At 49.2% G+C, this 57671-nt stretch carries 52 protein-coding genes and 1 pseudogene (1 of these 53 only partly in view); 15 read left to right on the top strand and 38 right to left on the bottom strand.

Annotated elements, in window-relative coordinates:
- Positions 1 to 86 precede the first annotated feature (86 nt).
- Entirely contained in the window at positions 87 to 1331 is a 1245-nt protein-coding gene (locus tag ABH899_RS14405; RefSeq protein ID WP_369997292.1) for an MDR family MFS transporter, read from the top strand.
- A 200-nt stretch (positions 1332 to 1531) separates the two neighbouring features.
- Here the strand turns inward: ABH899_RS14405 and ABH899_RS14400 are convergent, their stop codons facing one another.
- The 4 genes from ABH899_RS14400 to rihC all read right to left on the bottom strand — a co-directional run bounded on the left by ABH899_RS14400 (position 1532) and on the right by rihC (position 6063).
- Positions 1532 to 2755: a NupC/NupG family nucleoside CNT transporter gene (locus ABH899_RS14400; protein ID WP_369997290.1), complete on the bottom strand. Its 1224-nt coding sequence runs from the start codon at positions 2753 to 2755 to the stop codon at positions 1532 to 1534.
- Between the two features lie 4 nt (positions 2756 to 2759).
- Complete coding sequence (gene rbsK, locus ABH899_RS14395; RefSeq protein WP_369997287.1) at positions 2760 to 3683, bottom strand: ribokinase; 924 nt, start codon at positions 3681 to 3683, stop codon at positions 2760 to 2762.
- Positions 3684 to 3751: 68 nt separating this feature from the next.
- Positions 3752 to 5110: a C4-dicarboxylate transporter DcuC gene (gene dcuC, locus ABH899_RS14390; protein ID WP_009676661.1), complete on the bottom strand. Its 1359-nt coding sequence runs from the start codon at positions 5108 to 5110 to the stop codon at positions 3752 to 3754.
- Between the two features lie 29 nt (positions 5111 to 5139).
- Complete coding sequence (gene rihC, locus ABH899_RS14385; RefSeq protein WP_369997284.1) at positions 5140 to 6063, bottom strand: ribonucleoside hydrolase RihC; 924 nt, start codon at positions 6061 to 6063, stop codon at positions 5140 to 5142.
- A 246-nt stretch (positions 6064 to 6309) separates the two neighbouring features.
- Between rihC and ABH899_RS14380 the strand changes: the two genes are divergently transcribed.
- Positions 6310 to 7293, top strand: coding sequence for a LacI family DNA-binding transcriptional regulator (locus tag ABH899_RS14380; protein WP_369997430.1), 984 nt, complete (start codon positions 6310 to 6312; stop codon positions 7291 to 7293).
- Between the two features lie 207 nt (positions 7294 to 7500).
- On the opposite strand, the gene ABH899_RS14375 is transcribed toward ABH899_RS14380, so the two are convergent.
- Complete coding sequence (locus ABH899_RS14375) at positions 7501 to 8391, bottom strand: LysR family transcriptional regulator (RefSeq protein WP_369997281.1); 891 nt, start codon at positions 8389 to 8391, stop codon at positions 7501 to 7503.
- Positions 8392 to 8490: 99 nt separating this feature from the next.
- On the opposite strand from ABH899_RS14375, the gene ABH899_RS14370 reads away from it, so the two are divergent.
- Positions 8491 to 9420, top strand: coding sequence for a DMT family transporter (locus tag ABH899_RS14370; protein ID WP_369997278.1), 930 nt, complete (start codon positions 8491 to 8493; stop codon positions 9418 to 9420).
- 499 nt (positions 9421 to 9919) lie between these two features.
- On the opposite strand, the gene ABH899_RS14365 is transcribed toward ABH899_RS14370, so the two are convergent.
- Both ABH899_RS14365 and ABH899_RS14360 read right to left on the bottom strand, forming a co-directional pair.
- Positions 9920 to 10468 (bottom strand): hypothetical protein, encoded by a 549-nt coding sequence (locus ABH899_RS14365; protein ID WP_369997275.1) that lies wholly within the window; start codon positions 10466 to 10468, stop codon positions 9920 to 9922.
- Positions 10469 to 10507: 39 nt separating this feature from the next.
- Positions 10508 to 10984 carry a hypothetical protein gene (locus ABH899_RS14360; protein ID WP_369997427.1) on the bottom strand — a complete coding sequence of 159 codons (477 nt, stop codon included), beginning with the start codon at positions 10982 to 10984 and terminating at the stop codon, positions 10508 to 10510.
- Between the two features lie 184 nt (positions 10985 to 11168).
- On the opposite strand from ABH899_RS14360, the gene ABH899_RS14355 reads away from it, so the two are divergent.
- Complete coding sequence (locus tag ABH899_RS14355; protein ID WP_369997424.1) at positions 11169 to 11765, top strand: histidine phosphatase family protein; 597 nt, start codon at positions 11169 to 11171, stop codon at positions 11763 to 11765.
- A gap of 68 nt (positions 11766 to 11833) precedes the next feature.
- On the opposite strand, the gene ABH899_RS14350 is transcribed toward ABH899_RS14355, so the two are convergent.
- The 3 genes and pseudogenes from ABH899_RS14350 to ABH899_RS14340 all read right to left on the bottom strand — a co-directional run bounded on the left by ABH899_RS14350 (position 11834) and on the right by ABH899_RS14340 (position 14201).
- Positions 11834 to 12865: a Cfr family 23S rRNA (adenine(2503)-C(8))-methyltransferase gene (locus tag ABH899_RS14350; protein ID WP_369997272.1), complete on the bottom strand. Its 1032-nt coding sequence runs from the start codon at positions 12863 to 12865 to the stop codon at positions 11834 to 11836.
- A gap of 539 nt (positions 12866 to 13404) precedes the next feature.
- A pseudogene (locus ABH899_RS14345) lies at positions 13405 to 13647 on the bottom strand (YdeI/OmpD-associated family protein); the annotation flags it as partial.
- 89 nt (positions 13648 to 13736) lie between these two features.
- A complete protein-coding gene (locus ABH899_RS14340) occupies positions 13737 to 14201 on the bottom strand; it encodes a VOC family protein (protein WP_369997270.1) in 465 nt (154 codons plus the stop codon).
- Positions 14202 to 14303: 102 nt separating this feature from the next.
- Here ABH899_RS14340 and ABH899_RS14335 point away from each other — a divergent pair, with 102 nt between their 5' ends.
- The 3 genes from ABH899_RS14335 to ABH899_RS14325 all read left to right on the top strand — a co-directional run bounded on the left by ABH899_RS14335 (position 14304) and on the right by ABH899_RS14325 (position 17327).
- Entirely contained in the window at positions 14304 to 15215 is a 912-nt protein-coding gene (locus ABH899_RS14335; protein WP_369997267.1) for a helix-turn-helix transcriptional regulator, read from the top strand.
- A 96-nt stretch (positions 15216 to 15311) separates the two neighbouring features.
- Positions 15312 to 16130, top strand: a complete 819-nt coding sequence (locus tag ABH899_RS14330) for a MerR family transcriptional regulator (protein ID WP_369997264.1) — start codon at positions 15312 to 15314, stop codon at positions 16128 to 16130.
- 21 nt (positions 16131 to 16151) lie between these two features.
- Entirely contained in the window at positions 16152 to 17327 is a 1176-nt protein-coding gene (locus ABH899_RS14325) for an MFS transporter (protein ID WP_369997261.1), read from the top strand.
- A 129-nt stretch (positions 17328 to 17456) separates the two neighbouring features.
- On the opposite strand, the gene ABH899_RS14320 is transcribed toward ABH899_RS14325, so the two are convergent.
- Positions 17457 to 18026 carry an SF0329 family protein gene (locus ABH899_RS14320; protein WP_369997258.1) on the bottom strand — a complete coding sequence of 190 codons (570 nt, stop codon included), beginning with the start codon at positions 18024 to 18026 and terminating at the stop codon, positions 17457 to 17459.
- 286 nt (positions 18027 to 18312) lie between these two features.
- Positions 18313 to 19323: a phosphotransferase enzyme family protein gene (locus ABH899_RS14315; protein ID WP_369997256.1), complete on the bottom strand. Its 1011-nt coding sequence runs from the start codon at positions 19321 to 19323 to the stop codon at positions 18313 to 18315.
- A gap of 484 nt (positions 19324 to 19807) precedes the next feature.
- Here ABH899_RS14315 and ABH899_RS14310 point away from each other — a divergent pair, with 484 nt between their 5' ends.
- The 3 genes from ABH899_RS14310 to ABH899_RS14300 all read left to right on the top strand — a co-directional run bounded on the left by ABH899_RS14310 (position 19808) and on the right by ABH899_RS14300 (position 21677).
- Positions 19808 to 20557, top strand: coding sequence for a class I SAM-dependent methyltransferase (locus ABH899_RS14310; RefSeq protein ID WP_369997253.1), 750 nt, complete (start codon positions 19808 to 19810; stop codon positions 20555 to 20557).
- Positions 20558 to 20871: 314 nt separating this feature from the next.
- Positions 20872 to 21012, top strand: a complete 141-nt coding sequence (locus ABH899_RS14305) for a hypothetical protein (protein ID WP_369997421.1) — start codon at positions 20872 to 20874, stop codon at positions 21010 to 21012.
- 107 nt (positions 21013 to 21119) lie between these two features.
- Entirely contained in the window at positions 21120 to 21677 is a 558-nt protein-coding gene (locus tag ABH899_RS14300; RefSeq protein WP_369997419.1) for a histidine phosphatase family protein, read from the top strand.
- A gap of 140 nt (positions 21678 to 21817) precedes the next feature.
- Here the strand turns inward: ABH899_RS14300 and cntE are convergent, their stop codons facing one another.
- From cntE to ABH899_RS14250, 10 genes are all read right to left on the bottom strand, one after another.
- A complete protein-coding gene (gene cntE, locus ABH899_RS14295; protein ID WP_369997250.1) occupies positions 21818 to 23005 on the bottom strand; it encodes a staphylopine family metallophore export MFS transporter CntE in 1188 nt (395 codons plus the stop codon).
- Positions 23006 to 23048: 43 nt separating this feature from the next.
- Complete coding sequence (locus ABH899_RS14290; protein WP_369997248.1) at positions 23049 to 23792, bottom strand: ABC transporter ATP-binding protein; 744 nt, start codon at positions 23790 to 23792, stop codon at positions 23049 to 23051.
- Positions 23779 to 24600, bottom strand: a complete 822-nt coding sequence (cntD, locus tag ABH899_RS14285; protein WP_369997245.1) for a staphylopine uptake ABC transporter ATP-binding protein CntD — start codon at positions 24598 to 24600, stop codon at positions 23779 to 23781. Before cntD ends, ABH899_RS14290 begins: the two co-directional genes overlap by 14 nt.
- A 7-nt stretch (positions 24601 to 24607) precedes the next feature.
- On the bottom strand, positions 24608 to 25501 hold the full coding sequence (cntC, locus tag ABH899_RS14280; protein ID WP_369997242.1) for a staphylopine uptake ABC transporter permease subunit CntC: 894 nt from the start codon (positions 25499 to 25501) through the stop codon (positions 24608 to 24610).
- Positions 25501 to 26433, bottom strand: a complete 933-nt coding sequence (opp1B, locus tag ABH899_RS14275; protein ID WP_369997239.1) for a nickel/cobalt ABC transporter permease — start codon at positions 26431 to 26433, stop codon at positions 25501 to 25503. Before opp1B ends, cntC begins: the two co-directional genes overlap by 1 nt.
- A 56-nt stretch (positions 26434 to 26489) precedes the next feature.
- Positions 26490 to 28094 carry a staphylopine-dependent metal ABC transporter substrate-binding lipoprotein gene (cntA, locus tag ABH899_RS14270; RefSeq protein ID WP_483312621.1) on the bottom strand — a complete coding sequence of 535 codons (1605 nt, stop codon included), beginning with the start codon at positions 28092 to 28094 and terminating at the stop codon, positions 26490 to 26492.
- Between the two features lie 25 nt (positions 28095 to 28119).
- Positions 28120 to 29436 (bottom strand): opine metallophore biosynthesis dehydrogenase, encoded by a 1317-nt coding sequence (locus tag ABH899_RS14265; RefSeq protein ID WP_369997236.1) that lies wholly within the window; start codon positions 29434 to 29436, stop codon positions 28120 to 28122.
- 27 nt (positions 29437 to 29463) lie between these two features.
- The gene (locus ABH899_RS14260) at positions 29464 to 30258 is read right to left on the bottom strand and encodes an SAM-dependent methyltransferase (protein WP_369997233.1); all 795 of its coding nucleotides are present in this window, start codon (positions 30256 to 30258) and stop codon (positions 29464 to 29466) included.
- Positions 30259 to 30285: 27 nt separating this feature from the next.
- Positions 30286 to 31119 (bottom strand): histidine racemase CntK family protein, encoded by an 834-nt coding sequence (locus ABH899_RS14255; RefSeq protein ID WP_369997230.1) that lies wholly within the window; start codon positions 31117 to 31119, stop codon positions 30286 to 30288.
- Positions 31120 to 31410: 291 nt separating this feature from the next.
- Positions 31411 to 32013: a sugar O-acetyltransferase gene (locus ABH899_RS14250; RefSeq protein WP_369997228.1), complete on the bottom strand. Its 603-nt coding sequence runs from the start codon at positions 32011 to 32013 to the stop codon at positions 31411 to 31413.
- A gap of 222 nt (positions 32014 to 32235) precedes the next feature.
- Between ABH899_RS14250 and ABH899_RS14245 the strand changes: the two genes are divergently transcribed.
- A complete protein-coding gene (locus ABH899_RS14245) occupies positions 32236 to 34476 on the top strand; it encodes a PQQ-dependent sugar dehydrogenase (RefSeq protein WP_369997226.1) in 2241 nt (746 codons plus the stop codon).
- Positions 34477 to 34580: 104 nt separating this feature from the next.
- On the opposite strand, the gene ABH899_RS14240 is transcribed toward ABH899_RS14245, so the two are convergent.
- Positions 34581 to 35324 carry a DUF4184 family protein gene (locus tag ABH899_RS14240; protein ID WP_369997224.1) on the bottom strand — a complete coding sequence of 248 codons (744 nt, stop codon included), beginning with the start codon at positions 35322 to 35324 and terminating at the stop codon, positions 34581 to 34583.
- Positions 35325 to 35463: 139 nt separating this feature from the next.
- Between ABH899_RS14240 and ABH899_RS14235 the strand changes: the two genes are divergently transcribed.
- The 3 genes from ABH899_RS14235 to ABH899_RS14225 all read left to right on the top strand — a co-directional run bounded on the left by ABH899_RS14235 (position 35464) and on the right by ABH899_RS14225 (position 38389).
- Complete coding sequence (locus ABH899_RS14235) at positions 35464 to 36339, top strand: pentapeptide repeat-containing protein (protein ID WP_369997221.1); 876 nt, start codon at positions 35464 to 35466, stop codon at positions 36337 to 36339.
- Between the two features lie 429 nt (positions 36340 to 36768).
- Positions 36769 to 37344 (top strand): sigma-70 family RNA polymerase sigma factor, encoded by a 576-nt coding sequence (locus ABH899_RS14230; RefSeq protein ID WP_369997218.1) that lies wholly within the window; start codon positions 36769 to 36771, stop codon positions 37342 to 37344.
- On the top strand, positions 37334 to 38389 hold the full coding sequence (locus tag ABH899_RS14225) for a hypothetical protein (protein WP_369997215.1): 1056 nt from the start codon (positions 37334 to 37336) through the stop codon (positions 38387 to 38389). The genes ABH899_RS14230 and ABH899_RS14225 overlap by 11 nt, the downstream gene beginning before the upstream one ends.
- Before the next feature lie 195 nt (positions 38390 to 38584).
- Here the strand turns inward: ABH899_RS14225 and ABH899_RS14220 are convergent, their stop codons facing one another.
- The 15 genes from ABH899_RS14220 to ABH899_RS14150 all read right to left on the bottom strand — a co-directional run bounded on the left by ABH899_RS14220 (position 38585) and on the right by ABH899_RS14150 (position 57423).
- A complete protein-coding gene (locus tag ABH899_RS14220) occupies positions 38585 to 39286 on the bottom strand; it encodes a class I SAM-dependent methyltransferase (RefSeq protein WP_369997212.1) in 702 nt (233 codons plus the stop codon).
- 32 nt (positions 39287 to 39318) lie between these two features.
- Positions 39319 to 40182 carry a DMT family transporter gene (locus ABH899_RS14215; protein WP_369997413.1) on the bottom strand — a complete coding sequence of 288 codons (864 nt, stop codon included), beginning with the start codon at positions 40180 to 40182 and terminating at the stop codon, positions 39319 to 39321.
- Between the two features lie 19 nt (positions 40183 to 40201).
- On the bottom strand, positions 40202 to 41920 hold the full coding sequence (locus ABH899_RS14210) for a dipeptide ABC transporter ATP-binding protein (RefSeq protein WP_369997209.1): 1719 nt from the start codon (positions 41918 to 41920) through the stop codon (positions 40202 to 40204).
- Positions 41920 to 42813, bottom strand: coding sequence for a nickel transporter permease (gene nikC / locus ABH899_RS14205; protein ID WP_369997206.1), 894 nt, complete (start codon positions 42811 to 42813; stop codon positions 41920 to 41922). Before nikC ends, ABH899_RS14210 begins: the two co-directional genes overlap by 1 nt.
- Positions 42810 to 43754, bottom strand: a complete 945-nt coding sequence (gene nikB / locus ABH899_RS14200) for a nickel ABC transporter permease (protein WP_369997203.1) — start codon at positions 43752 to 43754, stop codon at positions 42810 to 42812. Before nikB ends, nikC begins: the two co-directional genes overlap by 4 nt.
- Position 43755: 1 nt before the next feature.
- Entirely contained in the window at positions 43756 to 45324 is a 1569-nt protein-coding gene (gene nikA / locus ABH899_RS14195; protein ID WP_369997200.1) for a nickel ABC transporter substrate-binding protein, read from the bottom strand.
- Positions 45325 to 45411: 87 nt separating this feature from the next.
- Positions 45412 to 46785: an opine metallophore biosynthesis dehydrogenase gene (locus ABH899_RS14190; RefSeq protein WP_369997197.1), complete on the bottom strand. Its 1374-nt coding sequence runs from the start codon at positions 46783 to 46785 to the stop codon at positions 45412 to 45414.
- A complete protein-coding gene (locus tag ABH899_RS14185; RefSeq protein WP_369997194.1) occupies positions 46778 to 47596 on the bottom strand; it encodes a nicotianamine synthase family protein in 819 nt (272 codons plus the stop codon). Before ABH899_RS14185 ends, ABH899_RS14190 begins: the two co-directional genes overlap by 8 nt.
- 423 nt (positions 47597 to 48019) lie before the next feature.
- Positions 48020 to 48424, bottom strand: a complete 405-nt coding sequence (locus ABH899_RS14180; protein WP_369997192.1) for an NUDIX hydrolase — start codon at positions 48422 to 48424, stop codon at positions 48020 to 48022.
- Positions 48425 to 48541: 117 nt separating this feature from the next.
- Positions 48542 to 53092: a galactose-binding domain-containing protein gene (locus ABH899_RS14175; protein ID WP_369997189.1), complete on the bottom strand. Its 4551-nt coding sequence runs from the start codon at positions 53090 to 53092 to the stop codon at positions 48542 to 48544.
- A 381-nt stretch (positions 53093 to 53473) separates the two neighbouring features.
- On the bottom strand, positions 53474 to 53821 hold the full coding sequence (locus ABH899_RS14170) for a hypothetical protein (RefSeq protein WP_369997186.1): 348 nt from the start codon (positions 53819 to 53821) through the stop codon (positions 53474 to 53476).
- On the bottom strand, positions 53812 to 54903 hold the full coding sequence (locus tag ABH899_RS14165) for an anti-sigma factor (RefSeq protein ID WP_369997183.1): 1092 nt from the start codon (positions 54901 to 54903) through the stop codon (positions 53812 to 53814). The genes ABH899_RS14170 and ABH899_RS14165 overlap by 10 nt, the downstream gene beginning before the upstream one ends.
- Entirely contained in the window at positions 54881 to 55408 is a 528-nt protein-coding gene (locus ABH899_RS14160) for a sigma-70 family RNA polymerase sigma factor (RefSeq protein WP_369997180.1), read from the bottom strand. The genes ABH899_RS14165 and ABH899_RS14160 overlap by 23 nt, the downstream gene beginning before the upstream one ends.
- 176 nt (positions 55409 to 55584) lie before the next feature.
- Positions 55585 to 56457 carry a carbohydrate ABC transporter permease gene (locus ABH899_RS14155; RefSeq protein WP_369997177.1) on the bottom strand — a complete coding sequence of 291 codons (873 nt, stop codon included), beginning with the start codon at positions 56455 to 56457 and terminating at the stop codon, positions 55585 to 55587.
- Between the two features lie 15 nt (positions 56458 to 56472).
- Positions 56473 to 57423: an ABC transporter permease gene (locus tag ABH899_RS14150; RefSeq protein ID WP_369997175.1), complete on the bottom strand. Its 951-nt coding sequence runs from the start codon at positions 57421 to 57423 to the stop codon at positions 56473 to 56475.
- Between the two features lie 143 nt (positions 57424 to 57566).
- On the opposite strand from ABH899_RS14150, the gene ABH899_RS14145 reads away from it, so the two are divergent.
- On the top strand, positions 57567 to 57671 hold the start of the coding sequence (locus ABH899_RS14145; RefSeq protein ID WP_369997172.1) for a cache domain-containing sensor histidine kinase. 1734 nt of this gene lie beyond the right edge of the window; the window shows 105 of its 1839 coding nt (coding positions 1-105); its start codon is at positions 57567 to 57569; the stop codon falls past the right edge of the window.

Below are 57671 nucleotides of genomic sequence, written 5' to 3'. Positions count from 1 at the left end.
TGAACTGATTCCATCAAATCATACACTTTTCATCCCCTTTTGTGTAGCTATACTGAACATAACGACAAAAAAGAAGGGTGATACTCATGAAAGCGAAAACGACAAAACGATTCCGTATTCCCTCCTTTCACCCCGTCGCCTGGGGAGTCATTATCGGGACTTTCCTGTCCCGGACAGGTTTTTTTATGACGATTCCGTTTCTCGGCATTTATCTGGGCAAGGTCAAAGGCATTGATCCCGCGACGATCGGAGCTATTCTCGCGGTAAGCTTGTTCGTGGGCACGCTGGGCAGTTTTGCCGGAGGCGCGCTGTCCGACCGCCTGGGCCGTTATCCCGTAATGATTGCGTCGATGGCGGCCTGGAGTCTGGTGTTTATCGGCTTCGCCTTCGCCGATGCGACCTGGCTGTTTTTTGTCCTCAGCGCTTTGAACGGGCTGTTCCGGAACGTGTTCGAACCTGCTGCGCGTGCCCTGCTGGCCGATGTGACACCGGCAGAAAGCCGCACGGAAGTGTTTAACGCACGCTATTTCGCCATCAATATCGGCGGTGCCGTCGGGCCATTGATCGGCCTGAAGCTGGGTGTCGGAGGCACGTCGTCCCTGCTGCCTTTTCTGGTCAGCGCCGCTATCTACGCCGTCTATGCCGCGCTGCTGGTCGTGTTTATGTTCTCGTTCAGGCATCTGCTCCAGAGCAGGGATGAGCCCGGCGCGACCGTAAAGCAAATGATGAAGATTGTTTTTACCGATAAGGTGTTTCTCTATCTGCTGCTCGGCAATTTTTTCGTCGCCGGGGCTTACTCGCACCTAGACACAACCTTGTCGCAGTACATCGGCCATGACCGGGTAACGATCTACTCCAGCCTGTTTGTCGTCAACACGTTATGCGTGCTAGTCTTGCAGTATCCGTTGACCCGGTTTATGAAGCGCTACACGTCCCTGACGGCGCTGAAAACGGGCTGCATCCTGTTCGGGGCGGGACTTTTCGGTTTCGGCCTCTTTGAGAATACGGCTTTGCTCTTTCTCTCGATGATTGTGTTCACCATGGGCGAAATTCTGTGCTTCGTCGTCGGGGATGTGCTCATTGGCGAAATCGCTCCCGAGCGTCTCCGGGGCGCCTACTACGGAGCCAGCGGTTTCGCATTCCTGGGGCAAAGCCTGTGCGCCTGGATCGGCGGGCTCCTGCTGCAAGGACTGGGCTTCGGTCAGGGACCGGTCATCTTCGGCATTTTGACGCTGCTCGCGTTCGCCGCATTTCCGTTCTTTCACAAAGGGCAGCAGCTTCGTGAGAATCCCGCAGGTGCCAAACGCTCCGAACTGTCCGAGTCTTGCTGACGCCGCAGCGGAAAGAACGTCCCCTTAACGGGTACGCCTTCCCGTTTCACTTTGGCGTCTAAGCGGCCGCAGACGAAATACAGCAAAGCCGTTCTCAGGCGTTAAGCCCGGGAACGGCTTTAGTCTGCAACCAAAAGCATTGCAGATTCTCATGTCGAGATTGCAATGCTTCGATGACTTTCCGTTGATTTTTTTACCTTCTACATAAACATGCCGGCGATCGTACCGCTTAATAGATTAGCTAGTGAAGCCGCAATCACTGCCTTAAAGGCAAGACGTCCCACTTCAGTACTTCGTTCAGGAGCTAACGATCGCATTGAGCCTAACAGAATCCCCATGGAACCGATATTCGCAAATCCGCAAAGCGCGAAGCTTACGATCGCAATCGTCTTGGGTGACAAATGCTCCATTTCCTTAGCAAACGAACCAAAGGCGATCATTTCATTCATGACGAATTTCTGCCCCAAAAAACTGCCCGTTATCGTAGCCTCGGACCAAGGAACGCCGATCACAAATGCGAGCGGAGCAAATAACCAGCCCAGAATCATCTGAAGGGACAAGTCTCCGTACCCGAACCAGCTTCCGACCCAACCTAGCAGTCCGTTTAGTAGCGCTACCATAGAAACAAACGCGATCAGCATGGCGATAATCTGTACTGCCATCCTCATCCCTGCCGAAGCGCCTTTCGAAATAATATTGATGAGGTTATCCTTGGTTTCCGAATCTTCCTCTTCAAGTTCACGAGAGCCTGCCTCAATCGGTCTATCGGTTTCCGGAATCATAATTTTCGCAACGATGAGACCCGCTGGAGCCGACATCAAGCTCGCGGACAATAAATAAGCTATCGGAATGCCTAATGCGGCATAGGCAACCATAATTCCTCCCGCGACGGAAGCGAGGCCGCCGACCATGATCGCGAACATCTCTGACCGAGTCAAGAACTTCATATAGGGCTTGATCATGATCGGAATTTCCTGCAGCCCCAGAAAGATATTCCCTGCCGCTGCCAACGATTCCGCGCGGCTTGTCTTCAGCAATTTGCCGAGCCCTCCGCCGACGACCCGCATGAAGAACTGCATGATGCCGAATCGGTATAGAATGCCGATCAGCGGCGTAATGAACACAGCCAGCATCGCTACGCGAATGGCGAATATATTCCCCGTGGCCTGCGACTTATCCGCCAAGCTTCCGAACACGAAGGAAAGACCTTCGTATCCGTAATGGAATAAGTTCGTAAACCCTGTGGATACGACCTCCAGTATCTGCTTGCCGGTATCCCATTTGAGTACGATATAACCGAATACCAGTTGAATTCCAAGCCCGACGACAACCGTACGATAATTAATCTTTTTCTTATGGTCAGACATCAAATAGGCAATCCCCAAAATAACCATGCAGCCTACAAGTCCCCATAAAATGCTCATGTTATCAGCTCATTTCTGCTAGTTCGTAAGCATAGGGGATGGATTGAAATGCGCCTTTGCGCTGGACAACTATCGACGAGAAACGGCTGGCAAACTTGACCGCCTCCGCGACATGCCCGAGCTGCTTCCGCTCCTGTCTTCGCAACTTTGTGCAGAAGGACCCTATAAAGCTGTCGCCGGCGGCAGTCGTATCGATCGCGGCAACTTTTTCGGCAGGAATGGATAAATTGCCGTCAGGGTGACAAATAAGGCTGCCCCGATCACCGAGCGTGACGATTACGCACCCTACTCCTTGTTCAAGCAAAGTCGCTGCCCCTTGCACCATATCCTGTTCGCAGTTCGTATCGCAACCGGTGATCATGTGCATCTCGCTTTCGTTCGGGATGAGGAAGTCCGTGACTTGAAGAAGCGCGGGCGGAATCGCCTTGGCCGGCGCCGGGTTCAGCACCGTGACCTTCCCTTCTTCCTTCGCAATTGTAAAAATGTGCTGGATGACTTCGATCGGCACTTCGAATTGAGCCAAAATGACATCGGATAGTTTGATAATTTCTCTGGATTCCTCTATATCCTGCGCTGTAATGGCCATATTCGAGCCGGCGCTGACGACGATCATGTTGCTGCCGCTGCTGCTGAATAGGATCAAGGCTTCTCCCGTAGGCAAATCCGGATTTACGCCGACGTGTTCGGTATGAATGCCTTCCTGCTGCAAGGTAGAAACCAATTGCTTGCCGTATTCATCCGCCCCGACTTTGCCGATAAAGTGTACGGAAGCTCCAAGCCGGGCCGCCGACACGGCCTGGTTAAATCCTTTCCCGCCGGGACCGACAAGTTTCCCCGATGCAAAAATGGTCTCTCCTTCATGCGGTAGGGATTCCAGCAATAAGCTGGAATCCATATTAATACTTCCTAGTATGCATATCTTTTTCATTTTTCTCTCACTCCAATCCTATAAAACCCTCTGTCTAAGTGTTCTTGCACAGCGATCATCGTTACCGCTTAAGAGAACATCACGTAGGACAACACCAGCGTACTGATGATGCCGACTATAATCGGAACAGAGGTCCGCTTGATAACTGCCATCGGGCTTTTCTGAATGATGCTGCAAACGACAATGATACATGCAGCCACCGGCGAAACCGAACGCACAAGGTTCGCGATCAACTGCATCGGAATGGACAGCATCGCCCCGTCAATGCCTACGTTCTGCGCAATGTCGGGCAGCAATCCGACCGAGGCGTAGAATACCGCAAGCCCGCCGCCGCTGATCAAGCCGATAAGGGCCGTGATCCCCGAGAAAGCAAACATCAGGATCATGCCGGCGCCATTCAAATCTTTTACCGAATCGGTCAGCATATCTACAATGCCGAGCGCCTTCAGGCCGTCAACAAGCAAGCTTGCGGCAACAAGCAGCGAAACAACCATCGCAAGCCCGTCCCCCATACCCCGGAAGAATACCATCAGTTCTTCGAACACTTGCTGAATTTTACGTTTACGGATCATTTCGACAATGACTGCAACGATCAGCGAAATAAAGGTGATTTCAACAAGACCGATTTTGATCGATTTAACGAAGATACCGAATACCGTAATCAGGACGAGTGGAAGAATCGGAAGGAAGCCATAATAAGTTGGCGGCAAATCCTCGCGCAGCGTTCCAAGCTTTGATTCGTCGATTGTATCGGTTTCCGGATGTTTCTTATCCATATATTTCTGCCAGAAATAATGCGCGAAGGTCATCAATATAAGCGTCGGAATCGAAATGACGGCATGATATTTCATGACGTATTCCATTAAATCAATGCCCAGCGTCTGAGCGGCAATGACATTATCCGCGCCCAGCGGTGTCGGGATGATCGTCGCTGTTGTCGCAATAACGGCACCTGCCGTCAATCCGGACATGCCGATTCGCTTCAAAACCGGATACAGCGTAGCCATGAGCAGAATGGCAAGGCTCGAAGCGCTCGGAACCACAAGCGATAGCAGGTTACCGACTACGAAAATGACTGGGACGAGCACATAGACCGATTTAATTCCGGATAACGGCTTCATCAAGGTTTGAACGGTCACTTCGTTAGCGCCGATTTTCGTCATATAGGATGAGAAGCCGAATAATACCATGATCGTCATACCGATATTGCCTAAATTGCTTATAAAATTATTTGTAATCGACTTCATCGGGTCAAACCATCTGGAACCCGTCGCCGCTTCCGCGGGTAAAACGCTATGTCCCATAAATACAGCGCCGTATAAGAGTACAATTCCTGCAACGAACAAAACAACGGTGGCATTGACTTTCTTACTGATCATCCAGCCTGCAAGCACGACCACGATCAAGCCAAATATAAGTTCTGTCAAGTCGAGATCTCCCCTCTAAGTTGTTAGATTTATTTTGCTTTCGCAATACATTCGATCGCCCATGTACGGAATGCATCCACGTCAATATCCAGGCAAACGTTTACATTCGGTTCTTTATCGTAACGGTTATTTTGATCCACAATCGTCGTGCCGACCGTGTACACACCCGCATTCTCAACATCCACGAAGTATTTCTGAGTTTTGAATAATTCAGGTTTAACGATATAGGCGATCGCACATAAATCATGCATTTTCAGCCCCGTCTTTAAGCTGCCGCCGCGATAGTGCTGGAACATGGAATACAGCATGTTGCCGGTTTCATTCAAATCGCGAATCTTGACCACGTTATCGGGTGTCAAGGTTGCTTTACGGGTTACATCCAATCCGACCATTGTAATATCCAAGCCTGAGGCAAAAACCATCTTGGCCGCTTCCGGGTCCGCGTAAATGTTGTACTCTGCCGTCTGAGTATGATTCCCTGCAGACGCCGAACCACCCATCAAGACAATCCGTTCAATACGTGATTTGAGTTCCGGGTACATCGCCAGGAACAAAGCGATGTTTGTCAGCGGTCCGATCGGCACGAGCGTTATCTTCTCCTCGCTGCGCATAATCGTCTCGCGAATTGCATGGACGGCGTGTTCAGCATGAATGTTCGTTGTTGGCTCCGGAAACTCGTATCCACCCATGCCGGACTCCCCATGAATGTGACTGCTATCCTCATACGGCATACAGAGGGGTTGTTTTGCGCCTCTGGCAACAGGAGTGCCTGTACCGAAGAACTCGATCAGCTTAAGCGCATTTTGGGTCGTTTTGTCAACGGATACGTTTCCGGCGACGGTTGTCAGCAGCTTGACGTCCAGCGATTCATGGTGCAGGGCTACGCCAATCGCAACCGCATCGTCAATTCCGGGATCCGTGTCAATAATAATAGGAGTTTTTCTTACGCTCATTCTGTTCAACATCCTCTCAAATTGCAAAATTTAACCCTTAGGTTATCCTTCCCTAACAGCTAACAAAATAATAACTTCGGAATGTGTAACCGGTTACCTATTTCGAGTTTATGTTAATTCAATACGAAACTAATGTCAACAAGAAGATCGTTGGAAAGCCTGCATTGACAATCGTATGCCGATACAGTAAGATAATCATATTTATTTGTGTAATCGATTACACCTTAATGAATAGGAGATGAGGGCATCGCAACGATACGGGATGTTTCTAAATTAGCCGGAGTTTCCGTTGCTACCGTTTCTCGTGTCATCAATCAAAAAGGTTATGTTCACGAGGATACGCTGCAGCGAGTTCATAAAGCCATTAAATTGCTTAATTATGTACCGAATGACGTCGCGCGCAGCCTCTCCAAGAAATCGACCAAGACTATTGCGCTGTTCGTTCCGGATATTACCAACCCTTTCTTTAACGAGCTTGCGCTTGCCGTAGAGAAAGTAACACAGTTGTACGGGTATACAACGATCCTGTGCAACACCAATGAGTCAGCCAAAATCGAAAGGCAATACATCCAGAACTTAAAGCAGAAATATATCGATGGGTTCATCATGGCAACCAATACCTTAACGGAGGAGGAAATTGACCAGCTCGATATCCCGATGGTCGCTGTGGACCGCAGCAGCTCTCCCGTCGTCCCCACCGTCACTTCGAAGAATCGGGAAGGGGCTCACTTGGCCGTGCAAGCCTTATTGCAGCAAGGATGCAACAAAATTGCGCATATCCGAGGGCCTAAGGGCTTGTGGATTGCGGAAGAGCGGTGCCAAGGCTATCTTGATTTGGTTGAAAATATGTCATGGTTTACACCTAAGCTTATTGTCAATGGGAATTTCCAGTTAAAAGAAGCGGCTGAAGCCGTGAAAAAGCTGTTCAAAGAGCATCCCGACATTGACGGGGTATTCGCCGGTAATGACCTGATGGCAATCGGTACGCTCCGTGCCTTGCAGGAGCACGGTATTCGTGTGCCGGATCAAGTCCAAATTATCGGCTATGACGGCATTTCGTTAGCTGAAATGGTCTTCCCTGAATTATCGACGGTATCGCAGTCTATCTATGAAATGGGCATGCTCGCCGCGCGAATTCTGATCAAGAAAATTGAACAGAAAGAGTTGGATGAGGAAAACCACCAACTGGAGGTAAAGCTTATCCAGCGTGGAACTACACGACATGGATAATCCTCGGGACAGATTGACTCAGGTTCACGGTTAAAACAAAATAAAAGCTTGGGCCAAATGCGGCACAAGCTTTTTCTAATTTTACAGGTTATTATATCTCCGTGGTTATCGGGGGTCGCCCCATGTTGTTCATCATGAGAAAAGCCCATGTCCGCCAGTGGTTTGCAGGAACTATGCCCGTCAGAACTTTTGCGCAAAAATTGCACATTAGTGGTTCCGGTCGCCGGACAAATAAAGCTCTCTTGCGGTCTGCAGGAACAGTTTCACCCCGTGTGGAGCCTCCTTCAAAGAAGGAACCGCCAGGTGAATCTCTCTAAAAGGCTGTGGGTCAATTGTCCGGATGCGGACATTAGGCGGCAGTGCCGACAGCGACAACGAAGTTTTCGATACGATCGAAACGCCCAGCCCTTCTTGAATCAGGCTCAACGCCGTGTTTATGTTGTGGCCGTCATATTTGGCGCGCAAAGTGGTTCCGAATTGCTGGAACAGCTCGTAAATCGGCGTTACAAACCCACCTCTGCACACAATCATAGGTTCATTGTCCAGATCCGTGATATGGATTGTCGGGCGGCTTTGCAATGGATGATCATCCCGAAGCAGCAGACATAATTCATCTCGGAAGAACGGAATCGTTTCCAGTTCGTTGATCGGCGGAATAATCCATCCGACATCGATCGTTCTGGAATCTAGCCATTTTTTAATCTCGTCTGTGGTCCCTTCGTACAGTTCGAATGTCAGCCCCGGGTGCTTCTCCCCGATCACCCGCAATATTTTCGGCAAGAAGTGCGCGGACACAATCGGGAACGCCCCGACGCGAACGGTGCCGACTTCAAACCCTTTTTCAGCCGTTACCTCCTGCTCTACCTTATTGTAGCCGTGCAAAATGTCTCTGAATATGGCAAGCAAGCGCAAGCCAATATCGGTCAGAGTGACCCCGCTTTTCCGATCCCGTATCATGAGGGTGACTCCTAATTCCGATTCAAGCGCAGAGATGGCGCGGCTTACGGCAGGTTGCGTCATATTCAATTGCTCACCAGCTTTGGTAAAGCTGCCGGTCTCGACTATTTTCACAAACAACATCAGCTGCGAATGTGTCATAACAATTATGGTATCTCCTTTATAATAAACATGCATTTTATTTATCTAGTAAGCTATTGTACCATAGTAAGCACCATCACACAAAGGAGCTGTAGAACCATGCAACTTTCGCGAACACTTACTTTTATCCTTTTAACGTTTTTAGTTATGATGTGGGGGGTGAACTGGCCGCTTTCCAAATATGCACTCGAATTCGCGCCACCGCTGCTTTTCGCCGGCTTGAGGATTTTTATCGGAGGTCTCATTTTGCTTCTTTTCGCTTTGCCGCGTTATAGAAAACTTAATATGAAGCATACTTGGAACATCTACCTGATCTCCGCATTGCTGAATATCATTCTCTTTTTCGGCTTTCAAACTTTCGGACTGAATATGATGCCGGCCGGTTTGTTTTCGACGATCGTGTTCATGCAGCCCGTTCTACTCGGTATCGGAGCTTGGTTGTGGTTGGGTGAATCCATGACTGGTTTCAAAATAATCGGCTTGATTCTCGGTTTCATCGGAGTCGCTGTTATCAGCATAAACGATGGCTCCGGGAATATTTCGTCCGCCGGCATCTTGCTCGGTTTAGCCAGCACGATTACTTGGACGTTCGGTACGATCTATATGAAGAAAACCTCAACTAGAGTCGATGCGATCTGGTTGACTACTCTTCAGATGATTTTTGGCGGAATTGTATTGTTGGTTGCGGGTACTACCGTTGAAAATTGGACGGATATCGTCTGGAACCAGCCGTTCATCTCGACGTTGTCGGTTATTGCGATCTTCTGTACGGCCTTGACCTGGCTCGTTTTCTTTCTGCTTGTCAGATCGGGCGAAGCCGGCAAAATCGGTTCGTTTAATTTTCTGGTCCCGCTCATTGCGATCGTGATCAGCGTTCTCTTTTTGGGCGAAACGATCACTCCCAAGATGGTGGTGGGACTCATTCTAATTATCATAGGTGTTGCACTGGTAAACCTCAAACTGAAATCTCTGCAAAAGCGGGACAAAAAGCACATGGACAATATGAAGACGAGGAGAGACCACGTATAATGACTTCGCCCATCTCCACGATGCCGGAGCGCATGTAGAGTTTACTCAAGAAGCATACAGACGTTTAATAGATTCTAAGGTGCTTTCATTTGAATGACAACCACAAAATCCGGCCTTTTAATTAAAAAAAGAAAATGCTCCCGAACCTTTGGCGAGGGCCCTCGGGAGCACTATGTATTAACAGAATTAAGGAGCAGTGAAGCGATGGTGGAAGCCTTTGAAATGCGGTTCCATATGGAAACCCGCCGCTGGGGTGTACAAAGGTACAAGGCTGCTTTACCGCCTAAATTGCGGAGACGCTATGCTGTTTCAGATTGGAAGTCCTTACTCCAAACTTTTACGTAAGGCGGTTGTCTACATACACGATAGGAAATTACTTTCATCGACTGAACAAGAAGAACGTAAAGAGTTACAGCGGTTTATTGTAAGGCAATTCGCCCCCGCCGATATGGCAGGGGCTTTTTTGTGCGCACAGATACCAGTACACCTCAACTGTTAGTCAGGGGGCAAAGACTTCCGGATTATCGTTTCGCCAGGCGCCTATGCACCCGATTAAACAGGCCGTACAGCTTATCATCCTGCTGCCGGACTCACTGTCCGCATATTGAATTGCGATATTTATGCCCGGCTTGCGCCATGCCAAAATCCGACCGGAAAATCCGGGCCATTCACATTCTTCATCCAGTTCGGGTTGACCATATGCCTTTATCGACTCATCCGGTGTTGAGCGCATCGTGATTCCTTTGGGAAGATCTCCGGGAAACGGAGTTTTAATTCTGTCATCCGACCCGGGCGCAAGAAAATGTATCGCGCCAATGATCCATCCATCTTCTTTTGTATAATTGAGCCCAGTCAGATCATTTATTTTGGGTGCGCGATAAAGATCGATGCGTATCGATGTTTTCACAGACCAGATGATATCGTCGTTAAAATAGCTGTTCGCGGGCGGCATTCGCTTGATGCCGAATGATTGCAGCAAAGCTTGAACATTCTTGGGACTGTATGGATGCCCAAGCATTTCAATGAGCTGTTCAGATGGTTCTTTCATGCTTATATCCCTTCCTTTCGGGTCGGTTGCGGCAGTACATCACGGGCAGAGGCCATATTTTCGCTTGCCGTTTGTTGGAACAGCCAACTTCAGAAATTGAAACCTTTCCCCTTCAAAGGCTGCCGTCCACACAAGGCCATCCAAATAGTAGTTATCCAACTCCTCGGCTCTCCTCGTGGGTGTGCCCAGCTTGGCTTCGATCTGGGATCTTGAATCATTTTGTAACAATCCATAGGGAATCTGACCTACATATTTTCCATGTTTCTTATTTTCTTCCATAATCGTCATGGTTAATTCGTCAAATATATAATCACCCTCGCTTTTCTTGGAGATACCGTTGTTTTCAGCGTCAATATCGAAATGGAGAACGAGACCCTCTCCACTCACAAAATAGGTCGTATTAAGATTCCTCTCCACATTCGGCCGCCAAGTTATCTTGTCCCTCGAAAGCTGATCGACCAAAGGAGGGTAAACGCTGCTGTGTCCCAAATATTCAATATAATCCAGAGGGTTCATTACTTCCACTTCCTTCCTTCCTGCCCTTTAGTTTTAATTATCCCGATTATTCGTTCAAGGGTCAATGTCACATATCCTATAAGTTATCGACAGTATTCCGTAATAACACGAATGTACATGTTTAGTTGAGAATGGTAGGATGAGGAAAACATATTTTGCAGTCGAGAAGGAGAAGAAAGAATTTATGAAAACCTGTGTATACATGGTCAGGCACGGAGAATCACCTAAAATGGAAGGGAACGAAAGAACACGCGGACTGACTTTAAAGGGCGAATCGGATGCACAAATTGTAGCTCGATTGTTGAAAGATGAGGGTATAGACACGTTCATCTCAAGTCCATATAAAAGGGCCATATTAACACTAGAGGGACTAGCCCGATCTTTAGGCAAAGAAATGATTATTATTGAGGAACTAAAAGAAATCGTATTTATTGGTGATGATAAAATACTGCCTGATAAGGAAGTGTATCCGTTAGTAAAGAAGATGTTTTCAGACCCAGACTTTTCGTTGCCTGGAGGAGAGTCTTTTACAAATTGTCAAAACCGTGTTGTAACTATTTTTAAAAACATTATAAGCGAATATAAGGGGCAGAAAGTTGCTATTGGGACTCATGGAGCCGTTATGACGATGATGATGGGATATTTCGACCCCCAGTTTGACTTGGAGTTTTTATTAAACACTTCAAAGCCTGATATCTACAAGATGGAATTTGATGAAGGAATATTAACTAGTACAGCGAGGCTATGGCGGGTAAGTTTGCTGGAACCTAAAGGGCAATAAAACGTCAAAAGCCTGCCGTTGGCAGGCAGGCTTCATTATTTCAGATGTTTCGGGGACCGGTTGATCGATTATTCGGAGCGGTATAGCTGGCCGCATGCCGCGTTAATGTCCGATCCGAACTGAGTTCGGACCGTGATACTGATTCCCTTTGACTTCAAGATCCGAACAAACGCTTTAATCCGATTAGGTTCAGATTGCTGATAGTTGTCTGGCGTAACTTCGGTCGAATTGAATGGAATCAAGTTAACGTGGTAGAGATGTTCCACAGGTCCCCTTCCCCTTAACAACTCGGCAACTGCTTCCGCATGCGCAGCCGAGTCGTTGACTCCCCGAAGAAGAATATACGCAATATACACCTTTCTCCCCGTATGTCGGATGTGACGATCCAATGCCTTCAGCACGTCATGGATTGGGAATCGGTCGTTGATCGGCATCAGCTCGCTTCGCTGATCGTCGAACGGCGAATGCAGCGAGAAGGTTAGATTGACTTGCGGAAAGTCACGTGTCAGCCTATCGATACCCGGCAGCAGGCCGATGGTGGAAACCGTAATTCGCCGATGTCCTAAACCAAAGAGATGCGGGTCGGTCAAAATCGTTATGGCATCAAAAATATACGGGTTGGCGAGCGCCTCCCCCATGCCCATAAATGAGACGCTATCCAAGGCGTGGCCGTTCAAGCGAAAGTGCAGCAGTTGGTCGGTAATTTCGTCGGCGGTCAGATTTCGTTTCAGGCCGATGGTACCGGTGGCGCAAAACCTGCACCCGAAACCGCAGCCGCACTGGGTGGAAATGCAATACGATTTCCAGCCCCGCTCATAAGTAAGCCGTACGGCCTCCACGCGCTCGTCTCCCGCAATGGCGAACAGCACCTTGTTAACCTGTTTCGACGTGAGTTCTTTTACCGGAACGATACTGCAGACGTTCGGACCAAGCATACGGGTCAACTCGTCGCGCAAAAATTGGGGCAGCATGGTCATCCGTCCGTATTCGCCGACGTTGTGCTTGAAAATCGCGTCCATAATCTGAGCATACCGATATTCGGGTTGCTTGAGGTCGGACAATATTTGCCGAATCGTTTCATATTTCGAGGGTAGTCTCATGTCTTCTCCTTACTGCCGGAGAAAACGTAAAAAAAGCAACCGTCAGTCGGCGCTTTGACACGTCGTTAACCAACTATACAGAAAAAGCGCATACAGTTTGCAGATGAATCGCTATGTGCACCTGTCGATAGATGGGTAAACCTCCGGCAACCGAATTGTTTTTTTGTGAACCGCTTCACCTAACAAGAACCGATTCACACAATCATCTACAACCTCGTTCTTCATCGCTTTCATCCTCCTAGAAATGGTTGATCTCTTTCAGTTCCACATTCTTTGTCAAAATAAAAAAGAGCCACAAGAAAGTTACCTTTCTTGTAGCTCAAAAAATACGGCACATCCAACCCTATAAAGGGTAGGAAATGGATATATTTTTTGAATGAAAAGAATAAGGTAACTTTCTTGCCGATAAAGAATAAACCAAATTTTTGTTTTATTCTTTAAAAAGCGGCAAGAAAACTTACATTATCCTCTTCAACTCCGATCGTTAAGTGTCAGCACGATCTTAACATGCCCGCTTCTACATTGCAACATCCTGGATCTTAATCATCCAGTAGACGTCCATTATCATTCCATTGACCGTACATTTTGTTTTCTCTGGTATTTGTTATGAATTTGTCTAATCTGCTCTCAACTAATTACGGTTGATTTGTTATGCTTTGTATCGTGTCGATCCGAACTCTTTTATACAGATCCGCAAATGCCTTGAAATTCTCATATACTTGCTTTTCTTCTTTCAGCCTTTGCTCTATAACCGGATCGATTCGAAAAGAATCGTAATCCATCTTCCTATTTTCCTGCAGCCAAAACCTCAACTCTTCTCTCGATTTGACGGGAATTAAATGATCCATTTCCATAGTTGAGTTAGAATGAGTTACTGTTTGTTGGAAATGACATTATCAAGAAATTGATCTGCGTCGCTATTAAATTTCCAGTTAACTCCAAATTTATCAACCAGCATTCCAAAGCACGAAGACCAAGGAGTATTGGATAACGGCATGATGACATGGCCGCTGACAGACAAATTAGTAAAGTATTCTTCCAGTTTTTGCTTATCATCCATGACCAGACTAATCAGAATATTGTTCCCTTTCACCAGCTCGCCTGTTACCGCCTTCATGGAAGGCAAAATGTCCGACATCATGATTTTCCCGCCTGCGAATTGTATGGAAGACTCCATGATCATATTTAACTCATTTTCCGGCATTGGGTAGTTCGGATCATGCGGGATATCTCCAAATTTCACTTTTTTTACTTCAATTGCGCTTAAAGCCTCCGAATAAAATTCAATCACTTGTTCTGCATTTCCATCAAAATTTACATATGCAATAGCTGCCATAAAGCAATACCTCCTTCTTGTTATACATGTAGTATAATCGACGAAGGGTGACAGCTATATGTCACCATTTTATACTGAAGTGAGAAAAAAAGAGGGAAACCAATGGAAAAAGTTGAGAGATTAATCTCTATCATTATGATCTTGCTGAAAAAAGATGTTGTTTCCACTAACGAATTCGCGCAATTATTTAATGTTTCCAAAAGAACCATTCTTCGCGATATGGAAACCTTGAGCTTATCCAACATCCCGATTTATTCTATCCATGGAGTTCATGGCGGCTACGGTATTATGGATGAATACAAGGTTGATAAACGTCTTTTAAGCAGCTCCGATTTAGAGAATATATTAACTGCGCTCGGCGGATTGGAACAAATTCTAATTAGCGAAGAAGTTGAAATAACGATCAAAAAAATAGAAGCCATGGTTAGCCCATTGGCTCCGAAAAGTTCGATTCAACTGTCTTTTTATGATTGGGAGGGTCGGTCTGAAATTATTCAAACCTTGAGGACGTGTCAAGAATCCATCTTAAAGAGAAGGTTAGTTTCATTTGATTATATAGATAAAAATGGCACCGCGACGAATAGAATTGTCGAGCCCTATCAGCTTCATTTTAGCGAAACGAGTTGGTATCTCAAAGGATTCTGTTTACATCGTATGAGCAATAGAACGTTTAAATTATCTCGGATCGATCATCTTAATATGGATGAACAAACGTTTAGCCCTAGAGATGATTTGTTGGAACAAGAACGCGAGGCAAGTTATCAACCGGAACTAGTCGCAGTCAAGGCGTTGATTTCGCCTGGCATTAAAGATCAGTTCATTGAAAGGTACGGTCGAAAAAGTATTGAAAACTATAGTTCTGAATGTTTATTAGCCACATTTTATGTCCCTCAAAACAGTAACGGATTTCAATTTTTAGCAAGTTTCGGCACAAATCTAAAAATCGTAGAGCCCAAAACCTATGTCGAAAACTTTCGAAATTATTTAAATAAAATGATGGATACTTATTCTTGAAAAAGTTTCGTTTCTCGATAGCATTGCGGCACACTTGACTTTCCCCTGCACGGGAAACTGTATACTCTCATTATCTTATAAATTGGAGGTGATAGTTTGTTTAAAATCAGTGAGTTTTCCAGGCTAAGTAAGGTCACCTTAAAAACACTGCGTTATTATGACCAAATTGGCATACTAAAGCCGCGAAAGGTGGATCACGATACCGGCTATCGTTACTATTCCGCAGATCAGCTTCTTGAGCTCAACCGAATCTTTATCTATAAGGAACTGGGTTTCACGTTGCCGCAAATTATACAGCTGCTCCAGCAAGATATTACATTGGAGAATATTCAAGGGATGTTTAAGCTGAAAAAAAGTGAAGTCCAGCAAATCATCGATACGGAACAAGCCAAGCTCGCCCGGATTGAGGAGCGTATGCAGCTTATAGAAAGAGAGGGGCAGGTCGAAACAGGACAAGAAATCAGGATCAAAGCAGAAGGCGCTCAGCAGTTTCTTTTTCAGAAAGCGTGCGGGAGAGAAGAAGACATTCCAGACCTGTTTCGTACTTTTAATCCATTATTAACAAAGGAAGCTCGCCAATTGGCTCAAGGACCGCAGGTTGTTTTGTGGAAAGAAATAGACGGAAAGGAGGATGAGTTTGAATTTGAAATCGGTTATTTTTTAACCTGCGAGCTTCCATTATCTCCAGATCCGTTTCTACTGAGGACTCTTCCTCCTGAGCCGATGATGGCCACAATGGCCTTTCGTTCGGATTCTAACTTTGCTTGTACAGCCTGTGTTGATTTGGCTAAATGGATTGAGAAAAATAACTATCAGATCAAGGAAAACGAACCTGGCAGGGAAATCTATTTACCGATATCTACAAAAGAAGATGCACAATTAATGGAAATCCAAATTCCAATTAGTCATAGATAACTGGAGGAGGAGCGGATTGAATTGAAAAATAAGCGGATCATCTATGTTCTGGCACTTGCTGCTTTTCTGATCGGAACCATTGAATACATTATTACAGGAGTCATTGAAATGATCGCCGCGGATTTGGGGGTATCTACTTCCGAAGCTGGGTTATTGGTGACTGTATTTGCTCTCTCAGCGGCCATTGTCGCTCCGATTCTGATTGCATTAACGATAAATGTGGATCGCAAGAAGCTGCTGATGGCTGCCCTCAGTGTGTTTATTGCCAGCAACGGACTTATGTTTGTAAACCTTTCTTACGAAACCGTACTTTGGGTACGAATTATTCAAGGAGCTAGCGGAGGAATCACTACCGTAGTAGCCATGGCAGTAGCGACACGACTCGTTGAAAAAGAAAGAAGGGGCAATGCCATCGGGATCATTTTGATGGGGCTTAGCAGTTCGCTAGTGCTGGGTGTTCCAATCGGCACATTTTTTAGTGAGATGTTCGGATGGAGAGTTCTATTTATTGGGATCGGTTTATTAAGCGTTCTTCCATTACTCATCATCTACAAAAAGGTTCCGTCAATCAAAGAAGAAGAAAAGGTTACCCTTAGGATGCAGCTCTCCATTTTAAGAAATTCAAAAATTTTGACCGCCTTGGTCATTACTTTATTTTATGTCGGCGGCTATTCTACATTGTTCACTTATATTACGCCTTTCTTGCAAGCCACATCCTCTCTTTCCATTACCGAAATTAGCGGTGTTCTATTCCTGGCGGGAATTTGCAGCTTCGTCGGATCAAGAGTGGGCGGACTATTGGCAGATGCAAAGGGATCGAAATTCACCATTTGTCTCGGACTCCTGTTACAAGGCGCAACTCTCCTTTTATTCGCTCTAGCCGGTGTCAATCTCTTTGTATTGATCTTGGTTATCATGATCTTTATGTTAGCCACTTGGAGTATTTCCCCTGCCCAGCAGCTATATCTGGTTACACTGGCGCCTAGAAATCCGGACATTGCCCTAAGCGTAAATACTTCGTTCATCCAATTTGGTTTTGCACTGGGATCCGGATTAGGCGGGCTTGTCGTCAGCCGTACATCTGTCCTGTATTTGAACTGGCTGGGTCTTGCCGCTGTAAGCCTAGCTTTACTTCTTGCGATCTTACTATTCAAAAAAATGCGCAGCGGGATTGGAACCCCTATCGTTACTAAATAAAAATGAAATAGACTGAACTGGGGGTGGATTTAAGTGATATTCCTCCCCAAAATTTGCCCATATCCTTCCTTTATATTGAAGTTCCCGACTGAAAATCGGCATATTCAACCATAGGGGCGGGATGTTTTTTCATAACGTACTGCGCCGTAGTTCATAAAAATACTGCACAATCGGATGCTTTACCTTCATCTTCTCGGACATGTTCAAAATTCGCTTTTTTCCAACTCGTCTGTCCACCAAAGCTAGAATATTCAATAAGATATCATGGCTCTCTAGGCTTTCCTCTATAGAAGTGGATAAAAACTTAGTAGCTACAACGATAAAATTTGATTTACTTAATGATGTCTGTGCCGACAAAAGTTCCTTTGCATTTTCTGAACTTTTTCTGCTTCTTGCCATTACTTTTAGACGATCCTCCGGAACCATCCCTTTCGTTTCTTTTCTGACTGCTTCCATTTCTTCATGGCTGATAGGAATTTGGATATCTGGATCATTCTTAATTTCCAACTCCGTCTGATACCATCTGATTAAGTTAGTTACATCGTTCATATTGAGCACGTTCTTCTTATCTACCGTAATATAACAAATCCCTGCTTTATCAGGTAAATAACGGTAGCCGGTTGCACGGTATTCGACTCTTCCATCTAACGCAGGACAAAGAAAACTCTCCAGATTTTGTTTCAATTTGCTCCAGGACATGTGCTCCACCTTGTTTTATAGTAATAACGACCTATTGAGGCAGTCGCTCTATTCTCTATCATACAATAACCAGCGCACAATCCTCTATGTTTGAGTGAAAATACCTCGTCGTAAATGAGTTCAACTTCTTTCTTACGAGCGGAATACAGCATACCACATGTGCGGAGTAGACAGGAAGTACAACATAACCACAGGAATGGGATTTGCTCTTATGACTTAGGCGGCTAAAACAAGCCGCTCTTTTTATTGGGTGCTAACCAAGGACGATTTGTATGTACTATCTCTTTCAGAGTATGAGTGAACGTAGTATTTCTCCTCGCTTATAATACTTAGTCAAATGTTCTATCAGAAGAGCATCTTCCTTGTTCTTTAATAACTCTATTGTCTTAGCAGTAAAATTCCAATTCAAACAACCGGTTAACCATAACAATGAAGGTAGTCTCTCAAAATCTCTTTGTGTTAGCAGTTCTTCTGCACCATATCCCCGTAGCACTGATTTTGCAAGAATTGGAGACATTTCATGAGATGCAATTCCATGAGTTCTAGAGTACCATTTTACTAACCACGCTAGCCCCTCCACTCTATCCGTGTACGTTATGGATTCGAAATCAACGACACCAATAATTTCCTCGTCTTCATTCCAAAGTATATTTAGCGGATTGAGGTCAGATTGAACGATATAGTCATAAGAATCCGTCTTTGCTTTATCTTTATGATATTCAATTTCATTAAGGTAACTTTTTAATATTTCATTTGTGGAGGGCGAAAACTTAGATGAGTCAGCATGATTACAAAGTAAATTGTAAAAATGTTCATGACCTTTACTATGTGACTCTTTAGGAAAAACGACAGTTTCGAACTTCGATGATATGTTATGTATCTTTCGTGCAAAAGCACCAAATTTTTCTGCTACGGATTCCGTACAATGAGTAAGATGTTGACCTTGAATCCACTCAAAAAGTACGAATTTCCATTCTTTATCTACATCTTTTACTAATGTAAATGGTTCTCCATTCACAGTTGAGACGTGTTCCATAAAAGGGATACCGGAATTAAGAAGGTAATTACAAAATCTCAGTTGTTCAGTCAGAATTTCATCTGACAATTTAATAAATACATCCGTTTCATAGCGTTTATTTCCAATAAATCTTGCTGAATAAGATTTGTTATCCACATGAATTTTGAAATGTAAATCTCCATGCCAACTATCAGGTTGGAGTTCTTTTTCAATTATTAAACTACTAGGATTTAATCCATATGGCTTTATTGACATTTTCAGTAACTGTACCTTATCCAAGAAAGCACCTCCACTAAAAGTCATTTTATAACGAGTACGTTCTTTTGCAACAATAACATCAAATTTCCGAGCCTTAGAATAAGCTTATCTGCACATCTCATAGTTACGCACCCTCTTCACTATGAGATATATTGGCGTTACTTTCATTATACTTGGTTCTTCTTGGCGTTAGGAATTGATCTCAACCGACAAAAATTCTTTCAAGTTTTATGTTGTAATCCCCCCTACTTTCAATACATACAGAAACACACTCGCAAAGTATTTTTAATTCTTGATTGACAAACTCTCTTCGAACTATAATTGGATCAATCTTTCAAATGAGGTGAAATGGATGACTTTCCGTATCGTTCGAGGTATTTAGTTTTCGGGCTGGAAAAAACGCGTACCAGCCATCAAGGGGTTAGTCTGCCCTTTTGGTCTCATGAAGCTAAAACATTGAATGATATCGGTCAGCTTCTTATCCTCATTGAAAGGTGGAATAAAAATGAATCCATCGGATTATATAAAGTTTTATGATCAAGTCGGAAAAATCAACGGTTGGGATTTCAGCAATGTGAAATGTGTCTCCGAAGGAATAAAATGGGACTTCTACAATGAAGTAATGAAGACATGCAAGAGGTCGGATATATTGCTTGACATCGGTACTGGCGGCGGAGAAGCGATTTTGTCAATAGCTGAATCTGCACTCCTTCTAGTTGGGATTGACCAATCCACTGGAATGATAGATACCGCAACTAAAAATTCTGCTAAATCAGGCGTACCTAATGTACGTTTTCTAAAGATGGACGCTGAAAATTTGGAGTTTCCTGCCGACTTTTTTAATGTTATTTCGTGTAGACATTCGGAATTCTTTGCTAAAGAAATTGCAAAAGTTTTAATTCAGGGTGGTACATTCCACACTCAGCAAGTAAGCGAAAACGACAAATCAAATATTAAAGAAGCGTTTGGAAGAGGACAGGCTTTTGGAACAAAGGCAGGTACATTAAAGCATCAATATATTACTGAATTAAGCGAAGCAGGCTTTAGCGATATTCAGTCATTTGAATGTAATGTTATTGAATATTACCAAACGGCTGAAGACCTGATTTTTTTACTAAAACACACTCCAATTATTCCCGACTTTGGACGGACTAAGATCGATTTCCAAATACTCCAACAATTTATTAAAGAAAATCAAACTGAGAAGGGTATTAGAACAAATTCGGAACGCTTTATAATAACTGCTAAGTTATAGAAATTGTATACAAAAAGGATACTCGTTAATCGGGTATCCTTCTTGTTATCCTTTATAAAATAGAGAGTTTTGAAATGCAGGAGCGACCAGAAGAGGAATTGGAGTGGTCACATAGAATAATACTACGTCCCTTCCAATTACTGGTCAACATGGGGTGTTCATTTGAGAAGAACCGAAATTTCTCCTTGGACGGAAAACTGGTTTGATCTATACCATAAAGAAGAAATCTTATTAGAATCCATATTCTCGAACGAGTTCCTTGATATCCATCATATCGGAAGCATTTCCGTTCCCCAGATTGGGTTTGCAAGCCAATTATTGATATTCTAATTATCGTCAAGGATATTACCAAGGTAGACGATAATAACGAACAAATGATTCTCATTGGCTATAAACCACGAGGGGGAACAAGGAAATGTTGGTCGCCGATATTTTTCAAAAGGTGGAGACCATAGAACTCATCACGTACAAATCTACGAACTGGGAAATATCAACATCGAGTATCACTTAAACTTCAAAGAATATGGCTATATACTAGATTGATTGGTTGGTGACTTAGTTGATTACAAATCTTTATCTTGTTCGACATGCTCATTCTACTTATTCTGCTGATGAATTAAATAGACCCCTATCAGAACGTGGAAAAGAGGACGCTCGGAAAGTTACTGAAATACTGAAAAATGAAAGTATAAGTGTCCTGATTTCAAGTCCATATAAAAGAGCAATACAAACTATTGAAGGGTTAGCTGGAATATATGGCGTTGATACAGTCATCGAAGAAGACTTTAAAGAAAGGTTATTATCTGAAGAGCCTGTCGATGACTTTGACAGTGCAATAGCAAAGGTATGGGAGGACTATTCCTTTTCTTGGGAGGGGGGAGAATCCAACATTCTTGCCCAGAATAGGGGAGTTCGAGCGTTCGAAAAAGTATTGGAACGATATGAAGGTAAAAATATTGGAATCGGAACACATGGTAATATCATGGTTTTAATTATGAATTTCTTAGATAAAAGGTTCGATTTCACATTTTGGAAGCAGTTGGATATGCCTGACATATATAAGTTAAGTTTCGACAATCGGAGACTTATTGAAGTAAAACGCATATGGGACAGGGGTTAATTATGTAAAAAGCCCTGTTCATAGGGCTTGGAAAAATATAGTGTTCTGATATGCGGGCATAAACAGTTCCTGAAAGAAGCTGATTTGAAGCCGCTGAAAGCTTGTAAGCTTGCAAGTTTGTGACTGATCAGCATTCAAGTTTATCTTGAGCGGGCAAAAATTTTACGTCGATCGTAAGCAAAAAAGATCATCGACAAACCTAAAATCGCACAGATCAGGTACATAAACGAGTACGAAGAAAGATCCGCGACGGGGCCCATCACGACGCCGCCCAGCGAAACGCCTAAATCGGCCGTAGCGATAAATAAACCGAGCAGCACATTGCGATCATGCTGCGGCAATACAAAAGTCAAATACGTCGTTAAGGTCGGATAAAGCAGGGCCTGAGCGATGCCTGTTAAACCTGCGCCGACATAAAAAAACACCGTTCCGCCGGCTGCGGAAAAGCTTACACATTGCGCTCCTGCGGCTAATATCAGCATAATCACCATCATAAAGGACGAATGCCACTTTCCGTCCGAAGGAATTTTCTTCCTAAGTACAAAACGCGCTGCCACTACGGCCGTCGCCTGAATCATCAGATAAATGGCCGCGTTTCCGTTTTCGATCTGCATGGCATATAGGGGAATAAAGGTTGTCACCGCTCCGAATACAAGGGAAGCTGTCAGCATCAGAACGCTGCATTTGAATAGATGCGGGTTTTTAACCAGATGGCCGAAGGAGTGGAGCATCGTGGCGCCAGGTCCCGACTGACCGACAGCGGGTTCGGCCTCTTTTTTTTCCATCCCGGCACTATAGCCCACCACTCCGGTAAGTATGGCAATCGTAATCATGGCCGTTATAAAATAACGGCTATCCGCCGTTTGCCACATGCCCAAAGCCAGCAGAGGACCTATAATATTCGGCATGGAAGCGCATAAGGAATACATCGAGATGCCTTGTGACCGGTCCTTATCCGGCAGCGCGTCTATAATACCAAGCTGCAGGGCCATGGAGAAAAAAGCGGTGCAGACCCCTTGCAGCATACGGGCCGCGAAGTATCCCCCGAGCCCTGTAAACGTGTACAGGAGTAAGGCTAACCCGTTTATAACAAGAATCGTGCGCAGCACTTTAATCGGACCGTGCTTGTGAATCACATGACCCGCCCAGGGCCGGAAAAACATCGTTGTAAATAAGTACGCCCCCATAATGATCCCGATCGTTGTATTCGTGGCCCCCAGCGATTCGCCCTTCAATGGAATGATGACGTTTAAAATGGAGTTGGCGCTGAAATACAATAGAGTCAACATATACAGCCTCAGAAAAGGCCAGGACAAAGCTCCTCTCACCGTTCTTGCTCCTTCCCGAATTCTCTCTGTCCGCCCCATAACGTTAGGTAATGATCAGCTGCAATAATTTCCTTGCATACGCGGATTGAACGTCTTTTAAGTGTGCGATGTTCACCGTCTCTTCGATCCGGCCCTGTCGCATGAAAACGACCCTATCGCAAATATAGGCGGCAGCCTGGATGTCATGGGTGATGAAGATGTATCCCATGCCGTAAATTTCCCTCAATCTTTTGAGCAACTCAAGCACCTGGATTTGAACCGAACCATCCAGCGAGCTGATGGCTTCGTCCAACAACATACATTTCGGCTCGGTTGAAACAGCTCTGGCTATGCACACCCGTTGAGCTTCTCCGCCCGATAATTCATGAGGGTATTTGGTCCGATAGGACGAGTCCAGTCCGACTTGATGCAGCAGCAGATCAATCTTACCCGAAGCCTCCTTTCGGGCTTTGTTTTGCAGCTTCAAGGGTTCCATAATAGCCTGCTCAACCGTATAAAACGGATTAATGGAGGAGGTATAATCTTGAAAAACAGCGCTAATGTTCCCCCGTCTCGCATTCCGCGCCCCTATCCTCTTTCCCTCGAATAGAACGGTTCCTTGATCCGGCTCCTCAATCCCTATGATCAATCGGCCCAGTGTGGATTTGCCGCTTCCGCTTTCTCCGATGATGCCCAGGCATTCCCCTTGCCCGCATTCGAAGCTGATGTCTGCTAACACGTTTTGTTTTTTCGCGGAAAATAAGCCGCCCGTTTTGTACGATTTCCCGACGCCTTTAACCCTCAGCATGGCTGACGCCTCCCATTAGGTTCCTAAAATGATGATTCAGCGAAAGCTTCGAGGAGACCAAATAGCGGGTATATTCGTGGCGTGCTTCAGAGAAAATGGCCGGAGTCGGCCCTCTTTCCACCACTTCTCCCTCTTTCATAACCAGCACCTCATCCGCAAGTTTTCGGACGATGCCCAGGTCGTGCGAAATAAAAATCATGGAGCACCCCATTCTCTCCCGCAATTGCGCAAACTGTTCAACGACCTCGAATTGGGAGATCGTATCCAGTGCCGTAGTCGGTTCGTCCGCGATTACGAGATCCGGTTCCAGCACAATAGCCAGCGCAATCATCACGCGCTGAAGCATGCCCCCCGAAAGCTGGTGCGGATACTTGTTCATCACCGCTATCGGATCTTGGAGCATCACGCTTTCCATCGCTTTTGTCATCTTCGCCGTTATTTCGTCGCGGCTCCAGCCGAAATGTTCGGCAAGCGTTTCTTTTAAATGAACCCCGACCACACAAGAGGGATCGAAGGCTCGCATGCCGTTTTGCAAAATCATGCAGAGCTGCTTTCCTCTTCTTTTTCTCATTTCTTTCTCGGGCAGCTCGCTTAAGTTTACTCCGCCAAACAGAATGTCTCCGGATTGGCGGATATTAGCTTTAGTCAATCTCATAACGGCCCTGCAGGTTAGAGACTTCCCGCTTCCGCTTTCTCCGACGATGGCCAGACAGCTTCCCTGCTTTACATGAAAGGAACTGTTCGGGATCATCACTTCGCCGGTCAGGTGATCCCAAACTTTTAAATTTTTCACTTCTAAACTATTCATGACCGGATTAAGCCACCCCATTTCCTTGAATCGCCGTACCGGCAGCGACGGTCTGACCTTGCGGCTTTTGATTGGAAATCCTTAATTTAGGATCTAACGCAGCTTGGAGCGCATCGGACAGAAAATTGACAGCCGACACGACAAGAACGATCGCTAAACCCGGCGCTAACATAAGTTCCGGCTTCGAGAACATGACTTCCCTTGCCTCATTCAACATCATGCCCCACTCTGCATTCGGAGCTTGAACGCCTAAACCGAGGAAGGAGAAGCCGGATAACTGCAAAATCATGGAACCGAAAGAACTGCTTGACAGAACGGCAATGTCGGGAAGCGAAACGGGCACAATATGCTTGACCATAATTTGAACGCTGCCGGCGCCAAGCGCTTTAGAGAACTTCACATAGTCCGCTTCGGCGTATTGCATGACAGACGTTCGGATGACGCGGGCAAACCATGCCCATTTCGTACATACAAACGCGATCAATATATTTTCAAAGCCTACGCCCACAATACCGATCACGGCCAAGATCATGACATAACCCGGAAAAGAAAGCATCACATCGCAAATTCTCATCACGACGGCATCTGTTCTTCCCCTGAAATACCCGGCAATAAAGCCGAAAAAGGCACCAATCCCTACCGTTAGGATCAAGGCGGCCATTACCCAGAGCACGCTTGGCCGGATCCCGTATATTAATCTGGATAAAACACATCGCCCCAGGTGATCGTTGCCTAACAGATATTCCAGCGACGGACCCGCAAACCGAAGCTCCATATGCACTTCCCCGGGAGCATGCGGCGCAATCAGAGGGGCAAAGATCCCGGCAGCCATGGTTGTAACGAGAATGAATAAAGATAGGACAGCCGGCTTGTCTCTCACGACCGATTTAAATCGTTCCATTACATCCCCTTCCTTAGTTTGGGATTCATCGCCGCAAGAATCATGTCCGACAAGGTATTGAACAGAACGAAGGCCGCCGCCAACACAAGGACATAAGCTTGGATGATCGGGAAATCCCGGCTTAGAATGGATTTGACACTTAACGTCCCCAGACCGGGCCACGCGAACAGGTTTTCTACAACGACCGTGCTTCCCAGAATAATGGGGATGGCCATACAAAACACGGAAATGGCCACCTGAAGCGAGTTTCTTAGGATATGCATCGTTATTTTTCTTTCCGGTAAACCGCTTGCCCTGCCGTACAACACATAGTCCTCGTTCAACTGGCCGATCATGGAGCTTCTGACGATCCGAAAGTAAATGCCAGTATAACTGATCGTAATCACGGCAACCGGTAATAGGTAACTTTTGAAGGAGTCCATGCCGCTTGTCGGGAGAAGATCCAGATGGACGGAAAAATACCATGCCATAAGCGACGCAAGCCAGTACGACGGCATAGAAGTCAGTAAAAACGAGACCCCTCTAACCGATTTGTCCATCCTTTTCCCTTCTTTCCATGCGCAGATCACGCCTAGGACAATAGATAGGACAATAATGGCAGCCATCGAAACCAGCGTCAGCTTTAAGGTATTCAGAAAAGCGGGACCCAGCAAGGACCAGACCGGTTTTCCCGTCACGTACGAATCGCCGAAATCGAGCTGCAGGCAGGAAACGAGCCAATTGAAATAACGGGTTAGAAACGGCTGGTCCAGTCCGAGCGCCCCTTTCGTTTCCGCGATTAATTCTTCGGTTATATTCGGCACGCCTTGCGCGTGCAGGACTACTTCGGCCGGGTCCATAGGAGACAGATGATTTAAAACAAACGTTAAAAAGGATATAATCACAAGCAAAGGAAGCGATAGTAAAGCTCTTTTGAGGATATAACTGCCCATAGCCATCTCCTTTTTTGCACATGGCGCCAAGTGGTATCCCTGTACAATTTATTCAGCTATTCAAAGTACATTCGCTCAAAAGGCAGCTCGTATTGCGTTTGCTTAAACGAGATCCCTTTCAAATTTTTGGGAGCCAGAACGGTGACGCTGCCATTGGTGATGGGGATAAAGACGCCTTCGTCATGGACAAGAGTTAAAATATCCGCGTATAACGATCTCCGTGTCTTCTCGTCGGCGGACACCATCACATCATCGATTTTCTTATAGAGCTCGGCCGCTTTCGGTATGCCTTTGGTTGTATGCAGATAAGAGCCTTCCGCTGTAAAGGCGGCAATCGTACTTTGCGGATCGTAGGCGAGCCCCCATGTTTGGTTGAACAGCAGATCATAGTCTCCCGCGGCTCTTCTTTTCGCGATAGAAGAAGATGCTTCGCCGATAAGGTCCAGCTTAGCCCCGATTGTTGTCAACGAATGTTGAAGGAATTCAGCCTGCGTTTTTTGGGAGGAAGAATTGACGTCGTAGTAAAGCTTCATGGCTAAAGGGATTCCGGCTTTGGTTCTGATTTCTTTGCCGCTCTCCAGGCTCCAGCCCGCTTCTTCCAAAATCTTTTTCGCTGTTTCCGGATCGTAGCCCCGCTTCTTCAAATCGACGTCCGCATACGGGACATTGGAGGGGAATAGAGTGTTAGCCGCCGTTTCCATCCCGCTAAAAATTTGCTTGCTGACGGTTTCCCGGTCAATGGAATACCAGATGGCCTCACGTACGGCCTTTTCATGAACGGGGCCTGATTTGCCGCTGTTGGCCACGATCATTTTCGTATTCATCGCTTTACTTCTGACCAGCTGGAAATCACCCGATTGAACTAACCGGTTCATCGCTTCCACATCAATGCTGTCCGCGCCTCGATCATCCGTAAAGATAACGTTGACTTCACCCTTTTGCAGCGCTAAAAATGTCATTTCCCCGGCCGGAAGAACTTTCGCCGTCACTTTCTTCACTTTAGGCGCGCCGCCCCAGTAGTTTTCATTGGCTTCAAAAGTGGCGTACTGTTCGGTTTTATGTTCCTTGAGCTTATAGGGTCCGGTGCCGTTATATCCGCTCACGCCATCCTTTGTCTCCCCGTTAACGAAATTTTTGGGGGAGATGAATACGTAAGGCCGGGTCATCGACAATTCCAGCAAAGTCGGATAGTAGGGCTCCGATAGATTCAATTCCACCGTAAACTCATCCAGCACATTACAGCTCACGATCTTAGCGGATAGTTTGATCCAGGAATGCTTGCTTGCATTTTTTTGCACGGCTTCGATATTTTTCTTCACAGCCTCCGCGTTAAACGGTTCTCCGTCGTGAAAGGTCACATCTTTTCTCAGATGAAAGGTGTATGTTTTCCCGTCCTTTGAAGTTTCCCAAGACTCGGCCAGCAGCGGCTTGATTCCGTCTTCCGTATTTTCGACTAATGATTCATACACCATTCCTTGCGCCGGCATTGAACCCGTGTACAAATGGGGATTCATATCGTTGATATCTTTTGCCGTGGCGTACACCAATTCTTTGCTTCGTTCCGTGGACCCCGTATTCGTTTTCTTCTCGCCGGCGCAGCCTGCCAGCAGCGCAATGGAAATCATGAAAGCAGCTAATAAACCCGCTATTCTTCTCGTCACGTCTTCTCCTCCAGTATGCAGCGTACTATATGTTCTTTGATCCGGGCCTGATTTCTATTTCACTGCGTATCCTCTTCAAGTCTTCTTCAAAACTTTGGACGGTGAATGCATCCGACAACAGCTCGCCTTGCAGCCTATGCCGGGCCGCTTCCTCTATTTTCCGCTCGTAAGTTGCAATGAACGTATCAATCGTCGGACAGCTTGAATCTACATATCTCGCAATGCCTTGTATGATTTTTATTCGGTAGTAATCTTCCTTGGGCATGCGCGGGATGTCCCAGTACCCTTCATGGTTGACAAAGATTTGCCGAATGGGGACTGCCGAGAAATCGAAATATTTCCCATCCTGATCCGGTTCGGAAAAAGGGTCGATTAACAGCGATGTATACCGGATGTATACCAAATACTCTTGATGGATCGTTTCGAAATGAAGGAAGTTTTCGATCTCATGACGCGATAAGCTTTCCGGCCGCACCGGATAATTGTCGTCTGTCATGAACTTAAGCAAGTTAAGGCCGTCTATATTTAGCTTGCAGATAATGGCCGTCATCTCTTTCCAACAGGCCACCATATCGCGGATTAAACCGGGTGTAATGGGACCTTCGGGAAACATTTTGTATACAAATTTCTTGGGGGCCGCTTCTCCGAACAGGACATTTAACGAAAAGTCATTCATAAACAGAGGAGGATGGACATATAAGGAACTATTTCTCGTTTCCGCTTCGAATGGAGATCGCATGATTTCCAAGGTTATACCCAGTTGTTCATACAACGTACGAAGCTTCGTCACATGATCGGATGGAGCCTTCGTCGAGCCAATGAACACTTTTTTCTTGATTCCTGTCGTGATGACCTGATCGGACGGCTTGTCGTGCCTCCAGCGCGTATCGCCAAGATAGGTGGAAAAGCTAATAATTTCCGCATCCGCACGAATATCCGTCATATAGTGGCGGACTAAGCTGTTTGAACCGAAGGTCGGGGAAATTAAGACCACACACCTTACTTGCCGCAAAAGCTGTTCATGGATTTGTTGGAGTACCCCTATGTATGCATCCGCCGTAACGGACAAGATCACGGTATCCCATCTTCCCGTAATGCTCTCATATCCGTGAAAAACATCATCGATGACGCACTCGCCCTGCAGCCGCCGGTGCTTTTCATTTTGAATGTCTGCGCGGATACGCCGGTTGCTCTGCTTGAGCGCCGCAAAGAAGTGTTCGGAACGAACGGACTTTCGACCGGCGATTCCTACGCGGCAGTTCGCAACTTTTTTTAGCAGGACGGCCAATTGAATCGAAGCGGGACCCGTTCCCAGCACTAAGACTCGTTGAAATTCACCCATCTGACCCTTCCTCTCCCAAAATGAAGCCTATGCTTTTTGATACAAAGCGATATCAAACACGTGACCGGGACGCAAAACGGTTTCAACCAAGCTCCATTTGCGTCTGTTCACCTCTTGCATGGGGTAATTGAATAAAGATTTCAAGCCGCCGCCGTATCTCATGGCCACAATCACATGCCGATTGGTTAGCCGATCCAATTGATCCAGCAGTTCGTATTTATTGGCAACCGTTGAGCTGAATATGATGTGAGTCACCTCTTGTATACCGTCCAGATGCTCTGCGAACACGTTCTCCAGCCTGATTTTCAATCCGCTTCCCAACTCCTCTACAACCTTTCTTCCGAGTTCTACAGCCTCCCTGTCAATATCGATGCCGACCACTTCCGCACCGGTTTGCTTCGCTATGTACAAGGGCGTCATGGGGAATGAGCCCGAGCCCACCAGCAGCACTTTCGAATCCGCTGTCACTTGAAAGCTTCCAAATTCTTTTTCGATGCATGATTCTATATTTCGGAAATATTCCGTCCTTTCCGCGTCTCCATTCAACAGCTTCCATGCACGGTATTTTTCCATAATCGCGACACAAAACGCCGACGTCTTCCTCAAATCTTCAACTAGCCGGGACATATGTCCGGGATCTTGTCGGTTCAATAGTTCCCATGATTCTTCGTTAGCCTCGTTCGTAACGAAAGCGGAATAGTCATCTAGGATCGCCTCTAACTCGGAGCTTCGCTGGACGGTACCTTCGTAACGCTCTGCTACATGCGTAAATTTCGCTTGAAACCCGGTTAAAGTTCGTAGAAATTGTTCGGGCGTATACATACCTTCACTCCAATCCGATTCAGGATATTAAACATCAATAAAAGCTCTGCCTTGGGCTACAATTCCAACGGACCCTTCAATGGTAAGGCTTGTTACCTCGTCCTCCTCCCATTCGGCCATGACAGTCATGGTTCCGCCGGGCTGCTTGATTTGCGCAGAAACGGTCCCCTTGTGTTTCCAAGACAGGAAGGCACCCAGTGAAGCCGTGCCGGAGCCGCACCCTCTTTCCCAAATCATGCTGTCTAAGGAAGGGACATAAATGAGCGGAGCCAATTCGTCCGAATGACTCTTGAATAACAAGATGCCGATCACGCTGGCTTCCGAAGTCGCTCCAAGCAGCTTCGCCAAGGCCTGTGCCCGATTTCTCACGGTCTCATTGAAATGATCGACTTCGATCACAATATGTAGAAAGTCGGGATATCTCACCGTGACAATATCCAAGTCTTCGCCTTCAAACTTGATTGTCTTCCGATCGATTTTTTTGGGCGCAGGCATTGCAAGCCGGCACACATACTCTTCCTTGACTTTCTGCACCTGACAGGTGACTAACTGCTCCGTTCCGGAAGCTTCGAGGACAATTTCCATGAAATCGTCAGGATTCATTCCTTTTTCAGAGGCAAGAAAAGCGGCTAAGGCCATGCAAGCATTCCCGCAAAACTCACCTCCCGCCATTCGCAAATTGGCATCGGCTTCATAGTTGCCGGGTTTTTCGATGAAGCCTACTTGTTCGGCGTACACACTGTCGTAGGACATCATTTTAGCGGCGATGGGCTTATAGTCCTCAGCCAAGTGATTCGTTCTCACAAGAATGGTCATATTCTGGGTGGGATTGCATTTCACAAAGTCGATTTCATGTTTCATCAGACAACTACCCCTGGACCGATTTTTTTTAAAAAATGTAGGATCACGTCGCTCGACCGAATTTAATCGTAATCGTAACGATTACTATTATCATACTCACAATGCAGGAAAGCGTCAATCATAAAAAAAAGATGCCCGAATCGGGCATCCAAGGTTTCGTTTTATTGAGTGAAGCGATAAAAGATTGCCGCCTCTGCTTACGGCGCTTCCGAAGAAGAAATGCGGCACGTACGATCCGGCAAACGGAAAAGACCGCTTCCGCGGAAGCAGTCTTCTGTAGCAGTTCCGGCTTTAAGCTTCCCGGAACTGGTTCCTGTCGTCCTCTGTGATCGGTCGAAGGACGCGGCACGGATTGCCCGCGGCAATAACGTTTGCGGGGATATCCTTCGTAACCACGCTCCCCGATCCGATAATCGTATTGTCGCCGATCGACACGCCGGGATTGAGTATCGCTCCGCCGCCGATCCAGACGTTGTCGCCGATCGAGATCGGGAGCGCGTATTCCACCTCATTCGCTCTCGGTTCCGGATGAATGGCATGGCCTGCAGTAAACACGCTCACATTGGGACCGATCAGAACGTTGTTCCCGATCGTTACCCGATTGCAGTCGAGCATCGTTAAATTATAATTGGCATAAAAATTTTCCCCCAGCGAAATATTGTAACCGTAATCGCAGCGGAATGGGGGTTCTATAAAAAAGACTTTGCCCGTACGTCCGATAAGCGCACGGAGCAGTTCGTTCCGTTTCTCGACTTCGCCGGGACGCAGCGCGTTGTAGTCGAATAAGACTTCCTTGGCATGCTGCCGTTCGAGCAGAAGCTCCTCGCCGAAAGCTTTATAGGGTTTGCCGGCTAACATCTTTTGTTTCTCGGTCATAGGCTGCGGGGCCGTCATCGTGTCTGAACTCCTTTTTGTTCGTTTTGTATCATTTTCATTCTAACATGTTTACCGTTCGAGCCAAAACGCTAAGCGTTTACATTTCGTGTATATACCTTTTACTGGGATTTATGGTAAAATGAATTACGAAAGTATAAGCGCTTTAACTTTTGAAAGGAGGATCGCCTTCGTCTTCAAGCAAACCCTTAGTGCCATTCCAAACCAAAAGGACGTGTGGGAATGATTATGCATTGCAAACAGGTTGCTTTAAGTCTCTGCTTTTGTCTTCTGCTTGCTTTAATACCCGTGCCGGGAACGGCCAAGGCGGAAAGCGTGCCGGCTCCCTGGAAGCAGCAAAACATCGGTTCGCCCGCTCTGGCGGGCAGCGCCTCCTATGACCCGGGTGCGGGCCGTTTTGAAGTCAGCGGCTCCGGCACGGATATTTGGGGAAAATCGGACCAGTTCAATTTCGTCTATCAGCCCTGGACGGGGGACGGCTCGATCATAGCTCTCGTTTCCTCGCAGACGAATACCCACGATTTCGCCAAAGCGGGCATTACGATCCGGGAAACGCTGAAGCCGGATTCCAAACATGCCGATCTGCTTCTGACGCCTTCCAACGGATTCACGTTCCAGTATAGAACGGAAACAGGCGGCGCCTCCGAGAGCGAGAAAATCGCTTCCACCAGCCCGGCGTGGGTAAAGCTGGAGCGCAAAGGAAACGTCATCCGGGGGTATGTGTCCAACAACGGATTGAACTGGGGCGACCTGGGGACGCTTACTTTAAAGATGAACGCCTCCGTGTTCGTCGGCCTTGCCGTCTCCAGCCATAACACTTCCAAGCTGAGCACCGCCACGTTTACTAATGTGACGGTAAACGCGGCGGGCGATGTGTTTCCGCCGACCGAACCGACGAACGTTCAGGCCAGATCCGTAACCGATACGTCCGCGGAAATCGCCTGGACCGCATCGCTGGACGATGTCGGTGTCACCGGCTACGATTTGTACAAGGACGATGTTTTGACCCAGGCGAACGTTGCCGGTACTTCCTATACCTTTACGGGCTTGAAACCCGCCACCACTTACCGGTTTACGGTAAAGGCCAGGGACGCCGCCGGAAACAGCTCGGCAGCCAGCGCTCCTCTGTCGGTGACGACAACCAGCGGGTCCGATACGGAGAGCCCCGCCGCTCCGGCCGGACTTGCGAGTTCAAGCAAAACCTCCACGTCCGTCCAGTTAACCTGGACCGCAGCGACGGATAACGTAGGCGTGTACGCCTATGATATTTTCACGGACGGGAAATTGGCCGGCAGCACCGACAAGACCTCATTCAACGTGACGGGACTTGCCGCCAATACCTCCTACAGCTTTACGGTGAAAGCCAGGGATCTCGCCGGCAATGTGTCCCCCGCCAGTAAAGCGCTGTCGGTTAAGACGAACCCGGCCTCTTCGGAACCTTACACGCCCGAGGTCGTCGCTTCCAATCTGGAAACGCCGTGGGCGGTCGACTTCGCGCCGGACGGCCGGATTTTTTTCACCGAACGCAACAGCGGAAGAGTGCGCGTCATCGTGAACGGCCAGTTGAAGTCCGCGCCGGTCATTACGCTGGGATCGCCTTTCTACTACATGCCCAAGAGTGAGGGCGGTCTGCTGGGACTGGCGCTCGACCCGGATTTCGCCAACAATCATTATATGTATATTTACCACTCCTACAAGACCTCCGACAACAAAGTCGCCAATCGGGTGGTCCGTCTGATCGAAAGCAACAATACCGCCAAAATCGACAAAGTCCTGATCACGAATCTTCCCGGGGCGGTGTATCACAACGGCGGCCGTCTCAAAATCGGACCGGACAAGAAGCTCTATTTCAGTGACGGCAACTACGGCAACAAGGACGACACTCTAACCTATCTCGGAGGAAAAATATTCCGGCTGAATCTGGACGGCACGATTCCGTCCGATAATCCGTTCGGCGCTTCTTCGCCGATTTACAGCCGGGGGCACCGGAATCCGCAAGGATTGGCCTGGCAGCCCGGAACGAACCGGCTATTCGAGTCCGAGCATGGAGAATCGTCCAAAGACGAGATTAACTTCATTCAACCGGGAGCCCATTACGGCTGGCCGCAGTACGAGGGCGGAAATCAGAATCAGCCGGGCATTACGTCGCCTCTCCTTTACGCCAGCGGGACTACTTGGGCGCCTTCCGGCATCGCGTTTGTGACCAAAGGGCCGTGGGCCGGGAATCTGCTTGTCACCAACTTGAAGGGCAAACAGATTATCCGCATGACCGTCAAGGAACAGAACGGCAAGCCCGTCATCGACAGCGGCAGTCTCAATTATTTGTACGTGAACAAATACGGCCGCATCCGCGACATAGTCGAGGCCCCCGACGGATCGCTTTATTTCGTGACCAGCAACAACGGGGATAAGAACGGAGACGGATCGCCCGATAAGCTGGTCCGTCTGGCGCCTAACTTTTAAACCTTGCGTGTGAATGAGAAAAAGAGCGGGATCTCCCGCTCTTTTTGCTCTTTTTGCCTCTTTTATTAAAGCCGCCGAACGGCGGGCTTCTCGTTAAAACCGGTTCAACTTCGGCCGGTTCTGCTTACGCTTTTGCCAAAAAACAGGCAAGCCAGAAGAACGGCCAGCATAAGTGAGCTAATGGCCGGGACGACAAGCTGCGAAAGAAGCGCAAGTCCTTCACCGTCCACTACGAAAACGGCGGCTATCGCAAAAATCAAGACAAACAGGGCCAGCACGGCAAACCAGAAAGGCGCGGCGGAAACCCGCGCTCTCTCCTCTGCCGGTACGCGTAAATGGCGATGTATCCACCAGGCCGTCCCTATCAACCCGATCAGCGTGCTTCCGTGCTGCGCCGCTTTGTATACGGGAACTTCCAAGCTTCCCGCCGTTATCGTTCCGCCGAGGAAGGAGATATGGTTGACCAGCCAGGCGCCTTTGTGCGTGAATTGGTCCCAAACCAGGTGAGTACCGGTGCCTGCCAAGCCCAGAACCGCGACGGTGAACCAGCCTTTGAAGGAAGCGGGTATTCCGCCCTCCCTTCTCCAGCGGTAAGGAAACCGGCCGGGCAAATAATCGTAAAGCGCAGGCCGGACAACGGTTTCGAACAGCAGAAACAGCACGAGGATCATCGGAAGATTAAAAAGCACGATCCCCGCTCCATGGTGGCTCCAAACACCGGCAGCCCGGAACCGGACGAAATATTCGAAATCCGGGGACATGCACCCGATAATCAGAGCGGATACCGGAAGGGTCGTTTTGTTCCACCACGGCATAACCGCGACGGGATGCGCGAACGTAAAAGGCATATCTCTCCTCCTGTCTCATCTGTCCGAAACAGCCGCTTTTTTGGTTGATAAGAAAAAAATCCTTTCGTTCCGGGCGTACCTGCCTTTAAAATGGAGGTTGTTGCAATATACGCACGGTTATACGAAGGGAGTATTTACCATGTCTCAACCTGATGAAAATCCGGAAACGGTTTCCTATAAAAACCCGCAGGCGCTCCTGTCCGACTGCGAGAAATGCTTCGGCCTCTGTTGCGTGGCGCTGCCTTATGCGGCATCCGCCGACTTTGCGAAAGACAAGGATGCCGGTCAGCCGTGTTCCAATCTGCAGCAGGATTTCCGGTGCGGCATTCACACCGGCCTGCGCCGGCAGGGCTTCAAAGGCTGCACGGTCTTTGACTGCTTCGGCGCCGGACAGAAAGTGTCTCAGGTGACTTATGCCGGAGAAGACTGGCGCCGGGTCCCCGGGTCCGCGAAGCAGATGTTCGAGGTGTTCCCGGTTATGCGGCAGCTTCATGAGCTTCTGTGGTACTTGTCCGAAGCGCTGACTCTCCAGCCCGCCCGTTCTGTACACGGCGAGCTGCGCACCGCGCTGGACGAGACAGAACGCCTGACTTTCCTCGCCCCTGAAGCGCTTCTGGAGCTTGATGTCGCCGCACACAGGGGGAAAGTCAACGAGCTTCTTTTGCGGACGAGCGAACTCGTCCGCGCCGACGCCGCGAGCCGGCGGAAAGGCGGCACGCAGCGCCGCAAAATCGGCCGGGGCGCCGACCTCATGGGGGCGAACCTGAAGGGAGCCGATCTGAGCGGCGCCAACTTGCGGGGAGCGTACCTCATCGCCGCCGATCTCCGGAACGCCGATCTGAGAGGGGCTGACCTGATCGGCGCGGATTTCCGCGACGCCAATCTCGGCGGAGCCGATCTGCGCGGGAGTTTATTCCTCACGCAGGCCCAGCTCAATGCGGCGAAAGGCGATGCGCGCACGAAGATTCCGGCAGCGCTCGTTCATCCCTCGCATTGGTCTGCCGACGTACATTGAACGCAATGACCGGACGACAAGTGCGATTTGACGAGAACGTGAACCTTGCACGTAAACAACGGAGCAGTCGATTTTGGGCCGCGTGTTGCGGAAGAGAAGTGTCGCGAGCCGAATCGGCTTACGCTTCCCTCCGCCTCTCTTTTACAGTATAAGGGTCCCGCCCACATTTTAACAAAAATATACGTTAAGGACTGTTGAATAGTTAAAAAGCCGGGTTTTCCTACTCTAAGGAATCCGGCTTTTGTATTCTTCTCGCAGTGAATGTAAGGACTGCAGTGGCCGCCATGCGGATCGCTAAACTCCCGGTTGTCTACCTGATCTAAGTCCGCCGATACTCAGCCGTTGCAAAAAAAGAAATAAAGAACCGAACCTTTTTTCGATAGAGAGACAATATAGGGTGTAAGCTGCTTACTCAGGAGGGCCCTCTGAATGCAAAGTGAATATATGTACCAATTGCTCACAAAAATGAAAGATGGTGATCAACAGGCGTTTCACGCATTGTATGACGCCACCTATCAGAACGTCTACCGGACTGTCTCCTTTCTGGTGGATCATCGGCAGGATCGGGAAGATGTCATGAATGAGATCTACATGCAAATGTGGACCTCACTTGCCAACTACGATACGAACCGGCCTTTCCACTTCTGGCTGCACGGCTTGGTCATCTGTCAAGTGCAGAGATTTCGGGTCAAGAGCTGGCGGAGATTCCGAATTTTTGAACGCATCCGTGCCTTCACACGCGAGGAATCTCATTGGGATGAACCTGCCGTGTTGATGGATGGGACGAACCGAATGATATCGCAGGCCATCCAAACACTGACCGACAAACAGCGAACGGTGATTGTCCTCCGCTTTTTTCACGACTATACGCTGGAGGAAATCGCGACATTGCTCGATATTCCGCTGGGTACAGTCAAGTCCAGATATCACGCCGGTCTACAGGCGCTTCGAAAAAACGTATGGAATCTCCCCCCGGAAAGGTTGGAAAAGATCAATGACTATTGAACGCAAAATCCGTGAACAGCTGCACGAAGAAGCCGAAACGATGGAGTGCCCTCCGGCTATTACCAGACGAATCGAACAATCCTATTCTCACTATTTGCAACGAAAAAGGAGCGAAATAACCATGAAAAAACGATTAATCGGCGGAATAGTCGCTGCTGCGATTTTGATTCCAACCGCGGCCTATGCGGCCCCTACTTTGATTGAAATGCTAACGAGAACACCAATGACTGCCGAACAAGTCAAGGTGGATGAGGTTGGCAAAGCAGCACTTGAGAAGCTGTATCACGCATTTCCCGAAACAAAATCGTTTGAGATTATCGAGGCAAGCAGCGTTCAAGGTGTCCAAACAAGCATCATCCTGCAGGAAAAAGGAGGAACCGGCAAAAAGATTACCCTTCATACCAACGCCGTTACGGGTGCGATTGAACACGTGATTCAAGAGAATTGGGAGCCTAAGGAGAAGCCGCTCGCTGCTTTAACCGATCAGGAAATCAAGTCGAAGACAGATGTTCTGATTGATAAACTGTATGGCAGCGTCAAACAGTATGAGTTTGCTATGGAGCAAATGGACAATCCGGATCAAAAAACGTTTATGTTGAATTACAGCGAAAAGGGTTCAAAAACACCGTTCTACCAGGTATTCGTTCAGGGTAATACGATCAGTGCTTCTTTGATCGGAGGTGAGTCTACACCTTCAACCATTCAAGTAGAAGGTTTCTTCTCAAGAGATGGTAAGCCCGATTACTTTGCCGACGACTTTTTAAACGATGCCAAACTGTTTTCTTTACTAAAAATCAGCCCGACAGAATTAAAACAAGAACTAGCAAAAGGCAAATCGGTTGTGGATGTGGCCGCATCTAAACAGGTCTCTAAACAACAAGTGATTGATGTCATCGCAAAAACACAGGTTGATGGACAAATTCAAGGTGAAAAGAATGGCGACGTTCCTCCAGGCAATCGCTCAATTGAACAGATGTTAAAAGCTATTGAACCAAAAGTATTACAAGTGATTGAGCACAAAAATGAAACACCCTCGAAGAAATAACTAGTCAAGGCGGATGAGGTTACTGTTCTGACCTCAATTTGCACGGTGACCCGTAAGATGGACACTTTAAAAAAAGTGCCCCTCCTGCGGGTTACATGTGTTTGGAGTCATTTTCCGAATAAAATACGGCCAGCTTGCCATCACGTATGAAGTGAACCAGCGATCGCGATCGTCCTCATTGTTAAACTACTTCGATCATTTGCATTCTTGATCGTCAGGCGCCTCGAATCGCAGTACATACGCCTGCTCGTAAGCATATTGAAGATGGTCGGCCACACGTTGATACCACCTTTTACCCGGTGACAAATCGAGATACCATGTCGGTATCATGCGCCGGATGCCGACACGGAAACCCTCTTGAAAGAACATTTCCGCTATATGGTCGAGGGTATGCTCCTGCATGGGGATGGAGGCATTGCTGTTGATCCGCTCTTGGATATAGGGCAGACTTGGATTTTCGCTGTAATCGGCGAAGGTCGCATAATAGATCCCTCCCGGCTTTAGCGCTTTCTTCATCTTCCTCGCATGTTCTCCGAGATCGGGAATCAGATACAGCACTGCTAAACTGAAAGCCAGATCAAACCGTCCCTCGAATTGCTCCGGCTCCGCAGTGGCCACATATTGAATCGGCAGATCGCCTTTACGGCTATTGGCCACCTCGACCGACCGGCGTGCCAGGTCGGTACCGATGCCTTCCTTGAATGGTCTCTGCTCGTAGAGCAGCCGGAGGAATCCCCCCTGATTGCAGCCAAAATCCAGTACGCTGCACTGCGAGAGGTCTTCTTCCGGGATAAAGCTGAGCACCCGTTTCCAGTGGGGGATATGATCGTTCTCCATCCCCTGGTCACCCTCTTCATGATGCTTCCACCAAACATCGTACAGAACATCCTGATTCAATCGCTTTTCCTCCTCGTTTCAACGGACACTTTTTATATTCTAAGCTTTGTCTTAGGACTACTTTGGCGGTTCCCTCCGCACAATATCATGCAGCCGGCTACAATCAATACACCGCCTGCGACAGTCAGCAGGTCAGGCACTTCGTTCCAGAACAGATAGCCGAATAAAACGTTCAGAAATAAGCCGAAATAGCTGACTACCTGAACAATGATCGCATTCTCATGGGTAAAGGCCTTCGTCAGGAACAACTGACCAAGAAGCGATACAAGCCCGATGATCACCAGCATTACAGTCTCCCGGGCATCCGGTATAACGAACGAGTCCCACATGAAGGGAACAGCAACCAGCATAGAGGTCGCCACAAAATAAAACACAATCTCATAAGACGGATGCGTCCTGCTCAGATATCTTATCGATATGCTCGCTGCTGCGGAGAAAAAAGCGCTGAGCAGTCCGACGAGCGCATAGACCGAGTAGCTGGAATATTCGTGCAGTTTCATCAGCAGGAGAGCCCCCGCTAAAATAACAGGAAATACCACCGCTCCCCTGCGACTCAGCTTCTCTTTCAGAATGAGAACGGATAACATGGCCACAAAGATAGGGGCTAACTGTGCCAAGAGACTCGCGTCCGTGAGCGGGATGTTTGATAACGTGTAAAAAAAGGCAAGCATATACAGGCCGCCGCTCAGCCCTCTTACCGCTAGCATCGGGATCCCCTTTCTTGAGAAGGCTACTCCGCTGTACCGCATCAAGATCAAGATGAGCAGGGTTCCTACAAGTCCGCGAAAGAACGCGATTTCGGCGGCGGGGATGGTACTGCTGATGCCTTTCACCAGCGCGTTCATCACACTGAACACGAGGGAAGACAGAAGAGAAAGCAGAATTCCGTTTTTCATATTCACCTCAGACTGCATCCTATTCGCGCATAAACGCCGATACCAGTTGACGCGTATAAGGATGCCGTTCTTCACTGCAGAGCTGGTCGACTGGGAAACGGTCCATAATCCGCCCTTCCTTCATTACCAGGATACGGCTGCACATTCGCTGAACAACAGCAATATCATGAGAGATGAACAAGCAGGACATGCCGAGTTCCTGTCTTAACTGCTTCAGCAAGTTCAAAATTTGCGATTGTACGGTAACATCCAGACTGGAAGTGGGCTCATCACAGATCAGAAGCCGGGGTTTAAGCAGGATAGCTCGGGCGATGGCCACTCGCTGGCGCTGCCCCCCACTGAGCTCATGGGGGTACCGGTCTCCGAGCGTCCGCTCCAGACCGACCATCTCCAGCAGCTTGGCGGCCGTCTCTCTTCTTGACTGCCCTCTCCCTGCAAATTCCGAAAGATCATGACTTTGAAAATTATCAAACGGCTCCACAATAGAGCGCCAAATGGGCAGCCGGCTATTTAAAGATGAAGCGGGATTTTGAAAGACGGCCTGTATATCCTTACGTACCAACCGCAGCGCACGCCCTGTAAGGGCATTCAAGGATACTCCGTCAAAAATCACGTCTCCCGCATCCGGCCGCTCCAGCGCTAACAGCAGCTTGGCGACCGTGCTCTTCCCGCAACCGCTCTCCCCGACCAGCCCTAGACATTCCCCTCCATAAATTTCAAAAGATAGTTGCCGGACTGCCGCCTCCTGCTTGCTCTTGTTAGGGTAACTTTTCACAAGTTCAACGACTGTCATTAAAGGTGGATTGGGGGCGGTCTGATTCTCACATAAGCTATCATTGTTCTGCATGCTCGTTAACCTGCCGTGAGGAATGATCCGTGGACAAGCATCCCACAGCTGCTGCGTATAGGGATGCTGAGGCAGCCTGCAGATTTCAGCCGCTTCCCCCATTTCCAACAATCGCCCCTCCCGCATAACCGCCACCCGGTCGGCAGTGCGATGCACATGGCGAAGATCATGGGAGATAAACAGCACTGCGCATTCCGTTTGGGCGCGAAGCTCATCCAGCAGACCAAGTACCCGGTCAGCCGAGAGCGCGTCCAACGCTGTGGTCGGCTCATCCGCGATTAACAAGGCGGGGTGCAGCATAAATGCCGCGGCGAGCGCCGCCCGCTGCAGCTGGCCGCCGCTGAGTTGGAACGGATAACTGCCATACACGCGCTTCGCGGGCAGCATGACCCTCTCCAACCAGCTCAGCGCCAGGGTTTCCGCCTCTTGCGATGGCATCCTTTGATGGACACGGATCATTTCGGTCAGCTGGGCGCCGATTTTAATCAATGGAGTAAAGCTGCTGTGATAGTCCTGACTTACCCAGCCGATTCTGCGGCCAAGCAGCCCGTTTCTTTTCCTGCCCCGCTGTGTTAGAAGGTCATCTCCCTGAAAGGTGATTGTTCCCTGAGCTACCTGGAGCGACGAAGGCAGCAGACCCGTAATGGCCGCCGCGGTCACACTTTTGCCGCTGCCGCTCTCCCCAACGATGGCCAGCGTCTCCCCTTTTCGGATTGAAAAGGATACATCATGGATAATGGGCTGAGACCGATCCCTCCCTCTCCTGCAGATACATAACTCCTTTATAACCAGTACCGGTTCATCCGATGATGGGGTTACCCGCTCAAGTTCAACGGCTGACAATGAAGCACCGATAGCTCCCGGGGACCTTATCCCATGCTCCGTACGCATCACGAATACCTCCTCTTACGGCGGCTGTAACGGTCGCTCTGAACATCAAGTGCATCTCTCAAACCGTCGCTCAGCAGATTCAATGCGATTACAACAGCAAGAATAGTGACGCCCGGATAGATCATTAACTGCGGTGCCGCCTGAAAATAGGGTCGTCCTTCGCTCAGCATCGCCCCCCACTCGGGAGCAGGAGGTTGTACGCCCAAACCGAGATAAGATAATGCCGAAATAAGAAGGATTGTCCTCCCCACATCCAGGGCAGCCAGTACGGCCAGCGGGGAGGCGACATGCCGGATGAGATGACGCCGATTGACCGCCCAAGGGGTACTGCCGGCGACGATCGAAGCCAAGATATAATCTTGTTTCTTCTCGGACATTATGGTCCCGCGTACCACTCGGGCATAGCTGATCCACTTGATGCAGGAGACGGCAAGCAGAACCTTCATCAAACCCGGCCCCAAGAAGCCCGCAACTGTAACGGCTAGCAGAAATTCGGGGAGAGCGGCTGCCGCGTCGGCCAGCCTCATGAAATAAGCGTCCGTGCGGCCGCCCCTATAGCCGGACAGAATGCCGATCGGAATGCCGATCAGCATGACAACCGTCACGACCAGAAATGAGAGGCCCAGCGTGACCGGAGTGCCCGCCAGAAGCCTGGACCAAATACACCGGCCTAGATGGTCTGTGCCGAGCGGGTACTGCAGGCTGGAGGGTTTCAGCCGCTCTGACATGCTGATCAGAAGCGGATCATGGGGAGCAAGCCATCCCCCGAACAAGGCCGGCAGGAGAAACAACGCGATCATCAGCATCCCGATGCAGGCCATTCGGTTATGACGCAGCCTGTTCCATGCCGTGTTAGGAGCCAATGCGGTGCTATTCGCAATGCGACCGTTCATGCTTCTCTCCCCTTCGCATAACGAATTCTGGGGTCCATATACCCCAGGCTGATATCCGACAGCAGATTGGCAAGACCAATGCACAGACCCGAAAACAGAACATACCCTTGGATGATCGGATAATTACGCTGAGTAAAGGCTTCCATCGCAAGGCTGCCGAGACCCGGCCATCCAAAGAGAGATTCTGTGACAACGGAACCGGCCAGCAGACTGCCGATGCTCAGCCCGAAGAGCGAGATCACCGGAAGTAAAGCGGCTCTTAGCGCATGGTTTACCGTAATCCGCCATTCCGGGATTCCTCTTCCCCGTGCCGCCCGGATATACGGCTGCGAAAGGGTGTCCAGCAGTCCTGATCGCAGCAGCCGGATATACTCCGGCGCCATTACAAAACCCAGCGTAAGCGATGGCAGCACCAAATGCCGAAGATCTCCTCCGCCCATGACTGGCAGCCAGTTCAATTGATAGGAAAATAGATAGATAAGCAGCAGCCCGAGCCAGAAGGTCGGCATGGAGATGCCCAGTAATGCGATCAAGCGGCTGATATGATCCGGCCAGCGGCCTTGATACTTAGCCCCCAGTATGCCGAGTGGAACCGCGGTCAGCAGAACGACCAACATGGCTCCCGCCATCAGGGAAAACGTAGCCGGCATACGTTCTATGAGAATATCAAACACATCCCGGCCTGTCGTATAAGATTGTCCGAGATCCAGCCTTAGAACCCCGGCAAACCACCTTGCGTATTGCTCGTGAATCGGCATATTCAGACCAAGCTTCTCTTTTACAGCCGCCGCATCCACAGCGGATACCGCCCCTTCGTCCGCTTTCAGCACAGCCCGCACCGGATCGCCGGGTGCCAGCTTCATCAGGACAAAGGTAACGATACTCAAGAAGAAGAGAACACAGGCGAGATACGCAATCCGCCCTGCCGCAAGCTTGATCATCCTAGTTCACATCCAGCTTATTCGTGACAATGTAGAACTCTTCCGCTCCGGGCTTCCACCCGCTGATCCCTTTGTTTATACCTACCAGTATATTCGGATAAATAATATAGGAATGGGGGATCGCTTCCGCAATGACTTCAACGGCCTGCTGTGTGAGCATATTGCGCTTCTCCACTTCCCCCGTTTCGTTCAGCGCCTTCAGCAGAGGAGCAAGCTTCTCGACTTTAACCCCGGCGGGATTATAGGATTCGCCCGGCACATAAGCCGAATTCAGAAACGAGCCCCCGTCGCCGCGTGGCGAGGTAAGGTAACTGGATGTCGAAAGATCCCAATCGTTGTGATCCTTGATGTAGACATCCGGATATTCCACCGATTCGATCTTTAGCTCAATTCCCGCCTTGGCCGCCTCCGATTGGAGCAACTGCGGGATCAGCGGGAGCTCAGGGTTAATTCCGCTGAAGGCAATCAGCTTGAGAGTAAGCGGTTTGCCGTCTTTCTCCAGCTTGCCCTTCGCGTTTTTCTTGTATCCTGCACTTTCCAACAGCTCCAGTGCCCCTTGCGGGTCAAGCTTCTGATAGCTGCCTTTCCTGCCGAACGGCAGTGTGCTGTTAAACGGTCCGTTCGCAGGAAGCGCATGACCCAGCATCACGTCTTTGACGATAGCATCCCGGTCGATGAGTTTATCTATCGCTTGTCTTACCCGGATGTCTTGAACCGTGGCGCTCTTGGGATTGTACGTAAAATAATGCGTGCGGAGACTGGTAACCGATTGTATCGAAAGCTGTCCGTCTTGCTGGATCGCCGCCAGCGATTCGGGCGCCAAATGATACACAATACCCGCCTGCTTGGACTGTAAAGCCAGCGTCCGTACGTTAGCATCGGAATTAAATTGATACTTGATTTCGCTGAGCTTGGCCTTACCGTCCCAATATTCGGCGTTCCGCACTAGGGTAACCTCTTTCCCCGGAATAAAGGAGGCTACTTTGAATGGCCCCGTGCCCACCGGTGATTTGTTGAATGCTTCCTTTCCCACAGCTTTCTCGGCCGCTGTACTGATGATGCTTGCTGTCGGATGAACCAGTTCAGCGGGAAATGCAGGGAACGGTTCCTTGGTTTTAAAAATCAGCTCTTGTCCGTTTGCTTCAATGGACTCTACCTTCAAGGAAGCGGACAGGGCCGCGCTGTCAGCGATTCCTCGCTCGAATGACGCTTTTGCGGCGGCGGCATCCAGCTTAGTGCCGTCCTGGAAGAAGATCCCGTCACGCAGGGTAAACGACCATATCCGGGAGTCTTTTGTCTCCCACTTTGCGGCAAGCCAAGGCACCACCTGCATCTTCTCGTCCAGACGTACCAGCGTTTCCGAGATCCCCGCTCTGAGGGGAACCCAGGTGTTATGCGGGTCCAACGTATCGCTCGGGAGACTGTGGACAATGGTTAATTTCTTGGCGGCTTCCCGCTGCGTTGCATCGCCTGTCTCGGAAGGTTGTCCTTCCTTCAGCGGAGCGGCTTGATTGCAGCCGGTTAACAAGAGTACCGCACACAGCACGATCATGGCTGAAGTCGTTCTCAACCTTGGGCGGCTTCCCCCTTTTCGTTTGAATAAATCATACATCCTTCCCTTACTCCTCCTTACCATGAATCGGCTTTATAAAAAATCCTATTCCACTTTAATTCCAAGCTCGGCATGCCTTGTCGCATGTGCAGCCCAAGAGAGCTCTAGCTCGCTTAGAATAAGGTCTGCCTCCCTCTCTGTCGTATCCGTGAAAAGATCGGGCTGGAAGTGCTCTATGCCCTCTTCTTCCACAAAAGAAGACAGCTTGCTCTCAAACTTGGTGATGAAGGCGGACGTTTGCGGCATCGAGAGATTTAACTGTTTGCCTAAACGCTCCACCAGCTTTATTTTCTTATAATCCTCGTACGGCACTCTGGGAATGATCCATTTGCCCTCGGAGTCTTTCGAAATTTGTTTATAAGGAAAAGCCGAGAAATCCGGATATTTGCCTTGTTCATCCGGTTCGGCAAACGGGTCGATCAGAATGGAAGCATATCGGACATATAAGAGGTACTCTTGCTTGACCGGATCCGCTTGGGTAAAGCCTTCGATATCCTCCCGGGAGAGTGTGGTCTCATGAACAGGATAGTTGTCATCGTTAAGGAACTTAAGCAGATTGATCGGTTCGGCGTGCAGGCGGGTAACAAGCTCCCCTATTTCCTTCCACAGCAGCAACATAGATTGGATTGCCTGCGGGGTAATGGGTCCTTCCGGGTACAGCTTGTACATATATTTTCTGGAGGGTATACGGCTAAATATCTCACTCATTGAGAACTCATTGATGAAAAAGGCCGGATGTACATAAGTCGTAATACTGCGACTTTCGGCAGCCGCAGGATGGGAAACGCTTTCGAATTGAATGCCGAGCGACTCAATAAACCGTTTTATATCGCCAATCGTCCGACTGTCCGGCTTACTGCTGCCGACTGTAACTTTGCGCTTGAGTCCTCGTACGATCGATCTCAGCACTGTGGACTGACCTGCTTCAAATGCGAACCTGGAGGCCCCGTAATAGGTGGAAAGAGAGATGATCTCGATATCGGAGCCCAAGGGTCTCACCAAACTCTGCACCAGCAGATTCGATCCGATACCTGGCGAGAGAAGCACAATTCGCTTTACCTGAGAAAGGTTCTCCAGCCTTAACGCGCCGATGACATCTGAATAGCTGTCGGATGGCGTACACAGAATCACGGTATGCCACTTATCGTCAATTCCATCGAAGCCATCGTAGTAATCGTCCAGTCGGACCTCACCCGTAAGATGACGCTTTGATTGAATCTGTACGACAGAAGAAAGGGTATAGCCTTGCCGATCAAGCTCACATAGAATACGGGTAGAATGCGCTCCCTTGCGATTCGCCAGGCCCAGCCGGCCGCACCATCCCCCGCCTACATCCACAGCGATATGAATGCCCGCCGGTCCCGCTCCCACGATCAATGTATTTCCGAGCGGGGGAATCACCTGCTCAGGACTAGTCAAAGGCAATCGTCCTTTCTCGGGTTAGTCGTTTGGACTCCATAAGAACCGTGTCGTAGAGGCTATTGTTTCTAACAACGGGCGTCAGATTCCACTCATATGACAAGTCCGCATGCAGAGGATAATTAAACAGCGACTTCAATCCGTTGCCGTAACGCACAATAATTTTGGTGTCCGGCCTCGCCGTGCGCTTCACCTCTTCAACGATCTCCAGCTTATTCGCAACGAGAGAAGCGACAAAGACATGGGTAGCCTCTTGGATAAATGGATGGTCCGATAATCGGCCTCCCGCAAACTCCACCAGGGTATGCAGTCCGGAAGCCGAGGCAACCTGAAAACCGAGTTTGACGGCTTCCTCATCAATATCCAGGCACAGCACCTTGGCTCTCGATTCCTTGGCTATCGTTAAAGCCGACAGCGGATAAGCTCCCGAACCGATAAAAAGCACTCTGGATGCCGGTCCGATCCCGAATAAATCAAGCTCCTCCTGAACGGCATGGGACAGCTGCTCGATGTAAGAGGTAGCTTCCAGCTCTTTGTTGATCAACAGCCGCGATTGGTATTTCTCCATGTCACACAGTGCTTTGACCGATGTCTCCCGCAGCTTCTCGCTGTATTGTCTCACTTCATCATGGGTTCCCCATTCATGCCAACGCTTTTCATTTTCGTCGTTTACCATAAACCGGCAAAGATCGTCAAGCTTGATCTTTAGAAGTTCGAAGCACTCCGGATATTCTCTTGAGAACGCATTCAATTGATTGATTTCATACTCAAGCGATTGCAACGAGAGCAAGAAAGCGTATTTACTTTTCACAAATTCTCCCCTTCCCAGCTTAATCATCCGCTTAGCGGCTTTAAAAAAACAATTGTAAGAGACTCACTCCTTCCCGACTTCATGTAGAATTGTAAAAGACAGTTTAAATATTACATCAATTGGATCAATTGAAATATAGCTAACTATGGCTATTTTTTCCTTACCTTTACGTTCAACCGTTAAGCATTTCATCCATTATTCTTATAAAATTGCGTATGTGTCACTGGCCCAACGAAGCTTTATCATGGAATGAAAAAACCAGCAGCGGCAAAGTTTTTGCCGCTGCTGGTTTTAAAATCAGTCTCAAGTATAGATACTACTTTGTCTCATGTATTGATCAAATGAGTCTCTGGTATAGCCGTTACTGGTTGCTCCCACTAGAACATTTCTTTTGTGCCGGATGCGGTCTACCGGCTATACCCGCTACAGAAGCAGCTTTAGTTCATGAAGCCGGTCGAAAATGAGCCGGCTGACAGGAGAGACATGTTCCCGGTCGCCGTAAGCTAACCAGACCAGCTCCTCGATTTCGGAAGCCGGGCTTAGATCGCCTTCGAAATCCGCTTGGTAGCAAGCCATCCGCACGAGAACTCCTTCCTCTTTTCCGTGAGCCTGGGCTTCGAACGTCCCGAAATGCGACACCGTTTCGGGTTTGATGCGGACGGAAACCTCTTCCTCCACTTCACGCACAAGCGTATCCGTGTCGGTTTCGCCGGGGTCCCGTTTGCCGCCGGGAATGTAATACGTATTTTTTCCTTTGGAACGCGCGCTAAGAATGCGGCCGTTTTCCACATAGATCCACGCGATTTTATCAATACTTGCTGCTGTCATACGGTGTACCCCCGCTTGATTTTTCTCAAAAGTATACCACCTTCCGTCCTTTTTTCAAAGGCGCAGGCAAGTACAAAGCGGGTGGGGCACCTCGGTCTTCACACCGCGGCCGGCTGTTCATTTCCGGCCGGCGGCCCGCAGCAGCAGCGTTACGGCTTCCGCACGCGAAGCCGGATCACCCGGCGCGAATATGCCGCCGTCGCGTCCCGCGACAAGTCCCAGCCCGGCGGCTGCGCCGACATACCCGCGTGCCCAGACCGGAATGTCGCCGTCGTCGGCAAAACCGGTCTGCGCCGTCGGCTCCGCCGGCAGCTTCAGCGCACGGGCGGCCATGACCGCCATCTCCGCGCGGGTGATATCCGCCCCGGGCCGGAACGTGCCGTCCTCGTAGCCGTCGACGATGCCGGCTTCGACGGCTTGAGCCGCCGCCGTCCCGGCCCAGGCGCCGATATCGGCCGCGTCCGCAAAGCCGGGCAGGGCCGCGTTGCCTTCAAGGTGCAGCGCTCTTGCCAGCAGCACCGTGAATTCAGCCCGCGTCACCCTGACGTCCGGCCGGAATGTGCCGTCGGGATACCCGTCGGCAATCCCCTCCGCGGCTGCTCGGGAGACCGCTTCCTCCGCCCAGTGTCCGGCGGTGTCCCGGAAAAGCGGAGGCGGATTCGCGCCGGCCTCCTTCACGGCAAAGACGGCGAATATCCCCGTGTCGGCCGCCTCCACGCTGATTTTGCCGCCCGTGGCTGCGCCTCCGAGCCGGGTCCACTCTTTCCGGTCGGGATCATAGGTGAAAACGGCAGCTTGACGGCCCGCGCCTGTCTTCCCCGCTTCGTAAGCCAGTGTTACCTTAATCGGCTTTACCAGACTTGTGCCTGCGCTGCGCGTCACTTCAAAGACAGGACTGACTCTCTCCTGTTCCCCGCCAATAAGACCGGAAGGTGCCGTGATTTTTCGGATACCGAACGTAACGGTTTCCTTCGAGGCTCCGGCAGGAATCTCGATACTGATCTCGCTTCCAAGACGAGTTGTTCCCCCTTCGCCCGGCTTCAACGTGAGTAGGCCGGTCTCGCCGTCAGGCTGTGTACCGCCTGCGCCGCTTGAGCCGCCGCCTGTACCCGTACCGCTGCCTCCGTCTTCCGGACTCCCCGGATCAGGGTCCGTTCCCGGATGGTCGATGGACTCTTTTAAACGGGCGTTTAAATCGCGGAGCGTGTCTATGACCGTTTCGAAGCGGACCGGATACTCCAGCAGCAGATTCTCCACCTGGCGGCGTATATCCGGACTGCCTTTTCCGGTAGACAGCAGCTTGCCGGCTTCGGCGATCAATTCCTGGTACGGCGCCATTTTGTCGTCGCCGAATACTTCGAACTCGTAGATCGAGTACCCGTATTTGGTGCCGTCTACCGGTTTTCTCTCGACTCCCTGGAATTTAACGTACCTCGCCTTTACAGGCTGAAAGTCGATCGTGTCCAGCTTGCCGGCGGAAGACAGGATCGTGTCACCCCCTTTGACATTGGTCCATGTCTGCTTGTCTTCGGATACGAGAAGCTTGAACTTCTCCGCCGCCGTCTCCCATCCGATCTGGATTTTGTTGATCGTCTGGGCTTCTCCGAGATCGACGATCATCCAGGAAGCGTCATCGTACGCGCTCGACCACCGGGTGAACAAATTGCCGTCGATCGTATTGCCCGGCGTATGCTCGGGAGCTTCGAGGGGTGAGGACTCCGCTTTTTGATGAAGAGCCCGATTATTGACATCCAGCAGAGGCAGAAATTCGTTGTAAATGTGCAGATTGTCGATCGCGCCTTTAAAGGCGTTCGTTTCGCTTCCGATTTTCTGAACCGGCAGCATCAGCGTCTGAATGCGTCTGACCGGCAAACCGAGTTTTTCGGCGTATTCGTTGCCGTTCACATACAGAGACACCCCGGCCGCATCCCCCGTCAAGTATAGATGCGTCCATTTGTCAGCCGGTACCTCATAGTTGAATACGCTGTCGTAATCCTCTTTGGAAAAGCCCAATTTGCCCGTTTTTCCTTGTTTCAGCTTAATTTTCCCGATAGGAGACTCCATCAGTACGGCATCGTCCGGGTTATCCCGTTCCGGCTTGATCCACATGGAAACCGTCCAGCCGAAGCCCATCGTGTCAATCGGGGTCTCGACGTAGCTTTTTCCGCCCCGGAATTGGGCTGCCTTGCCGTATTTTCCTTCTGTAAAAGCGATATTCTCGCCTTTTCCGTGAAACTTGTTTCCGGAAGTGTCTTCCGTCCCCCCGTCGAACGGATACCGGATTGCCAAGCCGTCCGGCTGATCCACATGTATGCGGTGCAGGCGGTTCACGCCCGGCGCTTCGCCGATTTCAGCCGCCGTCGCCATAAACGCGTCGTAATCGCTGCCTTCCCGCGCTCCCTGCCACATTTTCTCCGAAAGAACCTGCATCGCGGGCAGCATCCGGACATGAGAATCGTCCATCGAAACGCCGGTTTCGTACGAAATATCGTTCCAGATGGCGAACATGCCGCCTTTGAGCCGCGGAAGCCCGTAAGGCAGCGTTACGCCCGGCCATTTCACCGGCTCCCACTGCCGGTAAAGAAACGGGGTATTCAAATAATCGCGGTACAGCCGCGGAACAAGATACATATAATTGGTATCGAAATTGACGATGTCATAGCCCAAATCCATCGCTTGTTTCGGCCCTCCGTACGGCTCATACCAGATGCCCATGGTGGCCTCGCTGCTGATGGGAGTGGACCCGGCATATTCGTTCAGCCCTCCCCATAAATACGGATGCTTGCCTTTGCTGTTGATGTGCTTGATAAGCGTATCCATATAGCCGCGGAAAACCTCTTTCGAAGGCCCCCAATATTCGTCCGTCCCGATATGGACATCCGGCCCGAGAAATGTCGGGTCTCCATTGTTGTAGCCGTCGATATATTCGTCGAAAAGACTTTTGACAAAATTCACGGCAGCGGGCTTCGTAATATCGAGGGAGTGGTCCGTGCCGAGCGAAGGATCGTACGTCGTGAAAATGCGCGAGTGGCCCGGCGTATCGATTTCAGGGATGATGTTAATTCTGTAATCGCTTCCAAGACGCTGCAGCTCGCGGAACTCCTCCTTCGTGTAATGACCGTCGGAACTCGCCAGGCCGGGATAACGCTCGCTTTCCAGACGGAAGGCGGCTCGCTGCCCGTTCTTAAACGGAACGCCGACGTCATCGTTCAGATGAATCTGCAGGTCCGTCATCTTGTACCAGGCCAGCAATTTCACGTAATCCCGCAGAAAATCAATCGTATAAAACTTCCGGGCGACATCGATCATCAGCCCCCTCGTTTCGTACTTGGGGTAGTCGCGTGCGGTTCCGGCCGGAAGATGGCGGCGCTCAGGGTCTTGTTTCAGAATCTGCAGAACCGATCGGGTTGCCCAGAAAACGCCTTTCGTTTCCGGAGCTGTAATCGTAACGGACTCCTTCACATCCAGCAGATAACCTCCCGCGCCCAGATGCTTCATAGCCGGGTCCAGCGTCATGTACACGTCCCCGGCGGATGCTTTGCCCTGCACGATCTGCGGATTCAGGCCGGTCATCTCTTGCAAATCGGCCCGGACGATCTCGGCCGTTTGCCGCAAAGCAGGCTCGCTTATTACGATCCTGGAGGAGGCCGACAGGGCAAAGCGGCCCGTTCCCCCGGCCCATTCGCGCAGCGAAGGAATGACTTTCGGTTCGGGATTGAGACCCGGTGTCTGTGTGTACAACCCGGGAATATGCACGCCGATGTTGCCGGTTACTCCTTTCCGCGAAGGATCGGATTCGCTCTCCACCTGCAGAAGGAGCTGGACGGTTCGGTCCGACAACGGCGGGTGAACGGTTCCTTCTTTGTCGATGACCGGCAGAGCGTCGCTGCCGTACACGGATATTTTATAACCGGGCGGCATGGCAGGCAGATTTAGAGAGGTCTGCCCCTTCACGACCGGGTCTAGCTTTTGAATGCCGCCGATGATTTTGGCGATCGGGTCCTCTTTATACACCTCGAATTCGTAAAAAGAATACCCGTACAGGATGCCGTCACTCGCCGGCGCACGCTCCACGCCTTGGAACTTGACGTATCTCGCTTCACGGGAAGGGAAATTCAGCACTTCTTTGCCGCCTTCGCATTGGATCAGGCCGTCATTCTCTCGGATGTTCTCCCATACGTCGCCGTATACGGAAGTGAGCACCCGGTACGATTTGGCGGGCGTCTGCCAATGGATCGCCACTTGGCCGATCTCCCTTTTCCCGCCGAGATCGACCTCGAACCACTGATCGTCCGTTTTGGCGGAAGACCACCGGGTCCCCATATCCCCGTCCACGGCCATCTCGGGATACAAGCCGTAATCCACTTCATTGCCCGAAACTTTAACGGATTTCTTCAGGGCAAAGTTTTCGCTGCCGCCGGCCGGTGCGTTCAGAAGCAAGGGCCCGGGACGTACGTCCGGAGCCGGCCGTTCAGCCGATCCGCCATACGTTTCTTCCGTAACTGGAGTGTCTAGCGGAGCATTTCCCGTTTGCACGTCCGCTCCTAGCCCGAGCGGGTTTTGAGCGGCATACACGGCGGGTTGGCCCGCACTTAAAACGATCGAGAATACAAGTACAAATGTCAGCATGAAGGAAAGCTTCGCTTTCATTCCTTGATTCGTCTTCATTTACTCATCCTCATTTCTTTGTGAAGGACTTTAGCTCGTTTTTCCGTCCTGCGCGTAAGAGACATAGGTCGGGCCCGGCTCCTGCTGTTGCTTTCCGATTTATTTTCCGGTTTCTTCATTCCCCTCCTTCCGACGCTTGATGCGAAGAATAGACCCTTCCACTGTTAATACTAAAAGCCCCCCTTCCCTGTTAAAAAGAGATAACTTCTTACATTTATATACAATCGTTTACTTCGGGTATCGGACACCCTCCCGAACCGGATGTTTAGCGCCTCAGCACTTCAAACAAAAAAAGCCTCCTATACGGAGGCTTCTTCACAGCGGCTCTCGCTGATCGTTCAACGGGGCACCTTAGCTCGCGTCTCCCGGTTCCGCTGCCGATCAAGGCTTCGGATTAATCATCCAGCCCGTCACGAATACCACCGCCAGGAAAAGGACATAAACCAGTTGGATCGCGAGAGCCCAAAGACACAGCTTTTTACTCCGGTTTCGCAGGAAAAGACCGGTTAGCGCGCTTAACGTGCTGGCGGCAAAAAGAAATTCAAGAACGTCCAGCGTCCACACATTAAACAGAAACGTGAGATTGATAACGGCCAGTTGAACCACCGCCAGACTGCAGGACATATACCCCGCCCACGATTCTTTGAGAAAAGGGCTGCCCGGCCTGCCGTTTTTTCCGTTTGCGGGCCTTTTCTTTTTAAAACCGACAAACCATGAAGTCAGTTCCATAACCGGACCTCCCCGACTTTAATTCCCCGGACCAGGGGGTTATTGCTCAGAGCGGCCAGATCCTTGACAGGCCCTGTCACGACAGCTCCATACGTTTTGATCCCGTTGTCTTTCAAATAACGGATTCTCTTATCCAGTTCCAGCGATTGGCTGCGGGAAAATAACGCCGCCATCTTTTCATAGTTTTTCAGAAAAACGAGGGTGTCCATAAACTGCTCCGCGTTTTCTTTCGTATCGTTAAAAGGCGACCACGCGTCCCAGTCCTCCTGTGCCGGATAGCCGATCGGTCCGATCACGCGGCCACCGCTGTCCACGCCCCGCTGCTCGAAGCCGGTGTCTACCGCATACCAGACGACTTCGACCGAGCCGCTTTGAAGCGCTTTGAGCGCTTCGTCCGTGCCGGTAACGCGGTTCAGCGAAACGTAGGCTTCGGCCACCGTTCCTTCCGGCAGCTTTTCAAGCCGGCGCCATTCCGTGCCCGTCAAATAGGGCAAGCTCGGAAACCCCGGATGAACGAGCATCCGGTTCTCTTCGGTCGAAACTTTCGGCAGCGGAGCATCCGTAAAGTACTCCACCTTCGGAAAACCGTTCGGCCTTCCGAGTATAAAGGACGCCGACTGCTTTCCCGCACGGATGTCCCGGTTCCCGACTTTTTTCCACAGCTCCATATCGACGGTTAGCGACAACGGATGCACCTGCGTTTCGATCTGCATCTCTTCCAAAGTCATATTCGGTTCGGTAACATAGACGGTTTTGTCCAGGACTTCGATCAATTTGTTCGCATTCAAGGACGGATGAAGCGCATAATAGACGAGTGTTCCCATATACGCTGCGGGCAAAATCAGCAGCAGGACGACAAGTGTAATCAGGGTGGAAGTCCATCTGGCCCTCCACTTGCTCCTGCCGATAATCATCTCCTCGCTTTGTTTTCCGGGAACATTTCCTCCCATCTCCTCTTCCAGCAGCGCGTTGTAAGCATCCAATTTATCGAGTTCTTCTTCCATTTCACGCTCGTCCGCTTCGGACAATGTTCCTTCTCTGAACGCTTTTAGGCGTTCTCTAAACGGATCTTGGTGGTTCATGGCCGGGCTCACTCTCCGTTCTTTTCATTTGCCGTAATTTCTGTCTCCCCCGGAAAAGCAGACTTTTTAACGTAGAAAGTTTCAGGTTCAAAACATCGGCCGCCGCCTGGCAGGACATTTCCTCCACATCACACAGCCGTACGGCATCCCGGTACTTATCCGGAAGCGAGGAAACCGCCTGCACAATTTCTTCTTTCCCTTCTTTCTCCAAAAAAGTTTGTTCGGTAGACCCCTTAACAGATACTTGAGCAAAAAATTCATCCTGTTTTAAATCCATCCGTTTGTGCTTGCGCAAATAGTCGATATACGTGTTTTTGGCCACCGTAAAAAGCCACGGTTTGATCCTTGTTCCGCTGTAATCCTCCAGGTTCACATACGCTCTATAGAAGGTTTCCTGAAGAATATCTTCCGTCAAATGGTGATCTTTACACAAGGAAAACAGATAAGCGTATAGGTCTTTGAAATACTTGCGGTAAATGTCTTCCAGACTCAACGATTCATTCATGTTCTCCTCCTTCGGTAAAAACACGGTTATCTCCTGTTAAAAGTTGCATAACCGGTTCGTCCAAACTTGCATCCAAACCAAAAAAAACCGTGCGGCGCACGGTTTTTAGCGATGAAACTCCACAAGGTTTTTTCTGTTTGTTCTATAGATAAGTTAGTCTCCGCCGATTAACCGGCCTATTCTTTCACCGCGCCTACCACGATGCCGGTTACGAAATAGCGCTGCAAGAAAGGATACACGAGCAAAATGGGCAGGGCGCTGATAAAGATTTGCGACGCCCGGATCGTACGCTGAGACAAGCTGGCAACGGCTGCCGGGTCCAGCTTCGACATGTCCGCCTGCACGATGATCGTCTGCATAAACGTGGCAAGCGGAAGCTTCTCCGAATCCCGGATATAGATGATCCCGTCGAAATACGAATTCCAATGCCCGACCATCATAAACAAGGAGACGGTAGCCACGACGGGCAGAGAAACCGGCAGGTACACGCTCAGGAACGTGCGGAACTGGCCGGCCCCGTCGATAAAAGCCGCTTCCTCCAGATCTTTGGGCACCGTGCGGAAGAAGTTCATGAGCAGAATAATGTTAAAGACACCCACCAGCCCGGGAAGAATAAGGGCCATCAACGTGTTCATTAGTCCGAGCTTCAGGATCAGAATATAGCTTGGAATAAGTCCCCCGCTGAACAGCATCGTCACGACAAAATACCAGAGATACAGATTGCGGGCACGGAATACGTGACTTTCTTTGGACAGCGCGTAGGCGGCAATGGTGTTCACGACCAGGGCCAGCGCCGTCCCGATCACGGTTCTCTGCACGGACACCCACAACGACGACAGGAAATTCGCGTTATCGAATGTTTTGGCGTAGGCTTCGAATGTAAAGCCGATCGGCCAGAAGGTGACCAGTCCCGCATTCGCCGGAGCCGAAGCACTGAGGGACACCATCAGCAGGTGATACAGAGGAAGCAGGCAAAGAATGGCCAGACCCGTTAAAAACACATTGTTGAACAGACTGAATATCCGGTATGGCAGTGTTTTATGATACATGCGCTCACTTCCCTTCTAGAAAATTCGGTACCCGGCAAACCGGTAGGCCAGTCTGTACGAGACCGCGATCAGGATCAGGCTGATAAACGATTTGAACAGACTGACGGCCGTGGCAAAGCTGAACTGCCCGCTGAGAAGACCTTCCCTGTACACGAACGTGTCGATAATATCGCCCTGCCGGTAAATGAGCGGGCTGTACAGGTTGAACACCTGGTCAAAGTTCGCGTTGAGCACGTTGCCGAGCGCCAGAGTCGCAATCACGATCGTAATCGGGATGAGCGCGGGAATCGTAATGTAGAACGTCTGCTTCCAGCGTCCGGCCCCGTCCACTTCTGCCGCTTCATACAGCGACGGGTTAATGCCTGAGAGCGCCGCCAGGAAGATGATCGTGTTAAAACCGAATTCCTTCCAGACGTCACTGAAAATGATCGTGAATCGGAACCAGCTGCCGTCTCCCAGGAAGAAAATCGGCTTGATGCCGAACACGGCAACAAGAAATTGGTTGATAAGTCCGGTCTGAGCGAGCATATCGATCAAGATTCCCGAAAGCGTCACCCAGGACAGAAAGTGCGGCAAATAGACGAGCGTTTGAATCGTTCTTTTCAGAGCCTTTTTCCGCACTTCGTTAAGCAGCAAAGCAAAGAAAAACGGAATGATCAGATTCACGACCATTTTCGAACAAGCGAAGAACAACGTGTTCCACGTAATTTTTAAAAAATAATCGTTTTCCCACATATACCGGAAATGCTTCAATCCGACCCAGGGAGAGCCCGAAATCCCCAGTGCCGGTTTATATTCCTGGAAAGCCATGATAATCCCCGACATGGGGATATACGAAAATATAAACACGAGAACGGCCGCCGGAAGGACCATCAAATGCAGGATCCATGGCTGCTTGTAGCCTTTTTGTCTGTCTGTGCGCCTGAATTTCCCGGCATTCACCTGCTGTACCGTGTTAGCTTCCATCGCTCTCTCCCGCCCCAAAAATTATTTTGTGTGTTCGATGAATCTCTGCTATAAATAGTAGCAAGCATTTCGGAAAGCTGACTATAGTACAATGTTAGGCTTCCATAGGGATTTATTAGGGGCAGGGTCTGGAGGAGATCGGAATGGGTTTGGGATTAGCGGGAATAGTTACGAAAGTCCGGGGAAAAGCGCGGTACAGATACAGTCTGTTTGCCAAAATGAACACCTTGATCATCGTTCTTTTTATC

Source organism: Paenibacillus sp. RC84, assembly GCF_041260495.1.
GTDB lineage: Bacteria > Bacillota > Bacilli > Paenibacillales > NBRC-103111 > Paenibacillus_F.
The sequence above is the reverse complement of the archived record's forward strand: the minus strand, read 5'-3'. Positions and strand labels throughout refer to the sequence as shown.

Bases quoted from the DNA above. Each gene is read 5' to 3' on its own strand.
- nikB (WP_369997203.1), bottom strand. From the start codon at position 43,754: ATGATCAAGCTTGCGGCAGGGCGGATTGCGTATCTCGCCTGTGTTCTC.
- opp1B (WP_369997239.1), bottom strand. From the start codon at position 26,433: ATGGGCAGTTATATCCTCAAAAGAGCTTTACTATCGCTTCCTTTGCTT.
- ABH899_RS14155 (WP_369997177.1), bottom strand. From the start codon at position 56,457: ATGTATCATAAAACACTGCCATACCGGATATTCAGTCTGTTCAACAAT.
- ABH899_RS14320 (WP_369997258.1), bottom strand. From the start codon at position 18,026: ATGTCCTGGAGCAAATTGAAACAAAATCTGGAGAGTTTTCTTTGTCCT.
- ABH899_RS14290 (WP_369997248.1), bottom strand. From the start codon at position 23,792: ATGCTGAGGGTTAAAGGCGTCGGGAAATCGTACAAAACGGGCGGCTTA.
- nikC (WP_369997206.1), bottom strand. From the start codon at position 42,813: ATGAACGGTCGCATTGCGAATAGCACCGCATTGGCTCCTAACACGGCA.
- ABH899_RS14175 (WP_369997189.1), bottom strand. From the start codon at position 53,092: ATGAAGACGAATCAAGGAATGAAAGCGAAGCTTTCCTTCATGCTGACA.
- ABH899_RS14225 (WP_369997215.1), top strand. From the start codon at position 37,334: ATGACTATTGAACGCAAAATCCGTGAACAGCTGCACGAAGAAGCCGAA.
- ABH899_RS14250 (WP_369997228.1), bottom strand. From the start codon at position 32,013: ATGACGGCCCCGCAGCCTATGACCGAGAAACAAAAGATGTTAGCCGGC.
- ABH899_RS14160 (WP_369997180.1), bottom strand. From the start codon at position 55,408: ATGAATGAATCGTTGAGTCTGGAAGACATTTACCGCAAGTATTTCAAA.
- ABH899_RS14400 (WP_369997290.1), bottom strand. From the start codon at position 2,755: ATGAGCATTTTATGGGGACTTGTAGGCTGCATGGTTATTTTGGGGATT.
- rihC (WP_369997284.1), bottom strand. From the start codon at position 6,063: ATGAGCGTAAGAAAAACTCCTATTATTATTGACACGGATCCCGGAATT.
- ABH899_RS14335 (WP_369997267.1), top strand. From the start codon at position 14,304: ATGGAAAAAGTTGAGAGATTAATCTCTATCATTATGATCTTGCTGAAA.
- ABH899_RS14370 (WP_369997278.1), top strand. From the start codon at position 8,491: ATGCAACTTTCGCGAACACTTACTTTTATCCTTTTAACGTTTTTAGTT.
- ABH899_RS14360 (WP_369997427.1), bottom strand. From the start codon at position 10,984: ATGAACCCTCTGGATTATATTGAATATTTGGGACACAGCAGCGTTTAC.
- ABH899_RS14265 (WP_369997236.1), bottom strand. From the start codon at position 29,436: ATGGGTGAATTTCAACGAGTCTTAGTGCTGGGAACGGGTCCCGCTTCG.
- ABH899_RS14230 (WP_369997218.1), top strand. From the start codon at position 36,769: ATGCAAAGTGAATATATGTACCAATTGCTCACAAAAATGAAAGATGGT.
- ABH899_RS14255 (WP_369997230.1), bottom strand. From the start codon at position 31,119: ATGAAACATGAAATCGACTTTGTGAAATGCAATCCCACCCAGAATATG.
- ABH899_RS14240 (WP_369997224.1), bottom strand. From the start codon at position 35,324: ATGCCTTTTACGTTCGCGCATCCCGTCGCGGTTATGCCGTGGTGGAAC.
- ABH899_RS14340 (WP_369997270.1), bottom strand. From the start codon at position 14,201: ATGGCAGCTATTGCATATGTAAATTTTGATGGAAATGCAGAACAAGTG.
- ABH899_RS14260 (WP_369997233.1), bottom strand. From the start codon at position 30,258: ATGTATACGCCCGAACAATTTCTACGAACTTTAACCGGGTTTCAAGCG.
- rbsK (WP_369997287.1), bottom strand. From the start codon at position 3,683: ATGAAAAAGATATGCATACTAGGAAGTATTAATATGGATTCCAGCTTA.
- ABH899_RS14245 (WP_369997226.1), top strand. From the start codon at position 32,236: ATGATTATGCATTGCAAACAGGTTGCTTTAAGTCTCTGCTTTTGTCTT.
- ABH899_RS14165 (WP_369997183.1), bottom strand. From the start codon at position 54,903: ATGAACCACCAAGATCCGTTTAGAGAACGCCTAAAAGCGTTCAGAGAA.
- ABH899_RS14355 (WP_369997424.1), top strand. From the start codon at position 11,169: ATGAAAACCTGTGTATACATGGTCAGGCACGGAGAATCACCTAAAATG.
- ABH899_RS14405 (WP_369997292.1), top strand. From the start codon at position 87: ATGAAAGCGAAAACGACAAAACGATTCCGTATTCCCTCCTTTCACCCC.
- ABH899_RS14235 (WP_369997221.1), top strand. From the start codon at position 35,464: ATGTCTCAACCTGATGAAAATCCGGAAACGGTTTCCTATAAAAACCCG.
- ABH899_RS14150 (WP_369997175.1), bottom strand. From the start codon at position 57,423: ATGGAAGCTAACACGGTACAGCAGGTGAATGCCGGGAAATTCAGGCGC.
- ABH899_RS14210 (WP_369997209.1), bottom strand. From the start codon at position 41,920: ATGCGTACGGAGCATGGGATAAGGTCCCCGGGAGCTATCGGTGCTTCA.
- ABH899_RS14180 (WP_369997192.1), bottom strand. From the start codon at position 48,424: ATGACAGCAGCAAGTATTGATAAAATCGCGTGGATCTATGTGGAAAAC.
- ABH899_RS14170 (WP_369997186.1), bottom strand. From the start codon at position 53,821: ATGGAACTGACTTCATGGTTTGTCGGTTTTAAAAAGAAAAGGCCCGCA.
- ABH899_RS14310 (WP_369997253.1), top strand. From the start codon at position 19,808: ATGAATCCATCGGATTATATAAAGTTTTATGATCAAGTCGGAAAAATC.
- ABH899_RS14365 (WP_369997275.1), bottom strand. From the start codon at position 10,468: ATGAAAGAACCATCTGAACAGCTCATTGAAATGCTTGGGCATCCATAC.
- cntC (WP_369997242.1), bottom strand. From the start codon at position 25,501: ATGGAACGATTTAAATCGGTCGTGAGAGACAAGCCGGCTGTCCTATCT.
- ABH899_RS14375 (WP_369997281.1), bottom strand. From the start codon at position 8,391: ATGACACATTCGCAGCTGATGTTGTTTGTGAAAATAGTCGAGACCGGC.
- ABH899_RS14350 (WP_369997272.1), bottom strand. From the start codon at position 12,865: ATGAGACTACCCTCGAAATATGAAACGATTCGGCAAATATTGTCCGAC.
- cntD (WP_369997245.1), bottom strand. From the start codon at position 24,600: ATGAATAGTTTAGAAGTGAAAAATTTAAAAGTTTGGGATCACCTGACC.
- ABH899_RS14215 (WP_369997413.1), bottom strand. From the start codon at position 40,182: ATGAAAAACGGAATTCTGCTTTCTCTTCTGTCTTCCCTCGTGTTCAGT.